The 55214-nt window shown below is 64.7% G+C and carries 54 protein-coding genes, 1 tRNA gene and 1 other RNA gene; 24 read left to right on the forward strand and 32 right to left on the reverse strand.

Features of this window, described 5'->3' with window-relative positions:
• Positions 1 to 154: 154 nt before the first annotated feature.
• The gene (locus AO684_RS18515; protein WP_054304218.1) at positions 155 to 2200 is read right to left on the reverse strand and encodes a TonB-dependent receptor domain-containing protein; all 2046 of its coding nucleotides are present in this window, start codon (positions 2198 to 2200) and stop codon (positions 155 to 157) included.
• Positions 2201 to 2485: 285 nt separating this feature from the next.
• On the opposite strand from AO684_RS18515, the gene AO684_RS18520 reads away from it, so the two are divergent.
• Genes AO684_RS18520 through AO684_RS18535 form a run of 4 tightly spaced genes read left to right on the forward strand, consistent with a single transcriptional unit; the run spans position 2486 to position 6219 of the window.
• Positions 2486 to 3541, forward strand: coding sequence for a hemin-degrading factor (locus tag AO684_RS18520; RefSeq protein WP_054304219.1), 1056 nt, complete (start codon positions 2486 to 2488; stop codon positions 3539 to 3541).
• A complete protein-coding gene (locus AO684_RS18525) occupies positions 3538 to 4374 on the forward strand; it encodes a hemin ABC transporter substrate-binding protein (RefSeq protein WP_054304220.1) in 837 nt (278 codons plus the stop codon). The genes AO684_RS18520 and AO684_RS18525 overlap by 4 nt, the downstream gene beginning before the upstream one ends.
• Before the next feature lie 2 nt (positions 4375 to 4376).
• Positions 4377 to 5435 carry an iron ABC transporter permease gene (locus AO684_RS18530; protein WP_054304221.1) on the forward strand — a complete coding sequence of 353 codons (1059 nt, stop codon included), beginning with the start codon at positions 4377 to 4379 and terminating at the stop codon, positions 5433 to 5435.
• A gap of 1 nt (position 5436) precedes the next feature.
• Positions 5437 to 6219, forward strand: a complete 783-nt coding sequence (locus AO684_RS18535; RefSeq protein ID WP_054304222.1) for a heme ABC transporter ATP-binding protein — start codon at positions 5437 to 5439, stop codon at positions 6217 to 6219.
• A gap of 15 nt (positions 6220 to 6234) precedes the next feature.
• Here the strand turns inward: AO684_RS18535 and AO684_RS18540 are convergent, their stop codons facing one another.
• The 6 genes from AO684_RS18540 to AO684_RS21890 form a co-directional block, all read right to left on the reverse strand.
• Positions 6235 to 6693 carry an Lrp/AsnC family transcriptional regulator gene (locus AO684_RS18540; protein ID WP_054304223.1) on the reverse strand — a complete coding sequence of 153 codons (459 nt, stop codon included), beginning with the start codon at positions 6691 to 6693 and terminating at the stop codon, positions 6235 to 6237.
• Positions 6694 to 6698: 5 nt separating this feature from the next.
• Entirely contained in the window at positions 6699 to 7418 is a 720-nt protein-coding gene (locus AO684_RS18545) for a sulfate/molybdate ABC transporter ATP-binding protein (protein ID WP_054304224.1), read from the reverse strand.
• A gap of 10 nt (positions 7419 to 7428) precedes the next feature.
• The gene (gene cysW / locus AO684_RS18550) at positions 7429 to 8292 is read right to left on the reverse strand and encodes a sulfate ABC transporter permease subunit CysW (RefSeq protein WP_054304225.1); all 864 of its coding nucleotides are present in this window, start codon (positions 8290 to 8292) and stop codon (positions 7429 to 7431) included.
• Entirely contained in the window at positions 8285 to 9121 is an 837-nt protein-coding gene (gene cysT, locus AO684_RS18555) for a sulfate ABC transporter permease subunit CysT (RefSeq protein ID WP_054304226.1), read from the reverse strand. Before cysT ends, cysW begins: the two co-directional genes overlap by 8 nt.
• Positions 9122 to 9128: 7 nt before the next feature.
• Positions 9129 to 10250, reverse strand: coding sequence for a sulfate ABC transporter substrate-binding protein (locus AO684_RS18560; protein ID WP_054304227.1), 1122 nt, complete (start codon positions 10248 to 10250; stop codon positions 9129 to 9131).
• Positions 10251 to 10487: 237 nt separating this feature from the next.
• Complete coding sequence (locus AO684_RS21890; RefSeq protein WP_158640786.1) at positions 10488 to 10658, reverse strand: hypothetical protein; 171 nt, start codon at positions 10656 to 10658, stop codon at positions 10488 to 10490.
• Positions 10659 to 10837: 179 nt separating this feature from the next.
• Here AO684_RS21890 and AO684_RS18565 point away from each other — a divergent pair, with 179 nt between their 5' ends.
• The gene (locus tag AO684_RS18565; protein ID WP_054304228.1) at positions 10838 to 11728 is read left to right on the forward strand and encodes a cation diffusion facilitator family transporter; all 891 of its coding nucleotides are present in this window, start codon (positions 10838 to 10840) and stop codon (positions 11726 to 11728) included.
• A gap of 130 nt (positions 11729 to 11858) precedes the next feature.
• On the opposite strand, the gene AO684_RS18570 is transcribed toward AO684_RS18565, so the two are convergent.
• Entirely contained in the window at positions 11859 to 12743 is an 885-nt protein-coding gene (locus tag AO684_RS18570; RefSeq protein WP_054304229.1) for a LysR family transcriptional regulator, read from the reverse strand.
• Positions 12744 to 12838: 95 nt separating this feature from the next.
• On the opposite strand from AO684_RS18570, the gene AO684_RS21895 reads away from it, so the two are divergent.
• Positions 12839 to 12988, forward strand: coding sequence for a hypothetical protein (locus tag AO684_RS21895; RefSeq protein ID WP_158640787.1), 150 nt, complete (start codon positions 12839 to 12841; stop codon positions 12986 to 12988).
• Between the two features lie 84 nt (positions 12989 to 13072).
• On the opposite strand, the gene ccoP is transcribed toward AO684_RS21895, so the two are convergent.
• The 4 genes from ccoP to ccoN are packed head-to-tail and all read right to left on the reverse strand — an operon-like array spanning position 13073 to position 16517.
• Positions 13073 to 13954 (reverse strand): cytochrome-c oxidase, cbb3-type subunit III, encoded by an 882-nt coding sequence (ccoP, locus tag AO684_RS18575; RefSeq protein WP_054304230.1) that lies wholly within the window; start codon positions 13952 to 13954, stop codon positions 13073 to 13075.
• A 3-nt stretch (positions 13955 to 13957) separates the two neighbouring features.
• Positions 13958 to 14164: a CcoQ/FixQ family Cbb3-type cytochrome c oxidase assembly chaperone gene (locus AO684_RS18580; protein WP_054304231.1), complete on the reverse strand. Its 207-nt coding sequence runs from the start codon at positions 14162 to 14164 to the stop codon at positions 13958 to 13960.
• Positions 14165 to 14174: 10 nt separating this feature from the next.
• A complete protein-coding gene (gene ccoO, locus AO684_RS18585) occupies positions 14175 to 14900 on the reverse strand; it encodes a cytochrome-c oxidase, cbb3-type subunit II (protein WP_054304232.1) in 726 nt (241 codons plus the stop codon).
• Positions 14901 to 14912: 12 nt separating this feature from the next.
• Positions 14913 to 16517, reverse strand: a complete 1605-nt coding sequence (gene ccoN, locus AO684_RS18590; protein ID WP_054304265.1) for a cytochrome-c oxidase, cbb3-type subunit I — start codon at positions 16515 to 16517, stop codon at positions 14913 to 14915.
• Positions 16518 to 16725: 208 nt separating this feature from the next.
• Between ccoN and AO684_RS18595 the strand changes: the two genes are divergently transcribed.
• Positions 16726 to 17571: a universal stress protein gene (locus tag AO684_RS18595; RefSeq protein WP_054304233.1), complete on the forward strand. Its 846-nt coding sequence runs from the start codon at positions 16726 to 16728 to the stop codon at positions 17569 to 17571.
• A gap of 39 nt (positions 17572 to 17610) precedes the next feature.
• Here AO684_RS18595 and catB read toward each other — a convergent pair whose 3' ends face one another.
• Together catB and fnrL are read right to left on the reverse strand one after the other, a co-directional pair.
• Positions 17611 to 18246, reverse strand: coding sequence for a type B chloramphenicol O-acetyltransferase (gene catB, locus AO684_RS18600; protein WP_054304234.1), 636 nt, complete (start codon positions 18244 to 18246; stop codon positions 17611 to 17613).
• A gap of 191 nt (positions 18247 to 18437) precedes the next feature.
• On the reverse strand, positions 18438 to 19184 hold the full coding sequence (gene fnrL / locus AO684_RS18605) for a transcriptional regulator FnrL (protein ID WP_054304235.1): 747 nt from the start codon (positions 19182 to 19184) through the stop codon (positions 18438 to 18440).
• 63 nt (positions 19185 to 19247) lie between these two features.
• Here fnrL and hemN point away from each other — a divergent pair, with 63 nt between their 5' ends.
• The 3 genes from hemN to AO684_RS21905 are packed head-to-tail and all read left to right on the forward strand — an operon-like array spanning position 19248 to position 20973.
• Positions 19248 to 20603 (forward strand): oxygen-independent coproporphyrinogen III oxidase, encoded by a 1356-nt coding sequence (gene hemN / locus AO684_RS18610; protein WP_054304236.1) that lies wholly within the window; start codon positions 19248 to 19250, stop codon positions 20601 to 20603.
• A gap of 50 nt (positions 20604 to 20653) precedes the next feature.
• Complete coding sequence (locus tag AO684_RS21900) at positions 20654 to 20824, forward strand: hypothetical protein (protein WP_161806028.1); 171 nt, start codon at positions 20654 to 20656, stop codon at positions 20822 to 20824.
• Positions 20821 to 20973 (forward strand): hypothetical protein, encoded by a 153-nt coding sequence (locus AO684_RS21905; RefSeq protein ID WP_161806029.1) that lies wholly within the window; start codon positions 20821 to 20823, stop codon positions 20971 to 20973. Before AO684_RS21900 ends, AO684_RS21905 begins: the two co-directional genes overlap by 4 nt.
• Before the next feature lie 26 nt (positions 20974 to 20999).
• Here AO684_RS21905 and AO684_RS18615 read toward each other — a convergent pair whose 3' ends face one another.
• The 6 genes from AO684_RS18615 to AO684_RS18640 form a co-directional block, all read right to left on the reverse strand.
• Positions 21000 to 22226 carry a glycosyltransferase family 4 protein gene (locus AO684_RS18615; RefSeq protein ID WP_054304237.1) on the reverse strand — a complete coding sequence of 409 codons (1227 nt, stop codon included), beginning with the start codon at positions 22224 to 22226 and terminating at the stop codon, positions 21000 to 21002.
• Positions 22227 to 22237: 11 nt separating this feature from the next.
• Positions 22238 to 23821, reverse strand: coding sequence for an ABC transporter ATP-binding protein (locus AO684_RS18620; protein WP_054304238.1), 1584 nt, complete (start codon positions 23819 to 23821; stop codon positions 22238 to 22240).
• Positions 23818 to 24924 carry an ABC transporter permease gene (locus tag AO684_RS18625; protein WP_054304239.1) on the reverse strand — a complete coding sequence of 369 codons (1107 nt, stop codon included), beginning with the start codon at positions 24922 to 24924 and terminating at the stop codon, positions 23818 to 23820. The genes AO684_RS18620 and AO684_RS18625 overlap by 4 nt, the downstream gene beginning before the upstream one ends.
• A gap of 2 nt (positions 24925 to 24926) precedes the next feature.
• Positions 24927 to 26093: a microcin C ABC transporter permease YejB gene (locus AO684_RS18630; RefSeq protein ID WP_054304240.1), complete on the reverse strand. Its 1167-nt coding sequence runs from the start codon at positions 26091 to 26093 to the stop codon at positions 24927 to 24929.
• A gap of 1 nt (position 26094) precedes the next feature.
• On the reverse strand, positions 26095 to 28002 hold the full coding sequence (locus tag AO684_RS18635; RefSeq protein WP_054304241.1) for an extracellular solute-binding protein: 1908 nt from the start codon (positions 28000 to 28002) through the stop codon (positions 26095 to 26097).
• A 174-nt stretch (positions 28003 to 28176) separates the two neighbouring features.
• Complete coding sequence (locus tag AO684_RS18640; RefSeq protein WP_054304242.1) at positions 28177 to 28704, reverse strand: cytochrome c family protein; 528 nt, start codon at positions 28702 to 28704, stop codon at positions 28177 to 28179.
• Positions 28705 to 28837: 133 nt separating this feature from the next.
• On the opposite strand from AO684_RS18640, the gene AO684_RS18645 reads away from it, so the two are divergent.
• Complete coding sequence (locus AO684_RS18645) at positions 28838 to 29668, forward strand: prephenate dehydratase (RefSeq protein ID WP_054304243.1); 831 nt, start codon at positions 28838 to 28840, stop codon at positions 29666 to 29668.
• Between the two features lie 36 nt (positions 29669 to 29704).
• On the opposite strand, the gene AO684_RS18650 is transcribed toward AO684_RS18645, so the two are convergent.
• A complete protein-coding gene (locus AO684_RS18650) occupies positions 29705 to 30172 on the reverse strand; it encodes a hypothetical protein (protein ID WP_054304244.1) in 468 nt (155 codons plus the stop codon).
• Positions 30173 to 30235: 63 nt separating this feature from the next.
• Positions 30236 to 31186 carry an NAD(+) diphosphatase gene (gene nudC / locus AO684_RS18655; protein ID WP_054304245.1) on the reverse strand — a complete coding sequence of 317 codons (951 nt, stop codon included), beginning with the start codon at positions 31184 to 31186 and terminating at the stop codon, positions 30236 to 30238.
• 214 nt (positions 31187 to 31400) lie between these two features.
• Between nudC and AO684_RS18660 the strand changes: the two genes are divergently transcribed.
• The 4 genes from AO684_RS18660 to ffs all read left to right on the forward strand — a co-directional run bounded on the left by AO684_RS18660 (position 31401) and on the right by ffs (position 35058).
• Positions 31401 to 33290: a bifunctional 2',3'-cyclic-nucleotide 2'-phosphodiesterase/3'-nucleotidase gene (locus tag AO684_RS18660; RefSeq protein WP_054304246.1), complete on the forward strand. Its 1890-nt coding sequence runs from the start codon at positions 31401 to 31403 to the stop codon at positions 33288 to 33290.
• A 45-nt stretch (positions 33291 to 33335) separates the two neighbouring features.
• Positions 33336 to 33962, forward strand: a complete 627-nt coding sequence (locus tag AO684_RS18665) for an HAD family phosphatase (RefSeq protein WP_054304247.1) — start codon at positions 33336 to 33338, stop codon at positions 33960 to 33962.
• A gap of 1 nt (position 33963) precedes the next feature.
• Entirely contained in the window at positions 33964 to 34914 is a 951-nt protein-coding gene (locus AO684_RS18670) for a S9 family peptidase (protein ID WP_054304248.1), read from the forward strand.
• Between the two features lie 45 nt (positions 34915 to 34959).
• An RNA gene (ffs, locus tag AO684_RS21430) (signal recognition particle sRNA small type) lies at positions 34960 to 35058 on the forward strand.
• A 387-nt stretch (positions 35059 to 35445) separates the two neighbouring features.
• On the opposite strand, the gene AO684_RS18675 is transcribed toward ffs, so the two are convergent.
• The 3 genes from AO684_RS18675 to AO684_RS18685 all read right to left on the reverse strand — a co-directional run bounded on the left by AO684_RS18675 (position 35446) and on the right by AO684_RS18685 (position 37479).
• A complete protein-coding gene (locus AO684_RS18675) occupies positions 35446 to 36570 on the reverse strand; it encodes a site-specific DNA-methyltransferase (protein ID WP_054304249.1) in 1125 nt (374 codons plus the stop codon).
• Positions 36571 to 36657: 87 nt separating this feature from the next.
• Entirely contained in the window at positions 36658 to 37296 is a 639-nt protein-coding gene (locus AO684_RS18680; protein ID WP_054304250.1) for a ribonuclease HII, read from the reverse strand.
• 3 nt (positions 37297 to 37299) lie between these two features.
• Complete coding sequence (locus AO684_RS18685) at positions 37300 to 37479, reverse strand: hypothetical protein (RefSeq protein WP_054304251.1); 180 nt, start codon at positions 37477 to 37479, stop codon at positions 37300 to 37302.
• 201 nt (positions 37480 to 37680) lie between these two features.
• Here AO684_RS18685 and AO684_RS18690 point away from each other — a divergent pair, with 201 nt between their 5' ends.
• From AO684_RS18690 to trxA, 5 genes are all read left to right on the forward strand, one after another.
• Positions 37681 to 37959, forward strand: a complete 279-nt coding sequence (locus tag AO684_RS18690) for a hypothetical protein (protein WP_054304252.1) — start codon at positions 37681 to 37683, stop codon at positions 37957 to 37959.
• Positions 37931 to 38635: a response regulator transcription factor gene (locus AO684_RS18695; protein ID WP_054304253.1), complete on the forward strand. Its 705-nt coding sequence runs from the start codon at positions 37931 to 37933 to the stop codon at positions 38633 to 38635. Before AO684_RS18690 ends, AO684_RS18695 begins: the two co-directional genes overlap by 29 nt.
• A gap of 107 nt (positions 38636 to 38742) precedes the next feature.
• Positions 38743 to 40068, forward strand: coding sequence for a mechanosensitive ion channel family protein (locus AO684_RS18700; RefSeq protein ID WP_054304254.1), 1326 nt, complete (start codon positions 38743 to 38745; stop codon positions 40066 to 40068).
• Entirely contained in the window at positions 40065 to 41234 is a 1170-nt protein-coding gene (locus AO684_RS18705) for a TIGR03862 family flavoprotein (RefSeq protein WP_054304255.1), read from the forward strand. Before AO684_RS18700 ends, AO684_RS18705 begins: the two co-directional genes overlap by 4 nt.
• Before the next feature lie 88 nt (positions 41235 to 41322).
• The gene (trxA, locus tag AO684_RS18710; protein ID WP_054304256.1) at positions 41323 to 41649 is read left to right on the forward strand and encodes a thioredoxin; all 327 of its coding nucleotides are present in this window, start codon (positions 41323 to 41325) and stop codon (positions 41647 to 41649) included.
• A 46-nt stretch (positions 41650 to 41695) separates the two neighbouring features.
• Here trxA and AO684_RS18715 read toward each other — a convergent pair whose 3' ends face one another.
• The 5 genes from AO684_RS18715 to AO684_RS18735 all read right to left on the reverse strand — a co-directional run bounded on the left by AO684_RS18715 (position 41696) and on the right by AO684_RS18735 (position 47864).
• Positions 41696 to 42595: a hypothetical protein gene (locus AO684_RS18715; protein WP_054304257.1), complete on the reverse strand. Its 900-nt coding sequence runs from the start codon at positions 42593 to 42595 to the stop codon at positions 41696 to 41698.
• The gene (locus AO684_RS18720; RefSeq protein WP_255349806.1) at positions 42588 to 43370 is read right to left on the reverse strand and encodes a 3'(2'),5'-bisphosphate nucleotidase CysQ; all 783 of its coding nucleotides are present in this window, start codon (positions 43368 to 43370) and stop codon (positions 42588 to 42590) included. Before AO684_RS18720 ends, AO684_RS18715 begins: the two co-directional genes overlap by 8 nt.
• On the reverse strand, positions 43357 to 44697 hold the full coding sequence (locus AO684_RS18725) for a TldD/PmbA family protein (protein ID WP_054304258.1): 1341 nt from the start codon (positions 44695 to 44697) through the stop codon (positions 43357 to 43359). The genes AO684_RS18720 and AO684_RS18725 overlap by 14 nt, the downstream gene beginning before the upstream one ends.
• Before the next feature lie 56 nt (positions 44698 to 44753).
• Positions 44754 to 46286, reverse strand: coding sequence for a M24 family metallopeptidase (locus AO684_RS18730; protein ID WP_082401116.1), 1533 nt, complete (start codon positions 46284 to 46286; stop codon positions 44754 to 44756).
• A gap of 66 nt (positions 46287 to 46352) precedes the next feature.
• On the reverse strand, positions 46353 to 47864 hold the full coding sequence (locus tag AO684_RS18735) for a DUF2125 domain-containing protein (RefSeq protein ID WP_054304259.1): 1512 nt from the start codon (positions 47862 to 47864) through the stop codon (positions 46353 to 46355).
• 117 nt (positions 47865 to 47981) lie between these two features.
• On the opposite strand from AO684_RS18735, the gene AO684_RS18740 reads away from it, so the two are divergent.
• Together AO684_RS18740 and AO684_RS18745 are read left to right on the forward strand one after the other, a co-directional pair.
• Entirely contained in the window at positions 47982 to 48734 is a 753-nt protein-coding gene (locus AO684_RS18740; RefSeq protein ID WP_054304260.1) for an SDR family oxidoreductase, read from the forward strand.
• Positions 48731 to 49354 (forward strand): enoyl-CoA hydratase/isomerase family protein, encoded by a 624-nt coding sequence (locus tag AO684_RS18745; RefSeq protein WP_054304261.1) that lies wholly within the window; start codon positions 48731 to 48733, stop codon positions 49352 to 49354. Before AO684_RS18740 ends, AO684_RS18745 begins: the two co-directional genes overlap by 4 nt.
• Positions 49355 to 49372: 18 nt before the next feature.
• Here the strand turns inward: AO684_RS18745 and AO684_RS18750 are convergent, their stop codons facing one another.
• Entirely contained in the window at positions 49373 to 51856 is a 2484-nt protein-coding gene (locus AO684_RS18750) for a DEAD/DEAH box helicase (RefSeq protein ID WP_054304262.1), read from the reverse strand.
• Positions 51857 to 52504: 648 nt separating this feature from the next.
• On the opposite strand from AO684_RS18750, the gene AO684_RS22090 reads away from it, so the two are divergent.
• Positions 52505 to 53047 (forward strand): peptidoglycan-binding protein, encoded by a 543-nt coding sequence (locus AO684_RS22090; protein WP_054304263.1) that lies wholly within the window; start codon positions 52505 to 52507, stop codon positions 53045 to 53047.
• 19 nt (positions 53048 to 53066) lie between these two features.
• Here AO684_RS22090 and AO684_RS18760 read toward each other — a convergent pair whose 3' ends face one another.
• Positions 53067 to 54101 carry a LacI family DNA-binding transcriptional regulator gene (locus AO684_RS18760; protein WP_054304264.1) on the reverse strand — a complete coding sequence of 345 codons (1035 nt, stop codon included), beginning with the start codon at positions 54099 to 54101 and terminating at the stop codon, positions 53067 to 53069.
• Positions 54102 to 54362: 261 nt separating this feature from the next.
• Here AO684_RS18760 and AO684_RS18765 point away from each other — a divergent pair.
• Positions 54363 to 54439 (forward strand) — tRNA-Arg (locus AO684_RS18765).
• Positions 54440 to 55214: the final 775 nt, after the last annotated feature.

Here is a 55214-nt window from a genome sequence, read left to right on the forward strand (position 1 = left end):
CCGGGTTCGGCCTGCGGCAACCCTGCCCGGTCCAGAGGATCGGACAAGGGGGCCACGGGCTGCGCCGGTGGCTCTGCCAGCCCCGAGCCAAGGGGAGACGTCTGCCCGAAAGCAGGGCCCGCCAGAAGCGCCAGAACCAGCAGAAGCCGCGCGGTTACCATGTGAACGCCTTGCTGATCGACAGTTTCGCGTTCCGTCCCGGCGCCGCATCCAGCGACAGGTTGTTGCGATAGCTTTGGTCGAACACGTTCTCGACCGCGAAGTTCACATCCATCCCGGCAAGGACACCGCTGTCCGGCGTCCAGGTGACGAAGATGTCATGCGTGTCATAGGCCCCGGCCGAGGTGGTGGCGGAAGAGGTGGTGATCCCGTCGAAGTAGTAGCCGCGCCAGCCAAGCACCAGATTGTGCTCGGGCAGTTTGGCACCCAGCGTCAGCGCAACATTTTCGGCAGGCGTGTCGGCCAGAGTCAGACCAGTCGCCGAATCCTTCGATTTCACATGGCTCCAGGCCAGGCTCCCGAACCAGCGCTCCGCGTCATAGGCCGCCTCCAGTTCGGCGCCCCAGATCTTTGCCGCCGCGATATTGCGGTAATACGGTGTTCCGGGGGTGGAATCACGCGTGATAAGGTTGGTCAGGTCATTGTGGAAGGCGGTGGCTTTCAGTTGCAGGCTGTCGCCCTCTGACAGCAGGTTCTGGCGCTGGAAGGTGAAGCCCAGCTCCACCGTTTCGGCCTCTTCCTTGTCCAGGTTCAGACTCGGAGTTTCCCCGGCGGAATAGCTGTAAAGCTCGTCCAGCGTCGGCATCCGCTCGGTCCGGGCCCAGGTGCCGAAGACGCCCCATTGTTCATTGATCTCGTAAAGCACCGAAAGCTTGGGTGAGACGGCGGTATCGTCCGCGGCACTTGCCCCCGCCGCAACCGAGGCAGCCGACGGCGTGCGCTGGCCGAAATCGGCGCGCAGGCCCGGCATGATGGTCAGGCGGTCGTTCCAGGTGAATTCACCCTGCACATAGACGCCGGTCTTGCGGTCTGTACCTTCGGGGTGGAAGCCCAGCGCGCCGACCGACGAGGTGGCGACGCGCTTCTGTTCCGACACCTGGACGCCGAAAGTGACGAAGTTGTCCCAGTTGCCCGCCGAAAGCTCGGCGGTGTTTTCCACCCGCAGCGTCGTGGTCTGATAGGCGAAATCACTGTCACACAGCACCTGCATCGTGCCCGGCGCACACATGAACCCGAACGAGAAGTTGCGCTTCTTCGCCGTGGTATCGGTGTAGGAAAGCTGCACCGTCAGATCGAGGAACGGGTTGTCGGCAAAACCGTGATGCCAGGTCAGCGTGGCGGTATCGTCGATGGTGTGCACATCGGCGGTGCCAAAGCCCGCCATCGCCGCACCACCGGTCTGCGCCACCGCCGTATCGTCAAGATCGCTGTCGGTGCGCGAGAAAGACAGGGTGACGCTTTGCTCATCGCCCTCGCCGAGGTTGAACTTGCCTTTCACAAGGCCCGACATCGCCTCGTGTTCGGTGCCTTGCAGCGCATTGCCAGCACCGTCCTTCATCTGCCCGCCGCGCGAGCTGTTCAGCGCGCCAAGAAATTCGGCATTGCCGCGCCGGGTGGCCCAGATCAGCCCCAGCCGCGAGCTGTCACCGTTGGAGCCATAGCCCGCCTTGAAGCGCAGGGCATTGTTTTCCTCTGCCGTCAGGAAATCCGACGCATCCTTGGTCGTGAAGGACACCACGCCACCGATCGTGCCCGAGCCATAAAGCGTGGACGAGGCCGGGCCGCGCAGCACTTCGACGCGCTTGAACAGTTCCGGGTCGCCGAAGAACGAGCCCATGCGATATTGTTCAAAGAATTTCGGGGCACCATCCACGACGACCTTGATCCGCTCTTCCGAAGCGGTCTGTTCGGTATTGCCGATACCGCGGATGTTGAACGACTGCCCCATGGGCCGGGCCGAAGCCCCGGTGGCCTGCACCCCCGGCACCCCCTTGAACAGGTCACCCACACTCAGGGGCTGGGCGCGGTCGATGTCCTGCTGTTCGATCACGCTGACGGCCTGCGGGGTGTCGATGGCCACTTTCGCCGTGCCGGTGCCAAGAATAATGCGGCCAAGCATCTGGAAGAAACCGCCCGCCTCGGTGGCATCCTGTGCGGCGACGGGTTGGGCGGTCAGCGCCATCGCGGTGGCGGCGGTCATGAGAAGTGCGCGTCTTGAGCGGGTGTGAATAGGCATGGCTGTCCCTTCGGTGACATTCTTGTTTTTGAAGGGCTGGCCGTGGTCGTTTCCACTGCTGGCGGCGCAGGGTCGGAAAATCCGACTTGATCTGTCAGTTTTTGGCTTCTAGAAATGCCGAGTGTAATTGTCAAGTATCCTCTTCCGGCTGCCTGACACCAAATCGCGCCCCAGCCCGGCCCTTGGGTTTCACCCGGCCTCCGCCAGACATGCGCCCCGTCCAGATTCGCATGACGAAAGGATGCCGCCATGGCCGACGGCCAGACACTGCCCCTTGATGCCCCCGCCATCCGTGCCCTGCGCGCGGAATCTCCCAAGACCCGCGCCCGCGATTTCGCGGCGGCGCACGGTCTGACCGAAGCGGCGCTGGTCGCTGCCCATATCGGCCATGGCACGGTCGCCATTGATGCGACGCCCGACCGGCTGTTCCCGCTGATCCGCGATCTGGGCGATGTGCTGGCGCTGACGCGGAACGAAAGCTGCGTGCATGAACGGCGCGGCACCTACAGCGACTATCGCGGCGGCCCGCATGCTGCCATGGTGCTGGACCCGGAAATCGACATGCGGATCTTCCCCTCGCACTGGCTGCATGGTTTCGCGGTCGAGGAAACCGCCGCGGATGGCACGGTCAAGCGCAGTCTTCAGGTCTTTGATGCGGCAGGCGATGCGGTTCACAAGGTGCATCTGAAGCCTGAATCGGATGCGGCGGCCTTCGCCCGTCTGGTCGATGCGCTGCGCCTGCCCGAACAGCAGGCCGAGCGGAGCTATGAGGCCCGCAAGCCGGTGGAACCGGCAAAAGCCGCCCCCGACCGCGCCGCTGCCCTGCGCGCCGACTGGGACCGCATGACCGACACCCACCAGTTTCTGAAACTGGTCAAGGCACAGAAGATGAATCGTCTGGGCGCCTATCGCGTGGCCGGGGCGCCTTATGCCGTGGCGCTGGAGCCGCGTGCGGTGACGGAAACGCTGACCCGCGCCGCAGAAGAGCGCGTGCCGGTGATGATCTTCGTGGGCAACATGGGCTGCATCCAGATCCATGGCGGCCCGATCGAGCGGGTGGTGCCGATGGGGCCGTGGATCAACGTCATGGACCCGCGCTTCAACCTGCATCTGCGCAGCGACCATATCGCCGAGGTCTGGTGCGTGAACAAGCCCACCCGCACCGGCGCCGCGATCAGCATCGAGGCTTTTGACGCCGAAGGCGGGCTGATCCTGCAAATCTTTGGCTATCGCAAGGATACCCCGGCAGATGCGTGGAACGCGCTGGCCCATTCGCTGCCGCGTCTGGAAGCGGTGCCGGCATGAAGGCTCTGACGCTGTCTGCACTGCTTCTGGCCAGCCCCGCGCTGGCCGGGGGCGAGCGGGTCATCACGCTTGGCGGCTCCGTCACGGAAATCGCCGTGGCGCTGGGCGCGCAGGACCGGCTGGTGGCGCGCGACACCACCTCGAACTTCCCGCCCGAGATCGAGGCTTTGCCCGATGTCGGCTACATCCGCGCGCTGTCAGCCGAAGGGGTGCTGTCGCTCGACCCTGACCTGATCGTGGCCGAAGGTGATGCCGGGCCGCAGCAGGCGGTGGATGTGCTGAAGGCGGCGGGTGTGCCCTTCGTGCTCGTGCCCGAAGACCCCACGCCGCAGGGGATAGCCGACAAGATCACCGCCGTCGCCGCCGCGCTGGACATGCCCGAGGCCGGTGCTGCGCTCGCGGCACAGGTGCAGGACGGGCTGGCCGCCGCCGAAGCCCGCGCCGCCGCCGTGACCGACCGCAAGCGTGTGCTGTTCATCCTGTCGCTGCAAGGCGGGCGGATCATGGCGGGTGGTGAAGGCACCGAGGCGGAGGGTATCATCCGTCTCGCGGGCGGTGAAAATGCCGCGACCGGATTTCAAGGCTACAAGCAGATCGCGGACGAGGCTGTCCTGACCGCCGCACCCGATCTGATCCTGATGATGGCGCGCGAGGGGGATCTGTCCATCGCCGATGCCGATATCCTGGCCCATCCCGCGCTGGCCGAAACCCCGGCCGCGCGCAATGGGGCGCTGGTACGGATGGACGGAATGCTGCTTCTGGGCTTCGGTCCCCGCACGCCCGAGGCAGCCCGCGCACTGTATGACGCGCTGTACGGCCAGGCAGGGGGCTGAGGATGGTGGCCCTCTCCCCCGTCGCCCATGGCCTCGCCCGTCCTGACCCGCGCCGCGTTACCTTGCTGCTGGCGCTTGGCACGCTGTTGCTGGCCCTGTTGTCGCTGGGCACCGGCGCGGCGGGGCTTGGCCCGACCGAGCTTCTGTCGGCGCTGACCGGCGAAGGGCTGGACCGGCGCGCGCAGGTGATCCTGTGGGACATCCGGCTGCCGCGTCTGGCGCTGGGATTGATGGTTGGCGCCGCGCTGGCGGTGTCAGGCGCGCTGATGCAGGGGCTGTTCCGCAATCCGCTGGCCGATCCGGGTATCGTCGGCGTCGGCGCGGGCGCGGGGCTGGGGGCGGTGCTGGCCATCGTGCTGGGCGGGCTGTTGCCCGCCGGGGTCGCCGCCTTTGTCGGCGCGCATCTGGTGCCGCTGGCGGCCTTTCTGGGCGGCTGGGTCGCCACGCTGCTGCTTTACCGGGTCGCCACGCGCGGCGGGCGCACCTCGGTTGCCACCATGCTGCTGGCCGGGATCGCGCTGGGGGCGCTGGCAGGCGCGCTGACCGGCATCCTCGTCTATCTGGCTGACGACCGGCAATTGCGCGACCTGACCTTCTGGGGCATGGGTTCGCTCGCCGGGGCAAGCTGGCCCCGGATCGGCGCCAGCCTGCCGCTGATCCTGCCGGTTCTGGTGCTGTCGCCGCTGCTCGCACGCGGGCTGAACGCGCTGGCACTGGGCGAGGCGCAGGCTGCCCATATGGGCATTGCCGTCGAGCGGGTGAAGTGCTTCGCCATCCTTGGCGTCGCCGCAGCGGCGGGCGCGGCGGTCGCGGTGGCGGGCGGCATCGGCTTTGTCGGCATCGTGGTGCCGCATCTGCTGCGCCTGCTGGGCGGGCCGGATCACCGCCATATCCTGCCACAGGCCGCGCTGCTGGGCGGCGGGCTGCTGGTCGGCGCCGATATGATCGCGCGCAGCCTCGTGGCCCCGGCCGAACTGCCCATCGGCATCGTGACGGCCTGCCTCGGCGCGCCGGTCTTCCTGTGGATTTTGCTGCGCCGCAAGGGCGGGATGGGGTTGTAGGATGCTGGAAACCCAAGACCTTCATGTCACGCTGGGACGGCGCGAGATCCTGCGCGGGCTGGACTTCACCGCCAGCCCCGGAACCGTTACCGCCATCATCGGGCCGAACGGATCGGGCAAAACCACCCTTCTGCGTGCCCTGACCGGCGAGGTGCCCTATCGCGGGCGTGTAAACCTGAACGGGCATGACATCGCCCGCACACCTGGGCCAAAGCTGGCCGGGTTCCGCGCGGTTCTGGCGCAGGAAACCCATGTCGCCTTTCCCTTCACCGCAGCCGAGATCGTGCGGCTGGGGCTGGAGGCCGGGATCGGTGCGCATGACCCGACCCTGCCCGAGCGCCTGCTGACCGAAGTCGACCTGCCCGGCTATGGCCCCCGCCCCTATCACGACCTGTCAGGGGGCGAACAGGCGCGGGTGCAACTGGCCCGCGTTCTGGCGCAGGCCCGCCAGCCGGTCACGCCGTCAGGCCCCGGCTGGCTGATGCTGGACGAACCCGTCGCCAGCCTCGACATCGCGCATCAGCTTCTGGTGATGCGGCTGGCGCAGCGGTTTGCCCGGGCGGGCGGCGGGGTGATCATGGTGCTGCATGACCTCAACCTGACAGCCATGGTGGCGGACCGGGTACTGCTGATGGCGGGCGGGCGGTTGGCTGCACAGGGCGCCCCGGCAGAGGTTCTGGCCGATACGGTGCTGCAAGCCGCCTTTGGCTGCGCCATCCGCGCCAATACCGCACCGGCAGAGGGGCCATGGGTCTTGCCGCAATCGGTGCTGACCGGAGCCTGACCTCGCGACGCGCAGTCAGGCCTCCGGGATCGGCAGCACGTCTCGGCGGCGCAATGTCTCCATCACAAAGCGGGAAATGATGGCGCGCAGGCGGACGGTCTGCGTCAGTTCCTGGTAGAAACGATCAAAGGCCGCCATATCAGGCACCACGACACGCAGCATGTAATCCATCGACCCGCCCAGACGATGAACCTCCATCACCTCGGGACGGGGATCGAGGGCGGCCAGAAACTCTGCCCGCCATTCATCACTGTGTTCGATGGCGGCAATTTCGACAAAGACCGTCAGCCCCAGCCCGACGCGCGCCGGATCGACCAATGCGACCCGGCCCGTGATGATGCCTGCCGCCTCCAGCTTCTGCACCCGTTTCCAGCAGGGGGTCTGTGACAGACCAACCTGATGGGCAAGCCGGGCCAGCGACTGGCTCGCGTCGCGCTGCAGTTCGGTCAGGATCTGGCGGTCGATCCGGTCCATCGCGGTCAGGCGGCGATGAAATCGCGGACGAAGGCTGTGGCGGGACGGGCACGGATATCCTGTGGTCGCCCGACCTGTTCGATCCGGCCCATCGACATGACGACGACCAGATCGGCCAGCTCCATCGCCTCTTCCTGATCATGCGTCACGAAGACCGAAGTCAGCCCCGTCGCATCGTGAATGTCGCGCAGTCCCTGTCGAAGTTCCTTGCGAACCCGCGCGTCCAGTGCCCCGAAAGGTTCGTCCAGCAACAACATGCGCGGCTCGATGGCCAGCGCACGGGCCAGCGCCACCCGCTGCCGCTGCCCGCCCGACAGTTGCGCAGGATAGCGCGCAGCGATGTCAGGCAACTGAATCAGGTCGAGCAGGCGTTGCACCCGGCGTGCGATTTCCGCCGCGGGGGGCCGCGTGGCACGGGGACGGGCCTTCAGGCCATAGGCGATATTCTCGAACACCGTCATGTGCCGGAACAGCGCGTAGGACTGGAACACGAACCCGGCCCGCCGCTCCTGCACTGTCAGCCCGGTGGCATCCTCGCCGTCAAACAGAACCCGACCGGAATTGGGGTATTCCAGCCCCCCCAGAATGCGCAGCAGGGTAGTCTTGCCGGATCCCGAAGGCCCGAGCAGCGCCACCAGCGCCCCCGAGGGGATGGACAGGCTGACCGGATGCAGCGCGGCGGTGGTGCCGAAGCTTTTGGCGATTTCGTCGATCTCGATATGCATGGCAGCCTCCTCAGTGGCGGTGGGTTGCGGCGATCTGGTCGGCGTGGCGCCGCTCCAGCACGGTCTTGGCCAGCAGCGTGACCAGGGCGAGCATTGTCAGCACGGCGGCAAGCGAGAAAGCCGCGACCGAAAGATATTCGTTGTAAAGCATCTCGATGGTGATCGGCATGGTCGCTGTCTGGCCCCGGATCTTGCCCGACACCACGGCCACCGCGCCAAACTCGCCCATGGCACGGGCATTGCATAGCAGCACGCCATACAGCAGCGCCCAGCGGATGTTGGGCAGCGTCACGGTGCGGAAGACGTGCCAGCCCCCCGCCCCCAGAGTCAGCGCCGCCTCCTCCTCGGCCCGGCCCTGCTCGATCATCACCGGGATCAGTTCGCGCGCGATGAAGGGGAAAGTGATGAACACGGTCGCCAGAACAATGCCCGGCAGCGCGAAGACGATGGGGAAACCCTGCGCCACCAGCCAGCCACCCAGCAGCGAATTGGCGCCGAACATCAGCACGATGCACAGCCCCGCCACCACCGGCGAAACCGAGAACGGCAGGTCGATCAGGGTGATGAGGAACGCCTTTCCCCGGAAATCAAACCGGGTGATCAGCCAGGCGGCGGCGATGCCGAAGACCGCGTTCAACGGCACGGAAATCGCCGCAATCGTCAATGTCAGCCAAATCGCGGACAGCGCGTCGCGGTTGCCAAGGCTTTTCAGCGCCGCAAGCCAGCCCTGTTTCAGCGCCTCGGCAAAGACCGCGACCAGCGGGGCGCCGACCAGCAGGCCAAGGCCCAGCACAGCGACACCGATCAGTGCGCGGCGGACCAGAGGCGACTCGTCGGTCGGGGCGCGAAAGGAAAAAGCGGACGCATCAGACATAGCCAATCCTCCGGCGGCTCCAGATCTGGATGAGGTTGATGGCCAGCAGCATGGCAAAGCTGATGGTCAGCATCGCGATGCCGATGGCCGCCGCCGCGTCATAGTTGAACTCTTCAAGCTGGATGACGATGAGCAGCGGCGCAATTTCGGTTTTCAGCGGGATGTTTCCGGCGATGAAAATGACCGAACCGTATTCCCCCACCGCCCGCGCCAGCGCCAGTGCGAAGCCGGTCAGCGCGGCGGGGGCGAGCATGGGCAGGATGACCCGGCGCAGGGTCGTGAGACGGCTGGCCCCCAAAGTGGCGGATGCCTCTTCCACCTCGCGCTCGATCTCCTCGACCACGGGCTGAACGGTGCGTGCCACGAAGGGCAGGCCCACGAAGACCAGCGCGATCAGGATGCCGGTCTGGGTATAGGCGATCTTCCAGCCGATCTGTTGCGCCAGACCGCCCAGCACCCCGTTCGGCGCGTAAAGCGCGGTCAGGGCGATCCCCGCCACCGCTGTTGGCAGGGCGAAGGGCAGATCCACCGCCGCATCCAGCAGCCTGCGACCCGCAAAGCGGTAGCGCACCAGAACCCAGGCCAGCAGCGTGCCGAACACCAGATTGAAGATTGCGGCAAAGAATGACAGCCGGAACGACAGGAACAGCGCCGACCAGACACGCTCACGGTTCACCACATCCCACAGGTTGCCCGGCCCGAAGCTGACGCCCTTCGCAAGAAGGGCGCCCACCGGCAGCAGCACGACGATGGACAGCATCGTCAGGGTGATCCCCGCCGACAGGCCAAGGCCCGGCATCGGGGATCGTTGATACAGGGGCCTGCCCATCACCGCCTCACTTCGCCGTATAAATCTGGTCGAAGGTGCCGCCATCCCCGAAATGTTCGGGCTGCGCCTGTTTCCAGCCCCCGAAATGGTCGATGCCAACCAGATCGAGCTTCGGGAACCGCGCCACATCCGCCGGATCGGCCGCCGAACTGTCCCAGGCGCGATAGAAGTTGCGGAAGGCGATGGCCTGCCCTTCCGGCGAATAGAGGTATTCCAGATAGGCCGTCGCCAGCGCGCGCTGTTCGTCCGAAGCGATATTGCTCTCGACAAGGGCCACAGGCGGCTCGGCAAGGATCGAGACCGAGGGCACCACGATATCGAACTGATCGTCGCCCAGTTCCTTCAGTGCCAGATAGGCCTCGTTCTCCCACGCGAGCAGCACATCCCCGATGCCCCGCTGTGCGAAGGTCGTGGTCGCGCCCCGCGCACCGCTGTCCAGGACCGGCACATGAGTGAACAGATCATGGACGAAGGTTTTCGGATCTTGCCCGTTCTTTTCGGCCCAGGCCCAGGCCGCCAGATAGTTCCAGCGCGCCCCGCCCGAGGTTTTCGGGTTCGGGGTGATCACCTCCACCCCGTCCCCGACCAGATCGCCCCAGTCCTGAATACCCTTCGGATTGCCCTCCCGCACCAGAAACACGATGGTCGAGGTATAGGGCGACGAATTGTGCGGCAGTTTCGATTGCCAGTCGGAGGGCAGCTTGCCAGCCTCGGCGATCTTGTCGATGTCCGAGGCCAGTGCCAGCGTCACCGCCTGCGCGCCAAGGCCGTCGATGACCGACCGCGCCTGACTACCCGAACCGCCATGGCTGGTCTCCAGCGCGGGCGCCGGATGGCCCAGCCCGGTCCAGTGCTTTGCGAAAGCCGCGTCAAATTCGCGATAAAGTTCCCGCGTCGGATCATAGCTGACGTTCAGCAGGTTTTCGGCATGCAGAGGCGCCGGACCGGCGAGCACGCCGGCGGCGAGCGTGACGGCAGCGAGGGTTGAGGCCAGCCATGCCCGCAACGAGACCGGCTGCCCGCGCACCGTTTTCAGGCCCGTGGAGATCGTGACCGTGCCATCACCGTGCTCGGCCACCACAGGGCCCTGGGCGATGATATGGCGGGAAAGAGCAACAGAGCTGATCATGACGTTCTCCTGTCAATAGAGGCGGTCGATCCGCCGATACCTCAATCACGATCTATCTTATCGTTATTTGCAACAGAAAAATAACGTCTTAATTTGTCGTGATTATAGAACGGTCTTCTACATGCAAATTTTTGTTATTTTACTTCAAATAGATAGACGAAATACTCATGCGAAAAACCGACCCGGAACAGGCAGGGTCAGGCAGCATCCTCGGGTAGTCAGCATCAAAACAGTGGGTCACAAGCGATCAAAAAACAGGCAAATGATGCAAACGGCACCAGAACCCACCCCGGCATCCCCATCGGCAAAGGTGCCGGGCACAGGTGCAACACCCGCTCTGACCCCGCCAACTGACAGCTTGCGATTCTGCGGGAAATCCCGTTTAAGCGCGCCCGACAGCGCAAGCATCCGGCAGCCTTCGCACAGCGACCCCGGCCACGCGCAGCAACCTTCAGGGCGGCGTCCGCAGGACGCTTCCCGCATGATCTGGACACGTTTCACCTATACCGTGCCGCAAGGCATGGCGCGGCATCTCTGGTGGCCTTTGCCGCCAAACGCCCGACACGACCCTTGCCAGGAGCCTGCCTATGAACACGACCCTCAAGCTCGCCATCGGCAGCGTCATCGTCGGGGCAATCGTGCTGGCCATCAAGGCACTGGCCTGGTGGATCACCGGCTCGGTCGCGCTTTATTCCGATGCGCTGGAAAGCACGGTGAATGTCGCAACGGCCATCGCCGCGCTGATCGCAATTCGCGTGGCCTCGCGCCCCGCCGATGCCTCGCACCCCTACGGGCACCACAAGGCCGAATTCTTCAGTGCCGTGCTGGAGGGGGTGATGATCATCATTGCCGCCCTGCTGATCCTGCGCGAGGCGTTTCACGGCTTCATGAATCCGGTCGCGCTTGACCTGCCGATCGAGGGCCTGCTGATCAACGGGGCTGCGACCGTCATCAACGCGTTCTGGGCCTGGCTTCTGGTCACGCGCGGGCGCATTGGCAAGTCACCGGCACTGGTGGCCGATGGCAAGCATCTGTTCACCGATGTGATCACCTCGGCCGGGGTGGCCATCGGCGTGCTGCTGGCCATCGTGACGGATTGGTGGGTACTCGACCCGATCATGGCGGCGCTGGTGGCCGTCAACATCCTGTGGTCAGGTGCGAAAGTCGTGCGCGATTCGCTCAGCGGTCTGATGGACGAGGCCGTTCCGCAGGATGTTCTGGACCGCGTGCGCGGCATCATCTCGACCGAAGCGGGTGGCGCGGTAGAGGCGCATGACCTGCGCACCCGCCACGCCGGCAAGGCGACCTTCATCGAATTTCACCTTGTCGTGCCCGGAGAGATGAGCGTTTTCGATGCCCATGAAATCTGTGACCAGGTGGAAGAAGCCCTGAAGACCGCTGTTCCGGGCGCACGGATCACCATTCATGTGGAGCCCGAACACAAGCAGAAACATGCTGGGATTGTCGTTCTGACCTGACATCGGAAGAAGAAGGCACCGTCACTCCCAGGAAACGCGCGAACAGGATGGAGCGACGGTGCCAATGTCCAGCTTTGGACCCGGACAAGCTGACTCTGCCCCGGAAATCGCCCCCGCGCCTTGACCTGCATCAAATTGCCGTGCGCACCCCTGCGTCCGCCTGTCGCAGCAGCCAGCGCACAAAAGCCGCCAGCGGCGCACGCATGGTGCCCGGACGATGCACGATGAAATAGCCCTCGCGGTCGGAATCCTCGTGCAACTGCCGCAACCGGCCAGCGGCAATGTCGCGCTCGACAAAGGCGCGGGCGATCACCGCCACCCCCTGCCCGTCCCGTGCCGCGTCCAGCATCAGATTGCCCGGCAGCGAGATCATGCCCGCGCGACGGATCAGACCATGTTTCTCCAGAAACGCACTTGCCTCGGTGGTGCCCAGTTCCTGTAGCCATGGCAGGGCCGCCAGATGGGCCATATCCGACGCCATATGTTCGGGCACCAGCGCGGGCGCAGCCACCACCACGACCGAGGAGCGCAGCAAAAGCCGCGATTCAAGTCCGGGCCAGTCGCCGTTGCCATAGCGCAGCGCGATATCGGCATCGCGTCCCAGTTCGCGCAGTTCCGAGGCCGGGTCGATCATCAGGTCGACGCCGGGATGGCGTGACCGGAAATCCGGCAGACGCGGCAACAGCCAGCCCCCGGCAAAAGCGGGGGTGGTGGTCACCCGTAACGGGCGCGTAGCCTCCGCCCCGGTGAGTTCGGCAATGATGGCGGCGATCTGGCCAAAGCCAAGCTCCAGCACATCGGCCAGCCGCCGCCCTTCGGCGGTCAGCACCAGCCGCCGCCCGCCGCGATCCACCAGCGCGATGCCCAGATGGGTTTCCAGCCCGCGGATTTGCTGGCTGATCGCAGCATGGGTCACGCCGATACGGGCGCCAGCCTCCTCCAGCCCGGAGGCAGAGGCAAAGGCTGAAAACGCCCGCAGTGCCGAGAGAGGCGGAAGATCACGCCATTCCGTCATGTAAGACTGACTTTCAAATCCAAAGAATCGCTGCCTCGCGAGACAGCATATTTTCAGGCACATTAAGGCATATAGAGAAGCCGGAGGTCAAAGAAATGCTTAACCTGATCGCACAAAGTCTGCTGATCGCGACGCGAATGGATCGCGGCACAGGGCGCGAAAAGCTCGCGGAGCAGCGGCGGCTGGAGGATGAATGGTTCTGGCAGGGGCGGAACACGCCGCAACAGGACCGGCACCGGGACTGAGGCACATGATATCCCGACACTTATGCCGTCCGAAATGAAAACCCCCGCCGGTGGCGGGGGTTTGTCGTTGCAGGGAACCTGCGATTACTCGCCGCCACCCAGGCTGTGCACATAGACCGACACCGCGCGGATCTGGTCTTCCGTCAGACGGGCGTTCCAGTTGGGCATCACGCCAAACCGCGCATTGGTCACCGTTTCAGTGATCGTCGCCCGGTCACCGCCGTAAAGCCACACGGCGTCCGTCAGGTTCGGCGCGCCCTGCGCCCGGTCTCCGGTGCCGTTTTCCGCGTGGCAAGCCGCGCAGTTGTCGGCAAAGACCGTCGCCCCGGCAGCCGCCTTGGTCGCGTCATGTTCCTGCCCCGAGATCTGGAGGACGTATTCAACGACCTCCTCGATCTGCGGTTTTTCCAGCAGGCCATCAGCGCCGAACTTCGGCATTTCCGAATAGCGGGCATCGGCGTCGGTGGTGTTGCGGATACCATGGGTGACAGTCGTATGGATGTCCTCCATGGTGCCCCCCCACAGCCAGTCGTCGTCCAGCAGGTTGGGATAACCCTTGTTGCCGGCCGCGCCTGCCCCGTGGCACTGGGCGCACCAGGTCTTGAACACGGCGGCACCCGCAGCCTTGGCATAGCCGTCCAGTTCGGGATCGGTCGAGATCGCGTTCAGATCGGCGGCCACCAGTTTCGCCTTGATCGGCGCATTGGCGTCGTCGAACCGCTTGATCTCTTCCGCCACGGCGAGACGGGTATCACCCGCCGCGGTTTCGCCCGTCATGCCCTGCGTGGCGCTGCTGATCAGCGGCCAGGCCGGATAGGCGATGGTATAGCCGATCGCCCAGATGATCGTCAGGTAGAAGGTCCACAGCCACCAGCGCGGCATCGGGTTGTCATATTCCCGGATGCCATCCCATTCGTGCCCGGTGGTCGGAACCTCACCCGGTTTCTTTACTTGCTTGGCGCACATGTCTTACGCCTCCTTCAGTTTGCTGGCGTCCGGTTCCGCCCCGGACGCGGCGGGCCGCGTCTCGTTGCGGAAGATCGACATGGCGGCTTCGTTCTGTGCCTTGCGACTGCCGGGGCGGAAGGCGTAGAAAACCACGCCCACGAACACCAGCGTCATGAACAGAAGCATCCAACTGTCGGCGAAGTGGCGGAGAAGGCTATAAACGTCCATATCCCCCTCCTTACCGCGCCGGATCCGGCTGGAAGGTCGAGAAGTCGACCAGCGTGCCCAGCATTTGCAGATAGGCGATCAGCGCATCCATCTCGGTCAGCTGCGGCTGGCCGTCGAAGTTGCGGGTCTGCGCCTTGGGATACCGCGCCAGAAGGCCCTCGGTATCGGCATCCGGCGAAGCCTGCGCCGCAAAGTCGGCCTCGGCATTCTCCATCATCTCGTCGGTATAGGGAACACCGACCAGACGGTTGGCCGACATCGAGTCCTTGATGTAGCGGGCGTCGATGACGTTGCCCATCAGGAACTCATACTTCGGCATCACCGATTCCGGCACCACAGATTGCGGGTTCTTCAGGTGGTCGACATGCCATTCGTCGGAATAGCGGCCACCCACGCGGGCCAGATCCGGCCCGGTGCGTTTGGAGCCCCACTGGAACGGATGGTCATACATCGATTCCGCCGCGAGGCTGTAATGGCCATAGCGTTCGACCTCGTCGCGCATCGGACGGATCATCTGGCTGTGGCAGACATAGCAGCCTTCACGGATGTAGATTTCACGCCCCGCAAGCTCCAGCGGGCTGTAGGGGCGCATCCCCTCCACCTTCTCGATGGTGTTTTCGAGGTAGAACAGCGGCACGATCTGCACCAGACCGCCAATCGTCACCACGAGGAAGGACAGCACGAGCAGCAGCGTCGCATGCGTCTCGATGGCCTTGTGTTTGTCAAGAAAAGCCATTGCAGTCGCTCCTCATTCTGCCGGGACGAAGTTGTTCGCGTTGACAGCCGCCTTGGCAGGCTGGGCACGAACGGTCATCCACAGGTTGTAGCACATGATGATTGCCCCGGAGAGGAACATGACCCCACCCAGCGCGCGCACCACATACATCGGGAACTTCGCGGCCACGGTATCGGCGAAGGCGTTGACGAGGAAGCCATTGGCATCCACTTCGCGCCACATCAGGCCTTCCATGATGCCGGTCACCCACATCGACGAGGCGTAGAGCACGATGCCGATGGTCGCCAGCCAGAAGTGCCAGGACACGAGGCTCAGGCTATACAGCCGTTCGCGGTTCCACAGGCGCGGCACGAGGAAGTAAAGCGCGCCGAAGGTGATCATGCCGTTCCAGCCAAGCGCGCCGGAGTGGACGTGACCGATGGTCCAGTCGGTGTAGTGCGACAGCGAGTTCACCGCCTTGATCGACATCATCGGACCTTCAAAGGTCGACATGCCGTAGAAACCGATGGACACCACCATCATGCGGATGATCGGATCGGTGCGCAGCTTGTCCCAGGCGCCCGAAAGCGTCATCAGGCCGTTGATCATGCCACCCCACGACGGCATCCACAGCATGATCGAGAACACCATGCCCAGAGTCGAGGCCCAGTCCGGCAGCGCGGTATAGTGCAGGTGGTGCGGACCGGCCCAGATATACAGGAAGATCAGCGCCCAGAAGTGGATGATCGACAGCTTGTAGCTGAAGACCGGGCGTTCAGCCTGCTTCGGCACGAAGTAATACATCATGCCCAGGAAGCCAGCGGTTAGGAAGAAGCCCACGGCGTTGTGGCCATACCACCATTGCGTCATCGCATCCTGCACGCCCGAGAACAGCGAGACCGATTTCGACGACAGGAAGCTGACCGGGATTGCGAGGTTGTTCACCACATGCAGCAGCGCCACGGTAACGATGAACGACAGGTAGAACCAGTTCGCCACATAGATATGCGGCTCTTTCCGCATGATCACCGTACCCAGGAACACCAGCAGAAACGAGACCCAGACCACCACGATCCACCAGTCGATGTACCAGACGGTTTCGGCATATTCCTTGCCCTGCGAGCCGCCCAGTACATAGGAGGTCGCCGCGAGCACGATCATCAGCTGCCAGCCCCAGAACACGAACCACGCCAGATTGCCGCCCCACAGGCGTGCGGCGCTGGTGCGCTGAACGACGTAGAAGGCGGTACAGATCAGGGCGTTGCCCCCGAAGGCGAAGATCACGGCCGAGGTGTGAAGCGGACGCAGGCGTCCGAAGTTCAGAATCCCCTCGACGCCGGGAATGTTGAGTGCGGGGAAAGCCAGCTGGAAGGCGATGACCACCCCCACCAGAAAGCCCACGACGCCCCAGAAGGCCGTCGCAATGACGCCGGCGCGCACCACACCGTCGTTATATTCATTCACGGCTACCGTGACCGGCTCACCCATGCGGCGTGCCACCCAGATAAAGGTGATGGCTGCCGCAAGCATGACGACGATCGCGTTAACCTGATAAGGCAGGTCGTGCGCGTAATTGGCGGCGATCGCGGCGAAGACCGCGACCACGCCAAGCACGACCAGTTTAACGTAATCCCACATTTTGCGTCCCTTCGTCTTGGCCCGGTCCATCCCGCTGGTCGGCGAGTCGCCCGGACGCTTTTCGACTGTCCCGCTTTCGCAGATGCGGCGACAGGTGGCATTGATCCATGTCAACCCAAGGGATCCCGCAGGTTGATCGAAGTCAATGCGGCATGCTGCCCGCGCGGCTATAGTGTCCATTATCCAAACGCGCGAGGAGATTGAGAAAATGAGCTACAAGACCCTCACAACCGTCGTCACTTCGGCAGAGGAGGCGCAAGCCACCATAGCCCCGGTGGCACGGCTTGCGGATGCGCTGGACGCGCATCTTGATGTGCTGGCGCTCGGGGTTGACCGGACCCAGGTCGGCTATGCCTATATCGGGGGTGGCAGCGTCATCCTTCAGGCCGCACTTGACCAGGCCGAGGCCGAGGCCCGTGCCACCGAAGCCGCCGCACGGGCGGCGCTTGAGGAATATTCCGCCGACCAGCGGTGGGCGGTTGAAAGTGCTGTCGCCCAGTTGGGCGCGCTGTCCGATCTGGTATCGCTGAAGGCACGTTTCTCGGATCTGGTTGTTCTGCCCCCGCCCTATGGCAAGGGCAAATCCTCCGAGGCGGAAGCCGTGGTCGAGGCGGCCCTGTTCGAAAGTCAGGCCCCCGTTCTCGTCCTGCCCGAAACCGTCCGCGAAGTCGCGATGCCGCAACGCGTGGTCATCGGCTGGAACCAGAGCCGCGAGGCCATGGTGGCAGTGCGCCGCGCCCTGCCCTTCCTGAAAGGCGCGCAGATGGTCAACATCGCCATCATCGACCCGCCGCAGCACGGTCCCGAACGGTCCGACCCCGGCGGCGCGCTGTGTCAGATGCTGGTGCGCCATGGCGTGAAGGCAGAGGTTTCGGTGCTGGCCCGGACCATGCCGCGCATCTCGGACGTGCTGAACCGCCATGTCCGCGACATCGACGCCGACATGCTGGTGATGGGCGCCTATGGCCATTCGCGTTTCCGCGAGGCCATTCTGGGCGGCGCCACCCGCAATATGCTGGAACACGCCGAAGTGCCGGTGCTGATGGCCCACTGATCCCGGCCGCGCCCGCTTTGGCGGGCGCGGGCCTTTTGATCACGCGGAACGGATCTGCCTCTGCCAGTAGGCGTGCAATTCCTCAACCTTCGCGCTTGTCAGCAATGGCATCGCGGGCCGGAGCTGATCTTCCGACCAGTCCCACCACTTCATCTCCAGCAGAAGCGCGACGGCGCTCTCATCGAACCGGCTTCGAATGGTCTTCGCCGGATTTCCCGCCACGATGGCATAGGGCGCGACGTCGCGGGTCACCAGAGCCCGCGTGCCGATCACGGCGCCATCGCCGATCGTCACCCCCGGCATGATGATGGCCTCTGACCCGATCCAGACATCATTTCCAATGACCGTATCCCCTGCGGGACGATAGCCATTTTCCGCGCCCTCGAAGGCAGCAACTTCTGGCATCCAGAAAAAGGGAAAGGTGCTGACCCAATCATTCCGGTGGCCCTGATTGCCCGCCATGATGAAGGCCGCCCCCGACCCGATGGAACAGAAGCTGCCGATGACCAGGCGGTCAGCCCCTTCATCCGGCAACAGATATCGCGCACAGTCGTCAAAGCTGTGACCGTGATAGTATCCTGAATAGTAGCTGAACCGCCCGACAGTGATGTTCGGGTTCGTCACCTGCCGGTCGAGTGTCACCCCGCGGAAGGGGCTGTCAAAATAGTTCTTCATTTGCAGTTCTCTGAATGGACAAGGGTAATCGCGCTCAGGCGAAGAAAGCGCAATCGCGAGGGCGATGCGCTATGGCCCTGCCACAAGGCGAAGGGCGTCCTTCAGATGGTTCGGTCGCAGATTTCACGGGGTCCTCGAAGACGCTGCATGGAACGCCCGGCAATCATAGGGAAGATGCCGCCGTGCGCAAGTCAGCCCAGCACGCCGCCGTCGCTGTCGTCGCCCGCCTCTTCCAGCAGGAGGTCGAAATCGGGGATGGTGACGTGGCGCTTGCCATCCAGCAGGATGATCCCCTCGCGCCGCAGGGCCGAGATCTGGCGGCTGACGGTTTCCAGAGTCAGGCCCAGATAATCGGCCATTTCCTCGCGCGTCAGCGGCAGGTCAAACACCAGCGGCCCCTTCGCCGCCTTCAGCTTCAGCGTCGCGTCGCGCCGGGCGATGATGGCCAGAAGCGAGGCGATCTTTTCCCGCGCCGTCTTGCGCCCCAGAAGCAGCATCCATTCACGCGCGGCGTCCAGCTCGTCCAGCGTCATCTCCAGCAGGCGCTGGCCGATGTGAGGCGTGGACAGCATCATGTCCTCGAACGGCTTCTTGCGGAAACAGCACATCACCAGATCGGTGGTCGCCGTCACATCATAGGCAGCAGTGGACCGGCCGGGCCGCCCGACGAAATCCGATGGCAGCAACAGCCCGACCATCTGGCGACGGCCATCTTCCATCGTCTGCGTCAGTGTGGCGATACCGCTGACAACGGAAGCCACGAAATCCATCCGGTCGCCCGACCAGACAACCGTCTGACCGGCCTGATAGGAGCGGTAATATTTGATCTGCTCCAGCCGCGACAGCTCATCCGCCTCGCAGCGGGCACAGACCGCACGGTGTCTGATGGGGCAATCCCCGCACTCGTGATGCACTGGGTGCATGTCCTGCATCGGCATCCCGGTTTCCTGGTCTTGATCTGGGTCAAGGCTGTTGCGCGTTACGCCTTCTAATCTAGTGGCATGGACAAGGAATCGCAACTCACCCGGCTCGGTCTTTTCGACGCGCGTGTGCCCCGCTACACCAGCTACCCCACGGCCCCGCATTTCGGAAACGACGTCAGCCCTGCGCTGTTTACCCGCTGGATCGAGACGATTCCGGCCGGATCTGCAATCTCGCTCTATCTGCATGTGCCGTTCTGCCGGCGCCTGTGCTGGTTCTGCGCCTGCCGCACGCAGGGCACGTCCAGCGACGAGCCGGTGCTGGCCTATGTGCAGACCCTGAAGGCAGAAATCGCGCTCTTGAAGGCGCATCTGCCGAAGGGCGTGCATCTGAGCCGCCTGCACTGGGGCGGTGGCACGCCGACCCTGCTGAAGCCCGACATGATCCGCGATCTGGCGGCAACGGTGTTCGATGCGGTGCCGATGGGCGAAGGCGCGGAGTTTTCGGTCGAGATTGACCCCGACGAGGTGGATGCTGCGCGGCTGGACGCGCTGGCGGCAGCGGGGATGAACCGCGCCTCGATCGGCGTTCAGGATTTTGACCCTGAAATTCAGGCCACCATCGGCCGTATCCAGCCTTACGATCTGACCAAACGTGTCGCTGACATGATCCGTGACCGTGATGTTCGCAGCCTCAATGCCGATATCCTTTACGGTCTGCCGCACCAGACCCAGGCGCGGATTGCCGACAGCGTGCAGAAATTGCTGACACTCTCCCCCGACCGGGTGGCACTTTACGGCTACGCCCATGTGCCGTGGATGAGCCGTCGCCAGCAACTTATCCCCTCGGATGCCATCCCAACCCCGCAGGAGCGGCTGAAGCTGTTTGAAACAGCAGCGCAGCTGTTCGACTGGGACGGATACGAATCCATCGGCATCGACCATTTCGCGCGTCCTGATGACGGGCTGGCGGTAGCGGCCCGGAGCGGCGGCTTGCGGCGGAATTTCCAGGGCTATACCGATGACCGTGCCGATGTGCTGGTGGGGCTTGGTGCCTCCAGCATCTCGCGCTTTCCGCAGGGCTATGCGCAGAACGCCTCGGGCACCTCGGATTACACCAAATCCGTGCGCGCCGGGCATTTCACCACGCATCGCGGCCATGTGTTCAGCGGTGAAGACAAGCTGCGCGGCCGCATCATCGAGGCGCTGATGTGCGACTTCCACGTCTCGCGGGCAGAGTTGCTCCGCGATTTCGCTACCGATGACGCCGCGCTGTCGGCCATGTTCGCGGCGGCGAAGGCTCAGTTCGGCGAAATGGTGCGTGTCGATGCGGACGGCCTGTCCATCCCGGTGCCCGCCCGCCCGCTGACCCGGATTATAGCCCGCACCTTCGACGCCTATGACCATAGCAAGGCCCAGCATTCCGCGGCGATCTGAGGGGGCCGGACCGCCGCTGCAAAGAGGCTGCGCTCCGGCATGACGGGATCGTGCTGCGCTGTGCGGCCACCGCACCGCAGGGCGGTGTTGAAACCCAGACCAGTGCCGAGGGCTGGACGGTGGTTCTGCCCGGCACCGCGACCTCGGGCGAGGCGGCGGGGACGATCAGGATTGACAGCACCCGCTTCACCGGAACTTTTTCGGCGGTGAGGACGGCTTGATCTGGTTTCTCGACCCCGAACAGCAGGCCGCACTGCGCAACGGCACACACCTGACCGCCCTGGCAGGAACGCTTGCGGCGCTGACGGGCTTGGCGGCGGCGATGCGGAAGGTGCAGGAATGCCTTGAGCGCGAGCGCGTGGCCCCCTGAACCCCGCTCCCCTCGATTCCTGACCCTCAGGCCGAAGGGCCGAAGCTTTCCACCCACTCCACCATCTGCGGCAGGCAGACCGTGTGCAGGTCATAGCCTTTGACAATGGTTTCACGCGCGGCGCGTCGAAGGTCCATGAACCGTTCGGGCCGCGCAAGCGCACGGGTGATCATCTTCGACCAGCCCTCGACATCGAAGAAATCGACCAGACGGCCATTCACCCCGTCTTCGATCAGTTCGGCCACCGGCGCGGTGCGCGAGCCCACGACCATGCATCCGGCGCCCATCGCCTCCAGCATCGACCAGCTCAGTACGAAAGGATAGGTCAGATAGGCATGCACGCGGCTGACCTGCATCATGCTGACAAAGGTGGGATACGGCACCTTGCCCTTGAAATGCACCCGCGACATATCCAGCCGGTCTTTCACCTGATCCAGATAGATGTTCTTCCAGCTTTGGCCCTCGGGCGCGGGACGGCCATAGCTGACCTCATCACCGCCCACGATCACCACCTGCGCCTCCGGCCGTTCGGCCATGATGGCGGGCAGCGCCCGCATGAAGGTGTGATAGCCGCGATAGGGTTCCAGATTGCGGTTCACGAAGGTCAGCACCTCGTCCCCTGCCTTCAGAACCCTGCCATTCGGAAGCGTCAGCGTTGCAGTCGGATCGGGCTTCATCACGCCGGTATCCACACCGTCGAAGATGACCTTGATCCGTTCTCGCAGGATCGGCGGATAGGTGCTGGCCTGCCAGCGCGTCGGCGACAACCCTGCATCGGCATGCAGCAGCGCCTGCCCCAGATGCGTGGTGCGGCCCTGGGCGATGATGACCTGATCGAAATTCGGGCGGTCGAATTCGGGATCAAACCCGACATCCGCGCCACGGCCCTTGTAGTAAAATTCGGCATAGACCAGCAGCTTCGCCTCGGGCCAGACCTCTTTCAGAAACAGCGTCTCGCCCCAGCCGGAATGGCCGAAGATCACGTCGGGAACATAGCCCTGCTCGCGCATCTGCATCGCGGCGCGGGCCACGGTGACGCCGCGGTCGCTCATCTGTGTGTAGTTGCGGCCCAGACGGCAGGCCTGCGGATCGGGCGCCGGGCTGTTGTGGCGATATTTCACAACCCGGATTTCAGAGCTTCGGTTGTTGGTCGTATCCGTCAGCGCGATGCAGTCATGGCCACGCCGCTGCATTTCCGGTGCCAGATGCAGGAACTGGGCAGGGAAATTCTGGTGAACGAAAAGAATTTTCATGCAATGCCTCGTCACGCGCCGAAAGCGGCGGCCATCAGGGCACGGGTATACTCGGTTTGCGGTGTCTCGAACACCGCCTGCCCGTCTCCGGCTTCCACAACGTCGCCATTCCGCATCACCAGAACCTTGTGCGACAGCGCCCGCACCACCCGCAGGTCGTGGCTGATGAACAGATAGGCAAGGCCGTATTTGCGCTGCAACGCGCGCAGCAGGTCGACGATCTGCACCTGCACCGTCATGTCCAGCGCCGATGTCGGTTCATCCAGCACCACCAGTTTCGGCCGCAGGATCATGGCGCGTGCCACCGCGATGCGCTGGCGCTGCCCGCCGGAAAATTCATGCGGGTAACGCCCCATGGCGGCCGGGTCCAGCCCGACCTCAACCATGATGTCGCTGACCATCTCGAGCCGGTTGCGACCCGGTTCAAGACCGTGAACGCCCAGACCTTCGGCAATGATCTCCTCCACCGTCATCCGGGGGCTGAGCGATCCGAAAGGGTCCTGAAACACGATCTGCATGTCACGGCGCAAGGGGCGCAGCTGGCGGCTGTGCCAGCCCGAGATTTCCTGGCCCATGAACACGATCCGCCCTTCCGAACCGATCAGCCGCATGATGGCCAGCGCCAGCGTCGTCTTGCCAGAGCCGCTTTCACCGACGATGCCCAGCGTCTCGCCCGCGCGGACAGAGAGGCTTGCGTCGTTCACCGCCTTCACATGGCCGGTGACCTTGCGCATGAGGCCGCTGTGGATCGGGAACCAGACGCGCAGGTTTTCGGTGCGCACCAGTTCGGGCGCACCCTCGAGCACCGGATCGGGGCGGCCCTTCGGTTCTGCCGCCAGCAGCTTCCGGGTATAGGGGTGCTGCGGATTGGCAAAGATTTCGGCTGCGGGCCCCTGTTCGACAACCTCGCCGTCCTTCATCACGCAGACACGGTCGGCGATGCGCCGCACGATCCCCAGATCATGCGTGATGAACAGCATCGACAACCCTTCGCTGCGCTTCAGATCCGCCAGAAGGTCAAGGATCTGCGCCTGAATCGTCACATCGAGCGCGGTGGTCGGCTCATCCGCGATCAGCAGTTCCGGCCCGTTGGCCAGTGCCATGGCGATCATCACGCGCTGCCGCTGCCCACCCGAAAGCTGATGCGGATAAGATCCCAGCCGGCTTTCGGCATCGCGGATACCGACCTTGTTCAACAGATCGACAACCCGCGCCCGCGCCGCCTGTCCCCGCAGCCCCTGATGCAGCGCAAGGCTTTCGGTCAGCTGCTTTTCGATCGTGTGCAGCGGGTTCAGGCTGGTCATCGGCTCCTGAAAGATGAAGCTGATGTCATTGCCCCGGATACGGCGCAGATCCGCCTCGGGCGCGCCCACCATTTGCGTGCCCTGATAGGTGATGGAGCCCTCCATCATCGCGCTGTCAGGCAAAAGTCCCACGGTGGACAGCGCCGTCACCGACTTGCCCGACCCGCTTTCCCCCACCAGCGCGACCGTCTCGCCCCGGTCGACGCTGAAGCTCACATCCCGCACCGCATGGACGATGCGGCCGTCCTGCCGAAAGCGCACGTTCAGCTTTTCAACGGACAGAACGCTCATCGGAAGGTCTTTCTGGGGTCGAAAGCATCGCGCACGCCTTCAAAGATGAAAACCAGCAGCGACAGCATCAGGGCGAAGGTGGTGAAGGCGGTAAAGGCCAGCCAGGGTGCTTGAAGGTTGTCCTTGGCCTGTTGCGTCAACTCGCCCAAAGAGGGCGCCGAGGCTGGCAGACCAAAGCCCAGAAAATCCAGCGCGGCCAGCGTGCCAATGGTGCCGGTGACAAGGAAGGGCAGCATGGTCAGCGTCGCGACCATCGCATTGGGCAGCACATGGCGCACCATGATCACCCGGTCAGGTACGCCCAGCGCCCGCGCCGCGCGCACATATTCAAAATTGCGCGCGCGCAGGAATTCGGCCCGCACCACGCCGATCAGCGAGGTCCAGCCAAACAGCACCATCAGCCCGATCAGGAGCCAGAAGCTCATCTGCCAGATCGCGCCGACGATGATGATGATGTAAAGCGAGGGCGTGGCGCCCCAGATTTCAATCACGCGCTGGAAGATCAGATCGACCCAGCCACCAAAATAGCCCTGCACCGCCCCTGCCGCGATACCGATGACACTGGTCAGCGCGGTCACGATCAGCGCGAAACTGATCGACAGGCGGAAGCCATAGATCACCCGCGCCAGCACATCGCGTGCGGTGTCATCGGTGCCCAGCCAGTGCTGCGCATCGGGGGCCGAAGGCGCAGCCCCGCCCAGATCGTTGATCGTGTTATAGCTGTAGGGGATCGGTGCCCAAAGCAGCCAGCCGGGCACCACCGGCTGCCCGTCCACCGCACCGGCCCTGGCCTGCGTCAGCACCCCTTCAGGATCGTCCCAGCAGGCTTCCGCCCCCTGCGCGACGATCAGGCATTGCACCTCGGGGTCTCGATAGGCGGCTTCGGTCTGGAAGTCGCCGCCGAAGGTGGTTTCGGGGTAGAACTTCAGGAAGGGCGTGTAATACTCCCCCTTGAAACTGACCAGCAGCGGCTTGTCATTGGCGATCAGCTCCGCTCCCAGTGACAGGCCGAACAGCACGGCAAAAATCCACAGCGACCAGAAGGCCCGGCGATTGGCCTTGAAATTGCGCCAGCGGCGCTGGTTCAGCGGCGAAAGCGCCATGGTCAGCCCCTCCGCTCAAAATCAATGCGCGGATCGACCAGCACATAGGTCATGTCAGAAATGATCCCGACCACCAGCCCCATCAGCCCGAAGATGAACAGCGTCCCGAACAGCACCGGATAATCGCGGTTCACCGCCGCCTCGAAGCCAAGGCGACCAAGGCCATCCAGCGAGAAGATCGTCTCGATGATGATGGACCCGCCGAAGAACACGCTGATGAAGACCGCCGGGAAACCGGCAATGACGATCAGCATGGCGTTGCGGAAGACGTGGCCATACAGCACACGGCTTTCCGTCAGCCCCTTGGCCCGCGCCGTCATCACATATTGCTTGCGGATTTCATCCAGAAAGCTGTTCTTCGTCAGGAGCGTCAGTGTGGCGAAGCTGGAGATGGTGGAGGCGGTGACCGGCAGCACGATATGCCACAGGTAATCCGTGATCTTGCCCCAGAGGCTCATCTGGCTCCATCCATCCGAGGTGAGGCCCCTGAGCGGGAACCACTGCCAGTAAGAGCCGCCCGCGAACAAGACCAGCAGCAGGATAGCAAACAGAAAGCCCGGAATCGCATAGCCCACGATGATCATGGCCGAGGTCCAGGTGTCGAAAGCAGACCCGTCGCGCACCGCCTTGCGGATGCCTAGCGGAATGGAAATCAGATAGGCAATCAGCGTGGACCACAGGCCCAGCGTGATTGAGACGGGCATTTTTTCCAGCACCAGATCGGTGACGCTGATCGACCGGAAGTAGCTTTCGCCGAAATCGAAGCGCAGGTAATTGCCCATCATGATTCCAAAGCGTTCCAGCAGAGGGATCGGCTCCTTGTGGCATTCGGGCGCGCGGGTGCTGACCGGGCCGGTATAACCCTCGGCACAGATGATACGGGCAAAGCCGAACTGCGCCTCCAGATCATCAATGAAATCGGCGGGCAGACCGCGCGCACCGATATAGCCGGACTCGTTGCCCGCCCCCGCTGCGGGCGCCCCGCCCGACCCGGCATCTCCGCCCCCGCCGGAAATCGACTGAAAGGCATCGCCCGCGCCATCCAGCCGGGCCAGAACCTGTTCCACCGGCCCGCCGGGCACGAACTGGGTCAGCACGAAATTGATGACCATGATCCCGAGCAGGGTCGGAATGATCAGCAGAAGCCTGCGCAGCAGATAGGCGCCCATGTCAGCGCAGCGCCCCCTGGGCTTTCATGACGCCCAGCTTCGCCTCGTCCATCCACCACAACCCGTCGCCCCGCGAATAGGGCGGCTGTTCCGGCGGTCGGCCGAAGACATCCCAATAAGCGACCAGATACTTGCCGCTATACCAGTTCGGCACCCAGATCTGCTTGAACCGCAGCACCCGGTCCAGCGCCTTGGCGCGCACGGTCAGTTCCTCGCGGGTTTTCGAGGCGATGACCAGTTCGACCAGGTCGTCCAGCACCGGATCGGCAACCCCGCTGAGATTGGCCGAGCCCTTGGCATCGGCGGATTCGGTGGTGAAGAACTGGCGCAATTCGACCGAAGGGGTTTGCGACATCACGAAACGACCACTGATGATGTCGTATTCGAAATCCTCTTGCCGCTGCTGCATCTGGGCCGCGTCGATATGGGTCAGCCGCGCGTCGATGCCCAAGGCCCTGAGGTTGGCGATATAGGGGTTCAGCACGCGATCGAACGAAGGCTGATCCTCGATGAACTCCAGCGTGAACACCTGCCCCTTGTCATTGCGGCGCAGCCCGCCCTCGCCCACTTTCCAGCCCGCCTCGTCCATCAGGGCAGAGGCCTGGCGCAGGATCTTGCGATCAAGCTGCCGCAGCTTGCCGGTCGCGGGGTCTGTCGCCTCGTAAACCGGCGGCTCGTAGGCCGGTTCGGTGAAGATTTCAGGCGGCAGCCGGTCGCGGAATTGCTCCAGCACCGCAAGTTCCTCGCCCTCTGGCACGCCTTCGGCTTGCAGGGGCGAGTTTTCAAAGAAGCTGTCGGTGCGTTTGTAAAGATCGAAAAACAGCGTCTGGTTCGACCATTCGAAGTTGAACATCATGCCCAGCGCCTGCCGCACCCGCGGATCGGCAAACTTCTCGCGCCGCAGGTTGAACCAGAACCCCTGCGTGCCCGAGGGGTTGTTGTCGGCCAGTTCCTCGCGCTTGACCCAGCCCTTCTTCAGCGCCGGGAAATCATAGGCCGTGGCCCAGATCAGCGAGGAAAACTCCTGCTGCAACAGATAGCCGCCGGATTTGAACGCCTCGAACGCCGCCGTGGTATCGGCGTAATATTCGTAGGTGTAGCAGTCGAAATTCGCGCCCCCGATGTTCACCGGCAGGCTGGCACCCCAGTAATCGGGGTTGCGGCAATAGGTGATCGACCGTCCGGGCTTCACGTCCTTCACCACAAACTGACCCGAGCCGACCGGCGGCACCAGCGTCGAGGCGGTGAAATCCACCTTATCGTAATAATGTTTCGGCAGGATCGACAGCCCCCCCGCCAGTGCGGGCAGGTCACGGGTGGCGACGCCGGGCCGGAAGGTGAACTTCACGCGATGCGGGTCCAGCGCCTCGACCTTTTCAATGTCCTTCAGCGCCACCTTGTAGCTGGGCGCGCCCTTGTCCAGCAGCACCTCGTAGGTGAACACCACATCCGCCGCCGTGATCGGCTCACCATCCGAAAAGGTTGCCTCGGGGCGCATGTTGAAGATCACCCACGACCTGTCTTCGGGGTATTCGAGGCTGGACGCCACCAGCCCGTAAGAGGCATCGGGTTCGTCGGGCGAACCGCTCATCAGGCTGTCATAAAGCAGCCCCAGCCCCTGCGCAGGTTCGCCTTTCAGGATGAAGGGATTCAGGCTGTTGAAGGTAGAGCTGGCGCCGGTGCCACGAAAGCTCATGGTGCCGCCCTTGGGCGCATCCGGGTTCACATAGTCGAAATGCGCGAAATCGACCGGATATTTCAGATCCCCGAAGGTCGAGATGCCATGCGCATGGATCACCTTTTCCTCGGCCGAAACAGGCGCTGCCGCCACAACCGCCAGCAACCCCGGCCCGATCACCCGCATCGGATGAAACTTGCGGCGGATCGGGCGGGCTGGGGTGTGCGGCATGAAACTCTCCTGCGGCCTTCTTGGCGTGCGTTTGGCCTGAGAGTAACGGAAATTCCCCTGCCCTCAAGGCGCGTTTGCGTTATCCGGGGCGCGTTTGCGTTATCCGTCGTGAATGCCGCAAATGAAAAGGCCACCCGCAAGGGGTGGCCCGACCATTGCGCAAGAAGCGCGGGATCACGGATGTGCGGTCGCCAGCCAGGCGATCAGATTCGCACGGTCGTCGATCTTCGGCAGACCGGCGAAGGACATCTTGGTGCCCGGCGCATAGCCTTTCGGGTTGGTCAGGAAATGTTCCAGATTCTCGGGGGTCCAGGTGTCGCCCGCCATCGCCTTCAGCGCATCCGAATAGCCGAAGCCCTCGACCGAGGCTTTCGCACGGTTCACGACGCCGTCCAGATGCGGGCCGGTGCTGTTGGTGCCATCGACCTTGTGGCAGGCCTTGCATTTGGCGAAAACCTTCTCGCCCTTGGCCGGATCGGCGGCGGCATAGACTTCGTCCCACGAGGGGCCGGCCTCTGCGCCTGCGTCACCTGCGCCGCCGGCATCGGCGACCTCGATCACATAGCTTTGCGATTCTTCGCCTTCGCCATGGCCACCTTCCATCGAATACAGCGCCGTGGCAGCCCAGTTGCCCAGAAGGAACACGAGCAGCGACCCGCAGACCGCACCCAGCACCTTCGTGAAAGTCATCGTGTCGAACATGTCGCGTCCCGTTTTGGCATGAAGCTGAGGGGGCTTCTATCCGCTTCCCCGCACGGGTTTCAAGGTGTAGTAGCACCTCCGGCCCCGTAAATGCGGCGATTTGACCACGCGAGGGGCAGGAAGGAAAGCAGACATGACCGGACGCATCGCTTTTCAGGGGGAACTGGGCGCCTATTCGCATCAGGCCTGCGCACAGGCGCGCCCCGGATTCACCCCGGTGCCCTGCACCACCTTCGAGGATGTGGTGGAGATGACGCGCGCGGGCGAGGTGGATCTGGGGATGCTGGCGGTGGAAAACTCCACCTACGGCCGGGTCGCCGACGTGCACAGCCTGCTGCCCAAGGCCGGGCTGCATATCGTGGACGAGGCCTTCGTCCGGGTGCACGTCAACCTTCTGGGTGTCAGGGGCGCAAAGCTGGACGAGGTGCGCGAGGCGCATGGCCATGTGGTGATCCTGCCGCAATGCGCGCAGTTCCTGCGCGAGCGTAGCATCCGGGGCGTCGTCAGCAGCGACAATGCCCGCGCCGCCCGTGAAGTGGCCGAGGCAGGCAATCCGGCCCGCGCCGCGCTGGCCAGCGAGCTGGCGGCCGAAATCTATGGTCTGGACGTGCTGGCCCGCCATATCGAGGATCAGGCCAACAATACCACCCGCTTCCTTGTGATGAGCCGCACCCCCGACCACAGCCGCCGCGCCGCGCGGATGATCACGACCTTCACCTTCCGCGTCCGCAACATTCCCGCCGCACTGTACAAGGCAATGGGCGGCTTTGCGACCAACGGCGTCAACATGACCAAGCTGGAAAGCTATATGGTCGGCGGCAGCTTCACGGCGACCGAGTTCTATGCCGACATCGAGGGCCATCCCGAGGATGCGCATGTGGCCCGCGCGTTGGAGGAGCTGCGCTATTTCACCACGAACATGAACATTCTGGGGGTCTACCCGGCCGATGAAAGCCGGGTCTGATCCGGGACCGGGGCCGCATCCGGCGGCCCCCTGCTCTCAGCGGCGGATGCGGTAGCGCTCTTCGATCTCGTTGCAGATCAGACCAACCCGCGCCTCGTATTTCCGTTCGATCTTGTTGCGCGCCAGTTTCATCGACTGGATGAACACCCGCGCCGCCAGCGTGCGCGGCTTCACCTCGGAGGTGATGGTCACGCGGGTGCGGCGCGACGACAGTTCGACGAAATCCAGCGTGACGCCTGCGTCAAAGGTGGTGGCGATGATCTGGAAACCCAGATTGTTTGGCTGGTCCACCGAGACCAGCTTGACCGCCACACGGCGCGGGCGGCTGCGGTAGACGAAGCTGACATTCCACACCATGCCTGGCGCGAAGCCCTGAATCCGGTCGGACCGCACCACCTCGGCCCCGCGGCGCATGGCAGACCGTTCCCAGTGTCCGGTATCGGCAAAGGCGCCATAGACGAAATCCAGCGGCGCCTCGATGTCCTCGCGTGTGGTCAGCTTCATTCAGTCCTGCCTCTCCGGGGCTGCCGCTTGTCCCCTTTTGCCTGTTATCGTGTAAGTTTCCGATTAAAGAAGTCGGTCTGCAAGCCAGTTCGACAGCAGAAAATGCGCAATCGAGCCCTTGCGGGCCGGATGTATCAGAGGATGCGCGCCAGCCATCGCCTCCATCAGTTCCTCGCGGCTTACCCACAAGGCATCTTCCAGTTCGACCGGGTCCAGCGTGATCGTCTCGCTGAGCGCCTCGCCCGCACAGCCGATCATCAGCGAGGCCGGAAAGGGCCAGGGCTGACTGGCAAGGTAGCGCACCGCACCGACGCGGATGCCGGTTTCCTCGGCCACCTCGCGGCGCACGGCGGCCTCGACCGTCTCGCCCGGCTCCATGAAACCGGCAAGGCAGGAGTACATTCCCTCGGGCCAGCCCGGCGAGCGGCCCAGCAGCGCCCGGTTGCCCCGCGTGATCAGCATGATCACCACAGGATCGGTGCGCGGAAAATGCTGGGCGCCGCATTGCGCGCAGGCACGTTGCCAGCCCGCATTGACCATCTCGGTCGCGGCGCCGCAGGCCGCGCAGAACCCGTGAGAATTGTGCCAGCCCAGGATCGCCCGCGCCGTCGCGGCCAGCTCGGCCTCTCGCGCTGTCAGCCGCGTCATCTCGGCCCGCAATTCGGCAAAGCCCTGGTCTGCCGCAAGTTGCGGGTGACGGATGCGGCTTTGATCCAGAAAGGCGGGTGTCGGCGCCCCTTCGGCAGGCACCCAGCCCGGCAGGTCGACCGCGAAGCGCGCAATGCCGTCGTCCAGCCCAAGAAAGACCGGCGCCGGAAGGCCTGCGACAAGCGGATGATCGGCAGCCACCCAGACCAATCCGCCCGTATCCGCCACCGGAATGCGCCCGCGCCACAGCACCAGCACCTGCCCGCCCCCGGCGCGCAGCCGGGTCAGCGCCTCGGCATCGCCGCGCAGATGCGCCGCGCGATCCAGCCCCGAGCCGCCGAAAGTCACGGTTTCCGAATGGCGCATCCGATCCTCCCGCGCGCTGCCCTGCGCCGCTTTCTGGCACGAGCCGGGGCATGACGCAAACCCGCAACGACAGGACTGCGCCAATCGCAACCCAGAGTGGAAATATTCTCGTTGCAAGATTGACAGCCGCAAAGTCCCACCGGCTAGATAGGCCGTTAGACAGACCCAAAGTCATTTCCCGCATCCGCTATCATGCGGAGAAAACAGGAAAAGCATGCCCTCAGACCGCAACGCGCCGGTGCCCGCGCCTGCTGCTTCGCCCCTCACCGCACGGCTGCGCATTCTGGCCACGACCGATGTGCATTCGCATGTTCTGGGCTATGATTATTACGCGGATGAGGAGCGGGACGATATCGGGCTCGCTCGGGTTGCGACCCTGATCGCGCAGGCCCGCGCCGAGGCGCCGGACAGTCTGCTGTTTGACAATGGCGATTTCCTGCAAGGCAATCCGCTGGGCGATTTCGCGATGCAGCAAGTGCTCACGCCCGACAGCGGCCCGCATCCCGCGCTGATCGCGATGAACCACCTTGGCTATGACGCTGCTACGCTGGGCAATCACGAATTCAACTTCGGGCTGGAGCGGCTGATGGCGGCGCTGAAGGCCGCACGGTTTCCGGTCGTGACCGCAAATGTGACCTGCAGGCAGCCCACCGCGCCGCTGCTGCCGCCGTGGTGTCTGCTGCGGCATGAACTGACCGGGTCGGATGGCCAGCGACATGCGATCCGAATCGGAGTCATCGGTTTCGTGCCCCCTCAGATCGTGCAATGGGACCGGAATATTCTGGAGGGGCGCGTAGAGACGCAGGATATTCTCGCCTCTGCGGCCGCGCAGGTGCCGGAATTGCGTGCGGCCGGGGCGGATATCGTGATCGCGCTGGCGCATTCCGGGCTTGGCCCCGCCGATGCCGGGTTCAATGCCGAGCATGCCGCGACCGACCTTGCGCGTTTTCCGGGGATAGATGCGATCATCGCGGGGCACAGCCATCTGCCCTTTCCGGGGCCGGGATATCCTGTCGCCCCCGGCATGGATCTGAAGCGCGGGCTGGTTTTCAGGCGGCCTGTGGTGCTGCCGGGCCACTACGCCTCCCATCTGGGGGTGATCGACCTTGACCTTGCGCATGACCCGAGGCGGGGCTGGCAGGTGACGCAGGGCCATGCGCACCTGCGACCCTCCGCCGGAATATCCCCGGACCCATCCCTCACCGCTGCGGTTGCGGCGGATCATGCCGCGATACTGACCCATATCCGTCGCCCCGCCGGTCAGACCGCCGTGGCCCTGCACAGCTACTTTGCCACGATCACGCCCTCGGCCGCACTGGATGTGGTCGCCGAGGCACAGGCCAGCTATGTGCGTCACCAGCTTCGGGACCGGCCCGAAGCCGATCTGCCCCTGCTGTCTGCCGCCTCTCCGTTCAAGGCGGGTGGACGCGGCGGTCCCGGTAACTATACCGACATTCCCGCAGGCCCGCTTGCCCTGCGGAATATCGCGGATCTTTACATCTACCCGAACACGATTGCCGTCTTGCAGCTGAGTGGGGCGGAAATCGCTGACTGGCTGGAAAACGCGACCGGCATCTACCGCGAGATCGCGCCCGGCAGCCGGGATACCCCACTGATCGACGAGGATTTCCCGAGCTATAACCATGATCACATCCTCGGCCTGAGCTATCGGATCGACCTCAGCCAGCCCGCCCGTTACGACCGCCATGGCGCGCTGGTGCATCCCGGGGCCCGGCGCATCCAGGACCTGTGCCATCAGGGACAGCCGGTGCGGCCCGGGCAGACCTTCCTGCTGGCGACCAACAGCTACCGCGCGGCAGGCTGCGGCGGCTATCTCGCGGCGTGGCCCGAACGTATGGTGCCCGAACGTCTGGTGGATGTGGGCCACGCCATGATCCGCGACATCCTGCTGCGCCATTTCGCCAGCCCCCCTGCCACCGCCAGCCAGACGACTTCCTTCAGCTTTCTGCCGCTGCCTGGCACCAGCGTGACCTTCGACACCGCACCCGAGGCCACCCGTCATCTGGCAGAGGTGGCCCATCTGCACCCGGAACCTCTTGGCACCACCCCCGAAGGCTTCGCCCGCTTCCGTCTGCACCTGTGATCGGCTAGACCTCGGACGCGAAACGGGCCAGCGACGGGGAATGCGATGTTCGATGCGGTGATCTTCGATCTGGACGGCACATTGATCGACACGGAATCCGTCGCCATGCGGACCGGGCGCGGCGTTCTGTCCGATATGGGGCTGATCGCGGGTGACGATCTGTTCCACGATCTGATCGGCAAGGACGGCCCCAGCGGCCAGCTTCTGCTGCAGGCGTGGTTTCCGCAGACGGATGTCGCCGATCTTGTCCGGCGCTGGGATGCCGCCTTCCACGCCGCCCTCGACGGTGATGTGCCCCTGAAGCCCGGCGCCCGCGAGATTCTGGAGCTTATCAACCTGCCGATGGCACTCTGCACCTCTTCGGCGCGCGAAAGCGGCCTGCGCAAGCTGGAGATGGCGGGCCTGTCGCGCCATTTCCGCCATGTCATCACCCGCGATGACGTGAGCGCGCCAAAGCCGCATCCCGAGCCATATCTGCTGACCGCCGCGCGGCTGGGTGTCGCCCCAGCGCGCTGTCTGGTGTTCGAGGACAGCGAAACCGGCGCCCGCTCCGCCCGCGAGGCAGGCTGCGTAGTGGTGCAGGTGCCTGACATCCTGCCGACTGAGGGGGTTCATGCCAATCATGTGGCCGAAAACCTGCTGGAAGGCGCACGTCTGGCCGGGGTGATCTGACATGAGCAGCCGCTGGATCAGGCGCCTTCTGACTGCCGCCGCGCTCCTTGCCTTGCTGGCGGTGCTGGGGTCGGCATGGTTTGCGCATCGGCTGATGGTCGAGGTACTGACCGGCCGCGCCTTCTCGGCGCTGGCTCAGCCTGAAATAGACGATCCGCTGAAAATCGGCTATCGCGGCGATCCGGGGCGCGCTTTCGGGATGGCATGGCAGGACGTCGAACTGGAGACGCCGCTGGGCCCCGCCCCCGCATGGTTCATCCCTGCCCCCGGCGCAGATGGCAAACGGCTTGCGATCTTCGTTCATGGGATCGGCGGTGCGCGCGAGGACGGCTACCCCTTCCTGCCGCAACTGCATCAGGCGGGTCTGCCCGTTCTGCTGATCACCTATCGCAACGACGCGGGCGCCCCGCCCGCCCCTGACGGCCTGCATGCCTTCGGCCTGACCGAATGGCGCGACCTGGAGGCGGCTTATGACTGGGCGAAAAGTCAGGGCTATGACTCGGTACTGCTGGTCGCAGCCTCGATGGGGGGCAGCATCGCCGGACAGTTTCTGGCCCGGTCCGACCGTGCCGGGATGACCGCTGGCGTGGTTCTGGATGCCCCCGCGCTGGATTTTCCCGCCACACTGCGCCACATCACCCGCCGGATGGCGCTGCCTCTGGGTGGGATCGGAACCGCGCTGGCCCTGCCCGCCTTCGGCTTCAGCCACGGGCTTGATCTGTCACAGGCGCGGGTGACAAATGCCTTTATCGCCTTCAAGGGTCCGCTGCTGATCTTTCATGGCGAGGCGGACCGGATCGTACCCCCTGAAACCAGCAAGGCCCTGCTGGCCGCACGCGGCGGCGACACCGTTCTGGTTCTCACCCCCGGCGACCACCTGCAAAGCCGCGACACCGCGCCCGAGCGGTTCAGGACCGCCCTGGCCAAGCTGATCGCCGCCCTGCCCCGCTAAACGCGAGGGCTTGCAGAATCCCGCCACCTTGCCTATGTGATGCCTCGAGAGGTTGGCGCGGGCGAGCGCCTCGCCAACCCGGTCAGGTCCGGAAGGAAGCAGCCGTAACGAGCCCCGCTTGGGTCGTTGTCCAGCCTCTCACCCAATTCCCCCTAAGCCATTGACGCGAAATAGCACCCCCGACCTCAGGGGTTTTACGCCATTTCTACCGGCCTCCAGGGCAGGTTCGGGAAAGTGAATGTCCTGAACCGCCCTGCACAGATCGCGCATCCAGACGGTTTCGATGCGCCGCTGACGGTCTGCGAGATATCCCCGCCCGCAGCCTGATGGCCCGGATGGTATTCCGCGCAGGCTGCAAAAGCCGGAAGCGGGGTTTCGAACCAACGCATGGCCGCGCAAAGGGATGAAACAGGCCGGGCATGCAGGTTCTGACCGCATGCAAAAAGCCCCGCCATGCAGGCATGGCGGGGAGGTGTGCCCCCGGCGGACCGGAGCACAGGCGTAACTTTTGAGCTTATGGGAAACGGCGCCTCAGTGATGCTGACGCTCGTCAGCCTCCATCTCGGCGCGGATCTGCTGGCGCAGGATATCAATGGGGATCATCTTGCCGTCCCGCTTGAAGTGCCAGTAGGTCCAGCCATTGCAGGAAGGCGCCTTTTCATAGGCCGCCCCGACCTGATGGATCGAGCCCTTGACCTCGTTCCCGATCAGCGTGCCATCGGCGCGGACCTTGGCCTTGAAGCGGTTGCCGACGGAATAAAGCTCTTCCCCCGGACGCAGCATGCCACGTTCGACCACCTGACCAAAGGGCACACGCGGCTCGGCCCGCTTGCTGCCGGTCACTTCCAGCCCCGAGGCATCGAACTTGCGGATGCGCGCGATACGTTCGGTGGCAACCTTGCGGTAGCTTTCCTCCCGCTCGATTCCGATGAAATCACGGCCCAGCATCTTGGCCACCGCGCCGGTGGTGCCCGTGCCGAAGAATGGGTCCAGCACCACATCGCCGGGGTTGGTGGTGGCGATCAGGATGCGGTGCAGCAGGCTTTCAGGCTTCTGCGTCGGATGCGCCTTGTCGCCGTTTTCATCCTTCAGCCGTTCATGCCCGGTGCAGATCGGCAGCACCCAGTCGCTGCGCATCTGCACACCGTCATTGAGCGCTTTCAGCGCCTCGTAGTTGAAGGTGTATTTGGCCGCCTCATCGCGGCTGGCCCAGATCAGCGTTTCATGCGCATTGGTCAGACGCTTGCCGCGGAAGTTGGGCATCGGGTTGGTCTTGCGCCAGACCACATCGTTCAGCATCCAGTAACCCGCATCCTGCATGGCGACGCCGACGCGGAAGATGTTATGATAGCTGCCGATCACCCAGATCGCGCCGGTCGGCTTCAGCAGGCGCCGCGCAGCGGTCAGCCAGTCGCGGGTGAAACGGTCGTAGGCCGAGAAGCTGGAGAACTGGTCCCAGTGATCATCGACCGCATCCACCTTGCTGTTGTCGGGACGATGAAGCTCGCCCTTCAGCTGAAGGTTATAGGGCGGATCTGCGAAAATCAGATCCACCGAGCCAGCCGGAAGGCTGTTCATGGCCTCGATACAGTCACCGGCAATGATCTGGTTAAGCGGCAGGCCGGGGGCCTCCGCACGGGTCTTCTTGATCGTCATTACTGCCTCGGTCTGCGGCCTCTGCGGGCCGTTATCTTGTGTCCCAAGATGAGTCAGAGACGATTCCCCGTCAAATTCTTTTTTGAATCAACTAGTTATAGAAACGTCTTGATACAAGATATTGTGGACCGGGCGGAACGAACGCCTATGATGAGGGGTCACCCCAAAATCTAGAAGCGCCTGAAGGTGGTCCCTGGTCGGGTAACCGGCATTGCGCTCCCAGCCGTAGCCGGGGTGCTGTTGCGCCAAATCCACCATGATGTGATCGCGTGCCACTTTGGCAACAATCGAGGCGGCTGCGATGGACAGGCTGCGCCCGTCCCCCTTCACCACGGCCTGTCCCGCGCAGGGGAGGCCGGGGGGCAGGCGGTTGCCATCGACCAGAACGAAGCCCGGCGCCACGGCCAGCGCGGCGACAGCGCGGCGCATGGCCAGAAAGCTGGCCTGAAGGATATTGAGCGCGTCGATCTCCTCGACGCTCGCGTGACCGATGCCGACCAGTGCCGAAGCCTGAATTTCTTCGGCGAGCCGTTCGCGAGTCGCAGATGACAGGGTCTTGCTGTCGGATATGCCTTCCGGCAGATGCGCGTGATCGAGAATCACAGCCGCTGCGGTGACAGGCCCGCAAAGCGGACCACGCCCGACTTCATCCACCCCGGCAATCGGGCCGGGGAAGCGGGACAGGGCCTCATCCTCAAGGCTCAGATCGGGAACCGGACGCGCCACGGATCAGACGTCACAGGCGCGATGCGCCGGTTCCGACAGTTCCAGCTTGCAGGTCGTCGTGGCATTTCCCTGCCCCGGAAGGGCGGACAGCGTCAGGGCAATCATCACCGCGAGTGCGGCCATCATGGTCAGGGCGAAACGGGTCTGCGGCGAAAGCCGCCCCCGGTGGCGGGGTTGGGTCATCTGAAATCTCCTGTTCTTCTGCTCTGCGTCGATGCCGGCGACTCATGGTTCGCCAGTCATTGCAGGCATATTCGCCCGGCGCCGCAAGACAGGCAATGACACGGCCGCGTTATCCGATAACAACGGCCAATCTCCGCTCAGGTTATTGAATTACAGGCGCTTCCCCCTCAGTATGCAAAGACCCTAACCGGAGCCTGCGCCATGATCCGCGTTCTTCTTGCAGCCGCCCTTGCCTGCCTTGTCGCCATGCCTGCGGCTGCCGAATGCTATGCCGATTACAAGGCCAAGCAGGACAACCCGCTGCGCCTGCACTACGGCGTGGCGCAAGTTTCCGCCTGCAACAAGAAAGGCGCCCGCGCCGAACTGGCGCCGCGCCTTGCCGCGCAGGGCTGGAAGCTCTTAAATATCGTGTCCACCTTCGGCCCCGAGGGCCTCAATGAAAGGCGATCGAGTGCCGGAGATTACTTCCTCCGTTACTGAAAGTCTCCGCGCGGGGAACCGCACGGCCGCTTTCGGCGTCGCCGCCATTGTCGCGATTCTCGCCGCGGCGGCGGTGTTCCTGTTTCTCAGCCTGCCTGACGCCAATGCCTTCAATGCGCGGGTGGAAAAGCTCTTCGTCGAAAACGACGACCTGCGCACCCTGGCCGAGATCAAGCTGCTGGAGATCATCGCGCAATCCGGCACCACCTTTCAGGAGGTGCTGTCGAGCTATCGCATGGTCATCTTCGTGCTTCTGGTGTTTTCCGCCGGGTTGCTGGTGGCCTGTCTGGTGTTCCTGCTGACCATCGTGGGGCAAAACCGCCGGATGTCAGCCATTCAGCGGTCGGGTATCACCGTGTCGTCCCTGATGATCAGCCGGGAAAGCCGGGCGGTCTATATCAACGATCTGGAATTCAAGCTGACCGAGGCCGCCATCGAAACCCTGTCGGTGCTGGCCGAGGCACGGATGGATGACGAGGTGCTGACCGGCGCGCAGATCGAGGCGGTGATCTCGGGCCGGACCGAGGCGGATTGCGACGAGGCATCGGGCGCCACGCGGGTCAAGCGGCTGCGCGACGCGCTGGGGAACCAGTTGGTGTCGGAACTTCTGGTCAAGACCATCGCCCGGCGCGGCTATGTACTTTCGGTCGAGAAAGATACCATCCGCATGATCTGACGTTGGGGCACCCGCCCTGCCGGTGACGAAGGCTTGCACCGGCGGGCGGGTTCTGCGAAGCCTCCGCCATTCCCGGCAGGTCGGACCCGGCGTATTGGGGCATCGCAATGGACAAGCAATCCGAATTCTTCCTCGTGCTGCATGAATGGCTGGACCCGGCGGTCGAGACGGCAAAGCTCTGGCTGCTGTCGCCCGCCGCCTGGTCGCAATTCGCCCTGCTGATCGTGGCCTTCATGGCCGCGCGGCTGCTGACGCTGCGGACCCAGCCGCTGTTCATGCGGCTGATCACCCCGCCGGAGGGGAAGACCGGCTATATGGTCACGGCGCGCCTGTTCGCCAGCCGCTTCCTGCCGCTTCTGCTGCCGCTATTCGCCTGGGCTTTCACCGCTCTGGGAGAAGAGATCACCCGCTCGCTGTTCGGCTCGGGTGCCGTTATCGCCTTTGGCAAGCGCATCTTCCTGTTCCTCGCCGCCCGGATCTTCGTGCGCGAAGTGCTGCGTGACAGCTTCCTGCGGCTGTTGGGTCGCTATGTCCTGATTCCGGTCGCCGCGCTTTATGCGCTTGGCATCCTGGACGAGATTTCGCTGCGGCTGGAAGAAACCATCATCGCTTTCGGCAACATCCGCTTCTCGGTCATGGCACTGATCCGGGGGCTGATCGCGGGATCGCTGCTGTTCTGGCTGGGCGCCTGGTCGAACCGGCAGAGCGCCGATTACATCAAGAAACAGGAAGAGCTGCGCCCGGCCACCCGCGAACTGGCGGTGAAGGCAACCGAGGTTATGATCTTCGGCGCCTCGTTCCTGCTGCTGATGTCGATCATGGGCATCGACCTGACCGCCGTCGCGGTTCTGGGCGGTGCGCTGGGTGTCGGGATCGGCCTTGGCCTGCAACAGATCGCCGCGAACTTCGTGTCCGGCATCATCCTGCTGCTGGAAGGCCAGACCACTGTCGGCGATTATGTGGAACTGGACGGCGGCGAAAAGGGCACCATCGTCCGGATGACTGCCCGCGCCTGCATTCTGGAAACCTTCGATGGCAAATGGATCGTGGTGCCGAATGACCATTTCATCACCTCGCGCGTGGTCAACTATTCCGATCAGGGGTCAGCCAACCGTTACGAGGCAGAGTTCTCGGTCAGCTATGACACCGATATCAACAAGGTGCCGGAGATCATCGAGGCGGCAGTCGCCGCGCTGCCCTTCGTGCTGACCGAACCCGACGGGCCCGATTGCGAGTTGCGTGGCTTTGGCGAAAGTTCTGTCGATTTCGCGGTGGAATACTGGGTCAACGGCATTGACGATGGCAAGAACCGCTTCGGATCACCCGTGCTGTTCGCCATCTGGAACGCGCTGAAGGACAACGGGATCGAGATGCCCTTCCCGCAGCGCGTGGTCCATATCCGCAACGCAGGCGCCGAGGCCGCGGGGGCATGAGGGCGCTGGTCATCGGCGCCGGTCCGGCCGGGCTGATGGCAGCCGAGGCGCTGGCCGATGCGGGGCATGCAGTCGTGGTGGCAGAGGCCAAGCCCTCTCCTGCGCGCAAGCTGCTGATGGCGGGGAAATCCGGGCTGAACGTGACGAAGGACGAGCCGCTGCCCGCCTTCGCCGCGCAGTACGATGCCGGATGGTTGGCACCGCTGCTGGCCGCCTTTGGCCCCGAACAAGTGAAGAACTTCTGTCGCGGGTTGGGGCAAGAGGTCTTCACCGGCTCGTCGGGCCGGGTGTTTCCGGTGGCTCTGAAAGGTTCACCGCTGCTGCGGGCCTGGCTGGAGCGGTTGGCACGGAAGGGCGTGGACCTGCGCCGCCGTTGGCGCTGGACCGGATTTGATGGTGATGCGCTGATTTTCGACACCCCGGACGGCCCGCAAGCGCTGCGCCCTGCCATCACCGTGCTGGCGCTTGGCGGCGCAAGCTGGCCCCGGCTGGGGTCAGACGCGGCCTGGCTGCCCTGGCTGGCCGCGCGGGGCGTGAAGATAACGCCCTTCGCCCCGGCGAACATGGGCTTTTGCATGGGCTGGTCCCCCCATATGACGCGGCATTTCGGCCAGCCGGTCAAGGGCGCCTGCCTGATTGCGGGCGACCGGCGCGAGCGGGGCGAGTTCGTGATCTCTGCCCGCGGGCTTGAAGGCGGCGGGATCTACACAATCAGCCGCGCCTTGCGGTTGGGGGCACCTCTGGCGCTGGATCTGTTTCCCGATCTGACACTGGCGGCACTGCGCGACCGGCTGGCGCGGATGAGACCGGGCGAAAGCGCCAGCAACCGGCTGCGCAAGCTGGGATTGCCGCCCGCGACGACCGCGCTGGTGATGGAACTGGCCCGTCCCCTGCCCGCCGATCTGGCCCCCCTGCTGAAGCATCTGCCGGTGCCCCATACAGGCCCCCGCCCGCTGGACGAGGCGATATCCTCGGCGGGGGGCATCGCGCGCGCGGCCCTCACCGATGATCTGGAGTTGAAAGCCCTGCCAGGCCTTTTTGCCGCCGGAGAAATGCTGGACTGGGAGGCGCCGACCGGCGGCTATCTGCTGACCGCAAGCTGGGCCACCGGCCTTCATGCGGGGCGCGCGGCGGCGCGGCGGCTGGCGAGCATCCCGATATCGTGAGGTCGGCTATGCCGCAGCCGCTAGTCCTTGACGCTGCGCGCCCGGCTCCTTACGTTTCTTGCCTGACAGATTCCCTTGGAGAACGATCATGGGCGCCGCAACCGTAGCCGTCACCGATGCCACCTTCGATGAAGAAGTCCGCAAATCGCCGATCCCGGTCGTGGTGGATTTCTGGGCCGAATGGTGCGGCCCGTGCCGCCAGATCGGCCCGGCGCTGGAGGAACTCGCCACTGAATATGCGGGCAAGGTGAAGATCGTGAAGGTCAATGTCGACGAAAACCCCGACAGCCCGGCTGTTCTGGGTGTGCGCGGCATTCCGGCGCTGTTCCTGTTCAAGGACGGGCAGGTGGTGTCGAACAAGATCGGCGCCGCGCCGAAAGCCGCGCTGGCGAACTGGATCAGCTCGGCCATCTGATTTCGCGCTGAATTTCGGAAAGGGCGGTCCTTCGGGGCCGCCTTTTTTATGCGGGTGTTCTGGCGACTGGCCAGCCCTGGGCCTTAAGAAGCGCCGCGATCCGGGCCGGGGCGTCGGGGGCCTGCGCGTCAATCGCCTCGTGCCGGAAGAACCACCACAGATATTCGGCCATGCGGTCTGGCGGCGCGGCCCCACGCGCGAAGGCGGCTTCGATCCCGTCGCGCAGGACCGAACCGGCAGTGTGGTGAAAGTCGATCCCGGCAAACAACACCGCACCCTTGCCCGCGATCATCGCCTGCAAGGCCACGCTGGAGTTTTGCGTGACCACATGATCGCAGCGGGCAAGCAGTTCGGCAGAAGGCGCCTCGACCAGACGGAAACGCGGGTCTGTCACCCCAGCCAGCGCGGCGCGCTCGGCCCGGGTATAGGTCTCGCCGGGATGCAGCGTCGCCACCACCGGCAAGGGTTGGCGGGCCAGCGTCTCGGCGATCATCGCCATCGGGCTCATGCTTTGGAACGAGCGGTGATCCAGCAGGCGGCCCTGCAAGGGCATGAAGACAAAGCCTTCGCGCGTGGACTCGCGCCCTGCCAGCACACGTTCGCGCAACCGCGCGTGGAAGGCTCGGGCGCGGGGCGGGATGCGGCTGTAATCAGGTGCCTTGCGCGCGACGGCGAAGTTCCAGCGCTCGTTGGTCGGCTCGATCCGCCAGAACGGATAGTAATAGGCGCGGCGCAGACACAACGTGCGCCGGTCCTGCGGTTCTTGCATATGGGTCAGGGTATAGCCGCCACGCGCGGACTGCTCTGCGCCTTCAGCCTCCGGGTGGTGATGCAGCGCCCAATCCGGCAGCGCCTCGATGATGCGGCTGAGGATATTGGTCTTGCCCGCTTCGTGATCGGCCCGCAGATGTGCGGGCAGATAGAGGTGGAGCGCCCGGTCAGCCATGGCCCAAGCGCGACAGCAGCGCCGCATGCAATCCCGGCGCCGCAGCGATCACCCCCGCCGCCTGCGGATGGGCGATATTGAACCGCAGCGGTTGGCCCAGCCGGTCAGTCACCGTGGCGCCCGCTTCGGCCGCGATCAGCGCCCCGGCGGCGATATCCCATTCCCAGGCATCGCGCAGCGTCAGCATGCCGTCGTGCCGCCCCTCTGCCACCAGACAGAGCCGATAGGCCAGCGAGGGGCGAAAGCTGCGTTTCAGGTCCGGCACCCCGCCGGGCCAGTGCTCCGGCGCCATGTTCGGCCCGGTGGTCAGCAGCGTCGCCCCTTCGACCCCGGCCCGGCCTGAGGCGCGGATCGGCGCATCGTTCTTCCGCGCCCCCTGCGCCAGTGCAGCCGTATAGGTGCGGTCCAGCGCCGGCAGATGGACCACACCCGCCACCGGGATGCCCTGCTCTACCACGGCCAGCGAAACGGCGAAGGTATCCTCGCCCGCGATGAAGGCACGGGTGCCGTCGATCGGGTCCAGAACGAACAGCCGCGCGGCAGCCAGCCGTTCGGGCGTGTCTGCGTCTTCCTCGGACAGCCAGCCGTAACCAGGACGCGTCTTCAAAAGCAAGTCGTGCAGCAGGGCGTTCACCGCCAGATCAGCCTCGCTGACAGGCCCCTGCCCCGGCTTTTCCCAGGATTTCGGCGCCTGCCGCCAGTATCGCATGGCCAGCGCACCCGCCTGCCGGGCCGCATCGGTGATCAGGACAAGGTCATCCTCATTGACCCGCAAGCGTCATCCCTTCCACCAGCAGGCTGGGCACGCGGGTTGACAAATGCGGCCGCGCATCATTGGCGGCGATCATCGACAGAAGCATGGTCCGCAGATTGCCCGCGATGGTGCATTCATTGACCGGGTAGGCGATCTCGCCATCCTCGACCCAGAAGCCGCTGGCGCCGCGCGAATAATCCCCCGTAGTCGGGTTGATGGTCGAGCCGATCATCGAGGTCACCAGAAGCCCGGTCCCCATCTGCCCGATCAGTTGCTTGCGCGTGGCGGTGCCCGGCGTCAGGTCGATGTTCGAGGTCGCGGGCGAAGGCGGCGACGTGGTGCCGCGCGCCGCATTGGCGGTGGAGGCCATACCAAGCTTGCGCCCGGTAGCCAGATCCAGCGTCCAGCCGGTCAGGATGCCGTTTTCCACAATGGCACGGCGCTGCGTCGGCAGCCCTTCGGCATCGAAAGGACGCGAGCCGGAAATCCGCGCGCGATGCGGGTCCTCGATCACCGACAGCCCCCTGGGCAACACCTGCTGCCCCAAAGCATCGCGCAGCCAGCTTGAGCCGCGCGCGATGGAGGCACCATTCACTGCCGAAAGAAGGTGGCCGATCAGACTTTGCGCGATCCGTTCGTCAAACAGCACATTATAGGTGCCGGTCGCCGGTTTGCGCGCCCCCGCCCGCGCCAGCGCACGTTCGGCGGCCAGGGCGCCGGTTTCCTCTGGCCGTGGCATGTCGGCGATATGGATGCGGGATTCCCCGGCCCAGTCACGCTCCATCCCCGTGCCCTCGCCGGTGAAAGCGACGGCGGAAACCGAGGTGGCGCTGCGGGCATAGCCACCGGAAAAGCCGTTGGTCGCGGCAAGGTGCATGCGGCGGCGCGAATGGCCGGCGGAAGCCTCCACCTGCCGGATGCCGGCGCGGGCCATGGCGGCGTCTTCTGCGGCACGGGCGGCCTGTTCCAGCGCGGCAGGGCTGGGTTCGGGCGCGTCATCGGCAAGATCCAGCGCCGCCAGATCCCAGTCGCGGGCGATCTGACCCGGATCAGCCAGCCCCGCGTAGGGGTCCGCCGGGGCCTCACGCGCCATGGCGACGGCGCGTTCCGCCACCTCGGCCAACGTGCGCGGTGAGGTATCCGAGACCGAAACACAGGCCTGCCGCCCGCCGATCAGCACGCGCAGGCCAAGGTCGATCTGTTCGGCCCGTTCCGCCTGTTCCAGCTTGCCCTGACGGATGTCGATGGACAGCGCCGTGCCCTCAACCGCCAGTGCATCGGCAGCCTCGGCGCCCGCCTTACGGGCCGCGTCGAGCAGAGCATGGGTCAGGGTAGCGAGATCGGTCATGGCATGTCCTTCCTGTGCAGGACCGAGCTAAGCCGCCCGGCGCCTGCGTGCAAGACTTATGCGATATGGAGATCGCGCGGCAGCGACGACAGGATCTCGCATCCGGTTTCGGTGACGACGGCGAGTTCCTCCAGCCGGATGCCGAACCGGCCGGGCAGATAGATGCCCGGCTCGACCGAGAACACCATTCCCGGCGCCAGGATCACGTCAGACGTGCCACTGATATAGGGTGGCTCATGGATTTCCTGCCCGACGCCATGGCCCGTGCGGTGGGTGAAGAAATCGCCGTAGCCCGCCGTCGCGATCACCGCGCGGGCCGCTGCATCAACGTCACGCGCCGGGATGCCGGGGCGGATAACGGCCAGCGCGGCCTGCACCGCCGCCTCGACCACGGCATGTACCTCGGCATAGCCTTCGGGCGCGGTGCCACAGGCCGCCATGCGGGTGATGTCGGAATAGTATCCATCCTTGCGGGCACCAATGTCACAGACGAGGATGTCCCCTTCCGCGATGACCCGGTCGCCGGTGTGATGATGCGGGAAAGCCCCGTTCGGGCCGCTGGCGATGATGGTGAACTCCGGCACCGCGCCTTCGGCCTTGAAAGCGGCGCGCGCGGCTTCGGCCACCTGCCGCTCCGTCTGGCCGGGGCGGATCGCGGCGCGCAGGGCCTGTTGCGCCAGATCGGCGATGCGGGCGTTTTCGCGCAGGGCGGAGATTTCGGCCGCATCCTTGCAAAGCCGCAGATGCCCCACGGTTTCCGAGGCAAACATCCGACCGGCAGCGGGCAGAGCGTCCAGCAGCAGCAGGGCATGGTCGGCGCGCATGGTTTCATCCAGACTGACCGTGCCAATGTCACCCAGCACGGCCAGCGCCTCAGCCAGCGCAGCGGCGGGCCCCTGATCATCCGCCCAGCGCCATTGCGCCCAGTCGCTGTGCGCCGCCACCTCCTCGCCGTTCAGCGCGGGCATCAGCCAGCCAGCGGTACGATGGCCGATCAGCGCGAGGCAGGGCCGTTCATCCGGCATCGGCGCGAACCCGTGCAGCCAGCGCAGATGCGCGCCGGGCGCCAGCGCCACCAGATCCACCCCCGCCTCGACCATCCGCACGCGCAACCGCGCCAGACGCGCCTCAGCCACCGAACCGCCCACCGGCACGGCGCGCATGGCCGCAACCAGCGCCACATGTTGCGCCGCCAGCAAGTCCTGCAAGGCCGTCACCCGATCCGGGGTGAAGTGGTTTTCCACATCCAGAATGTTCACTGTGCCGATCACCTGCCCGCCATCCAGCACCGGCAGGTTGATCGCGGAATAACAGCCAAGCGCATTGATCTGCGCATGATCAAAGAAATAAGGCGCAAACTCCGCCGTGGTATTGGCGATGAAGGGCTTCCCCTCGATCAGCACGCGGCGCGACCAGGCGTCCTGCTGGATCGGCTTTGGCACGGACAGCGGATAGGCCGTGTGATCCGAACTGTAAGCCCGGCGCGCCAGTCCCACATCGGGGTCCTGCACACTGATGGTAAAGAGCCGCGCGCCGCCCAGCGCCTCGGCCTCGCGGTGCAACTGGGCGAACAGCGCGTCTGATTGCATGAGGGGCGTTTCCTTTCACGAAAAAGGCCGCCCGATGAGGGCGGCCCAAGGGATGTCGGGTGCAGGTTATTGCAGCTGCATGCCGTTGGCGAAGAAGTGCTTGTCCTTGAACTCCAGCGTGGAGGTCATAGTATCCGGCGCACTGGGATCGACCTTGGCGAACATGCCCAGCATCATCCGGGTGCCCATCATCTGATCCTCAGGGACCAGCCCCATGGCCATCAGCTTGTCCAGCAGCGCGTTGACGCCCACGGCCTTCAGGTCGATCTGGCCGGTCGGCGCCGGAACGCCACCATAGGTTTCCATATCGCTGTTGTCGAAGGTCAGCGCGCCCGAACCCGTGACCTCGGCCCCTGCGGCGGTGACCTGAAGTTCGTTGATGTCCAGCGCATTGATCTCGCCCGGAGCGCCTTCACCCAGCGCGGCCATCTCGGCCTCGTCCAGCAGATTGACGTTCAGCGTGACCTTGCCCTTGGTATCCAGCACCACGTTCATCGGGTCGCGCGGCAGCTGCGCTGTCGGGTCCAGCATGCCCCAGATCTCATCCGAGACGGTCAGCCCGACAAGCTTGGTCAGGAAGGCAAAATCGGCGGGGGCGTCGGCTCGGGAAACCGGCATCACCAGATTGAACGCGCCTTCCTTGTAGCCGAAATTCACCTGCGGGAAGGGGATCTGCGCGCCCGAGACCGTGACGCGTGCGTCCTTCGCACCGGCACCATAGGCCAGACGGCTGGCGTCCATCGCGAAAGAAAGGCTGCCGCCGGTATTGGAGGCCGAAATCTGCATCGGGCCTTCCGCGCCATCGACCTTCATGTCCATGGTGCCACCGGCATAGGCAAAGCTGCCCTCCATCGCGCTGCCCGCTTTCAGCGCGGCCAGAAAATCATCTGCCACGCCGCCGGTCATCCGCGAAGTCGACTGCCCGGTCAGCGCGGTCATGTCGGCCTTGACGTCAACCTTGCTGTTGTCTGCGGTATCCGTGCCGCTGATCACAATGCCAAGGCTGTCCGCCGCCAGATTGCTGGTCACCACCAAATCGGTCGTGCCCGAGACCAGGTAATTGCCGGAAAGGCCGCGCAGCGTCGCCTCGAGCTTCAGATCCTCGGGGACGTCTTTCGGGCCTTCGATGCCGGACAGTGATGCTTTCACGCTGGAGCCGGTGAAATCATACCGGGTTTCCTCGGGCGTGCCCGAGACGATGACGCGCATGCCGGGGGTGGCAATCGTCAGCCCGGTGGTGGTTGCGGGCACCTCACCCTCGGCTTCGGTTTTCACCGTCATGCTGGACGTCTCGCTCATCGTCATCTCGACGGTGCCGTCTCCCTGTTCCTTCAGGCGCACCTCGTCCAGATGCATCACTGCCTCGGCCCCTTCGTTCTTCGACGTAAGGTCGATGCCGCGAATCACCAGCGTATCGCCCTCGCGGGCTTCGCTGCCGGTCGTCATCGTCTGGCCATAGGAGGTGCTGAGCGTCTTCCAGTTCTCCCAGACCTGTTCGGGAGTCACATCCGCCAAAGCGGCATTGCCCGCCAGAAGCGCCACGCAGGCGGTCGAGCACATGAATTTCAATCGGGTCATAACGAAACCTTCCTGCTGTAATGATGCAACAGCATCCGCGAGTGGCATGGGCCGGTCAAGGCTTTCCGGCGCGATGTCACATGAGGTATCAAGCCTGCGTGACGGAGGGAAGAAGGCATGGTGATGAACGGGAAGGTAGTGGCGATTACCGGCGCAAGCCGGGGGATCGGCGCGGCGGCGGCGCGGGTTTTCGCGGCCGCAGGCGCGAAAGTCGCCCTGTTGGCACGCAGCGAAGCGGAAATGGCGGCGCTGACGGCGGATATCGGCGCGGATCGCGCCCTAGCGCTGGCCTGCGATGTGGCGGATGCAGCGGCGGTTTCGGCTGCGGTGGCGCAGATTGTCGCACACTGGGGACAGCTTGACGTGCTGGTCAACAACGCCGGAATGATCGAGCCGATCGCGCGGATCGAAGACGCCGATCCCGCGCTTTGGGCGCAGGCGGTGCAGGTCAATCTGGCGGGGGTGTTCAACGGCATCCGCGCGGCGCTTCCGGTGATGAAATCCGCCGGTACAGGCACGATCATCACCATCTCTTCCGGCGCAGCGCACCGGCCGCTGGAAGGCTGGAGCGCCTATTGCGCCTCGAAGGCCGGGGCGGCGATGCTGACGCGCGCCCTGCATCTGGAGGAAGGCCAGTGGCTGCGCGTCATGGGTCTGTCGCCCGGCACGGTCGCGACCGGGATGCAGGTGCAGATCAAGGCATCAGGCATCAACCCTGTCAGCCGTCTTGAGGTGACAGACCATATTCCCGCCGACTGGCCCGCGCAGGCCTTGCTGTGGATGTGCAGCCCCGAAGCCGATGACTGGCGGGGCGAGGAAATTTCGCTCAGGGACGAAAACATCCGGCGCAAGGTGGGGCTGTTGGCATGATCGAACTGTCTGTCGACGGCGGTGTCTGGACCGTCACACTGAACCGGCCCGACAAGGCCAATTCGCTGACCCGCGCCATGCTGGAGGAACTGGACACTCTCGCGATCCGCGCCGGGGCCGAGGGCGCGCGGGTGCTGGTGCTGACGGGCGCCGGCAAGGTGTTTTCTGCCGGGGCCGATCTGGACGAAGCCCGCGCAGGGCTTGCCACCGCCGATGTCTGGGAACGGCTGTCGGGCCGCATCGCCGCCCTGCCCTGCCTGACCATCGCCGCGCTGAACGGCACGCTGGCCGGGGGCGCCATGGGCATGGTGCTGGCCTGTGACCTGCGGATCGGCGTGCCGGGAGCGAAGTTCTTCTACCCGGTGATGAAGCTTGGCTTCCTGCCACAGCCGTCGGACCCCGGACGTCTGGCCGCGCTGGTCGGGCCGTCACGGGCCAAGATGATCCTGATGGCAGGTGTAAAGGCCAGCGCGGAAGAGGCGCTGGCCTGGGGTCTGCTGGACCGCATCGTCGCGCCGGAGACCCTGATGGCCACAGCAGCCGAGCTTGCAGAGGATGCGGGCGGGGCAACCCCCGCCCATGTCGCGGCGATCAAGGCAATGGTGCCACTGCGGGGCTGAATGCCCCGCATCCGCGTCTTACTTCTTCTTCGGCGGCACGAAGCGCTTGGAGGTGTCGCGCGCATCCACCGGACGGGGCGCGGGCTTGCCCTTGCCGGACTTCGCCGCGAAACCGCCTTCCGCCTTGTGCGACTTCGTTCCGGCCGCGCGGGCGGGCTTGTCCTTGCCGCCGCCATGCGATTTGAAGCCAGCCGATTTGGCCGCCGGTTTGGCATCGCCGCCCTTCGTGGCACGATCCCCCGCCGACCAGCGCGGCTTGCGGTCGCCGCCCTCGGGCCCGGCACCGCGCGGCGCATAGGGTTTACGGTCGCCCTCGTCCCGCGCTCCGTAAGGTTTGCGATCCCCGCCTTCGCGCGGAGTATAAGGCTTGCGGTCCCCCGTATCGCGGGCGCCATAGGGTTTGCGCTCGCCACCCTCACGCGGCGTGTAGGGCTTGCGGTCCGCACCGTCGCGCGGGGCGTAAGGTTTGCGCTCTCCCGCCTCACGCGGGGCATAGGGTTTGCGGTCGCCGGAGTCGCGCGGGGTGTAGGGCTTGCGCGCAGGAGCGGCCTCCTCGCCCTGTGCCTTGCGGCCATAGGGCGCGGCTTCGCGCGGCTTGTAGCTGCGCTTTTCCGTCTCGGCGCCTTCCGGGCGTTGCGGATACTCACGCTCGCGGCTCGCATAGGGCTTGCGGGTTCCCTCAGCCGCTGCGGGGCGACGATCTTCCCAGGCATGCGCCGGGCGTTCGTCCCGGTCCCGGGCCGGGCGGTCCTCCCGCGCAGGGCGCGGCGCGGCCTCACCCTCATCGACAAAGCGCGACGGTTTCGGCTGATAGGCAGGCTTGTCACGACGCGGCGCGCGATCAGTCCGGTCACCACGGTCCGGGCGCGGGGCGCGCTCAGGACGCGGGCCACCGCGTTCCGGGCGGCCAAACTGCGGCTCGCCCTCGACGCGCTCCATGTTCAGGCCGGGCTCAAGCTCCACTTGCGCCCCGATGCGACCAGCCGCCGCCTTGGCGATCTGGACGAAGGTCACGGTCTGCTGCACGCGGATCGCACCGATCTCGTTCTTGGTGATGCCGACACCATCACAGATTTTCGGCAACAGCCAGCGCGCCTCCGCCCGACCCTCATGGCCGACCGTCAGCAGGAACCATTCCGCCTCGCCAAAGGCGTTGCGGTCGCGCGGGGCCGAGGGGGCCGCCGCAGCAGGGGGCGCCATGTCCTGAAGCACCTCGGGCGCCGAACGCGCATCGCGCCACAACCGCACGAAAGCCGCTGCCATATGTTCGGCGCCATAGCGTTCGATCAGATCCCGCGCCAGCGCGGCCTCGTCGCCCGGCCGGTCAGACAGCAGCGGCAGTTCCATGAGCCGCGCATCGTCGCGTTCCTGCACCTCGTCAGCCGAAGGCGCCTTGGCCCATTCCGCCACGACCTTGGCGCCTTGCAGCAAGCGCGTGGCCTTGCGGAATTCCGACGGCGGCACGATCAGCGCGGATACGCCCTTGTTGCCCGCCCGGCCGGTGCGGCCCGAACGGTGCAGCAGGGTTTCCGAATTCGACGGCAGATCGGCGTGGATCACCAGTTCCAGCCCCGGCAAGTCGATGCCGCGCGCCGCAACGTCCGTGGCGATACAGACCCGCGCGCGCCCGTCACGCAGCGCTTGCAGCGCATGCATACGTTCGGTCTGGCTCAGCTCGCCCGACAAGGCGACGACTTGGAATCCCCGGTTGCCCATCCGCGCCAGCAGATGATTGACGTTGGCGCGGGTCTTGCAGAACACGATGGCCGTACGCGCCTCATAGTAGCGCAGCACGTTGAAGATCGCGTGTTCGCGGTCACGCGGGCTGACGTTGAAGGCGCGATATTCGATATCGCCATGCTGCTTGGCCTCGCCCGCCGTTTGCAGACGGATCGCGTCACGCTGGAAGGTGGACGCGAGTTTCTCGATCTCTTTCGGCACAGTGGCCGAGAACATCAGCGTGCGACGGCCTTCCGGCGCGGCAGAGAGAATGAACTCCAGATCCTCGGCAAAACCAAGGTCGAGCATCTCATCGGCTTCGTCCAGCACGGCGACATGCAGCAGCGACATATCAAGGCTGCCGCGCTCGATATGGTCGCGTAGGCGGCCGGGCGTGCCCACGACGATATGCGCGCCGAAGGACAACGCGCGGCGTTCGGTGCGGTAGTCCATGCCACCGACGCAGGTGGCGATCTGGGCGCCGGCCTCAGCATAAAGCCATTCCAGTTCGCGCGCGACCTGCTGCGCCAGTTCGCGCGTCGGCGCGATGATCAGCGCCAGCGGCGCCTCGGCGGGCTTGAGGATATCCGCGCCGCCCAGCACCTCGGGCGCCATGGCAAGGCCGAAGGCCACGGTCTTGCCCGAGCCGGTCTGCGCCGAAACCAGCGCGTCGCGACCCAGCAATTCGGGCGCAAGAACGGCTTCCTGCACGGGGGTGAGGCTTTCATAGCCCTTGGCGGCAAGCGCCGCTGCCAGCGGGGCCGCAATCGGAAGATCAGTCATGTCTGTTACCTGAAGGGGCGGGAAGGCCCTGTGACGGCCCTGCCATTCCCCTTGCAGCCGGGCCTCCCTGCCCGTGCTGCCCCGGAATCATTCGGAGCCTTGCCGCCGCGCCTACAGCAAATCCCACCCCTTGTATAGCCCTGCGGCACCTGGCAAGGCACCGATGGGCCAGAAAGCTGCCGATGGTAACCCGCAGCCCCGGCCCCGGCGCCGCGATATATCCAAATGTTCTCCGCCCCGACCATCGGAAGAGTCTCCGCCCGCGTCACCGCCAAATTCATCACGCCCCTCGCGCGGTTCTGGCAGCTCACGCCCGTCACCGATATGAAATCGCGGACGATCCGCACGTCGTCTCGCCCCCCGTTGCCCGGCCGAAAAGCAGGGTGATGGCACCCGGTAAACCTGCTGTTCTCCGTCAAGTCCAGACGGCCCTGGAAAGCCCTATGAAGGTCGATCTTCCATAGCGTCGCGCCACCCTTCGCTGGCACGGCAACTTCTGGTCCCATCATCGGATTGCCCACTACCCGGCCAGGGTGCCCAAGCCGGTCAACCTGCCTTGTTATCCGATAACAGGCCACCGATTTTGCCTAGCGCAGCAACGGGGTGCATCTGTCGGGACAGCGAATCCGCAAACAGAAAGGAACGGACATGCTGCCCGCTGTCATCTCTGCTCCCGCATCAACTGCACCGCGCCGGTTCGGCCGTGCCGCCATTGCCACCATCACCGCGCTGGCCATCGGCCTGACCGCCGCCGCCCCCGCGCAGGCGCTTGGCCGGAATGAACGCAACTTCCTCAAAGGGGTGGCCGCCGCCATGGTGGTCGACCGCCTGCTGGACGAGGCACGCCGGAACCAGCGGCCGCGCTATGTGCAACCGCAATATGTGCAGCCCCGCCCCGTCTATCGGCAGGTCTACCGCCCCGCCCCGCATTATGACCGCTATCAGCAGCCCTCGCGCCCGAGCATATGGATGACGCCCTCGGCGCAGGCTTTCAATTCCTACAGCGCCTACGACCGCCGCCGGATCCAAAGCGGCCTGGCCGCGCGCGGCTACTACCGGGGCGGCATTGATGGCGCTTTCGGCCCCGGCACCTATTCCGCCATCGTGGCCTATGCCAATGATCGCGGACGCGGCCGCGACCTTGGCAGCGCTGCAGGGGTCTACGGCCTGTTCGACGGGCTGGTCTACTGAACCTCCGGGCCGGGCGCGATCATCCCTTGCGGATGGTGTCGCCCGGCTCAAGCGTCGGGAACAACTCGATCCGCTCACCGCCGATCACACCCGAGGGGCGCTTGCCCGCGATGATCTCGGCCGCATGTACGCCAATCTCGCGGCGACAGGCATCCATCGTTGCCAGCTTGCGCGGAAGCCCGTCCAGCAGCTCCACCCCGTTGAAGCCCGCCAGCCCCAGCCGCCCCGGAACGTCGATCCCCTTGTCGAGACAGTAAAGCAGGCCGCCCGCACCGATCATATCGTTTGAATAGTAAAGGAAATCGAGATCCGGGTTGCGTTCGAGAATCGCCCCCGTCATTTCGCGACCCTTCAGAAGCGCCGAGCCGCCCGCATAATATTCCTCGCCGGCCAGCGACAGACCCGCAGCCGCCAGCCCCTCTTTGAACCCCTCCAGCCGCTTCCGGGCGCGGTGGTCATCCGGCATCTTGGTGCCCAGAAACCCGATGCGCCGATACCCCGCCGCCACGATGGCTTCGGCCATCTTCAGTCCGGCCCGCCGGTGCGAGATGCCGACCGCGCTGTCAACCGGCGTGCCGTCGATATCCATGATCTCGACGATCGGGATGCCCGCGCTTTCCAGCATGGCCTGCGCCGCCGGGCTGTGTTCAAGCCCCGCGATGATGACACCGGAGGGGCGCCAGCTCAGCATTTCGTAAAGCACAGCCTCCTCACGCTCCGGGCTGTAGTTGGTGATGCCGACCACGGGTTGCAGGCCGGTATCCTCCAGCGTTTCGGAAATGCCCATCATCACTTCGGGAAAAACCATGTTGGACATCGAGGGGATGATGACACCGACCAGATTGACCCGCTGGGACGCCAGCGCACCGGCGATCTTGTTCGGCACATAGCCCAGGTCACGCGCTGCCTGAAGCACACGTTCCCGCGTCGTTTCGGAAACGTCCCCGCGGTTGCGCAGCACCCGGCTGACGGTCATCTCGCTGACACCGGAGGCTTCGGAGACGTCCCGCAGGGTCAGGGTGCGGCGCGGATCGGCAACGGGAGGCTTGGACACGTTTGTTGGACCTTCTGCAAAATTCTCGCAAGAACGTGAATCCTTGTTAGCGCCAAAGCTTCCCCTTGTCCAAGGCCTGTTTCCCTGTTATTGATAGCGCTAACGGCATTCCTGCCGACCAGTATCCACCGCGCCAGCAAGCTCTCAACCGGCGCGAGGGACCAAGGGGGAGCGATGGGCCAAAAGCGCTCCCCCTTTTTCGTTGTGCCAGAACAGGAAAGTCTTGCAAGACCGACAAAATCGCCGCTAGAAGGCCCACAAGGCCCCGTGGCTCAACTGGATAGAGCAGCCCCCTCCTAAGGGGCAGGTTACAGGTTCGAGTCCTGTCGGGGTCACCATTTATTTAAAATCAGATGGATGCGGTTCGCCGCCTCGGTGTGGATGCAGCTTCCGTCCGGATTTTCCGTGCCCAGCTGTCGAACGGAGGAGGAGTGCTGTAACGCGACAAAAACATAGGGGTTTTTAAGAGAGTGCGTTGCCCTATCCGTCGTTAGGTGTCGTTACCCGTCGCCAACCGTCTTTCCTCAATAAAATAAGGCGCTTGCCGAGGCTGTGAGGCTATGGTGGCGTGTCTGGACGGCTCCGGTGCGGTGATCGCCGTCGCGACGAAAATACCGGGCCAAACAGGTGGCCGGAGCGTGATCCGCGCCCTCGCTGGCGCCCGGACCCGAGCTGCTAATCGCCCGAAAACATCAATAAAACTTGGCTTTAACGGCTGTTTCAGGGCGATTCAGCCAATCCGGGGAAAGTGCGAAACTCGGAACTCGTGCGCGGATTTTTCAACTCAGTTCATAGTTACGTCTTTTCAACACCTTATGGGGATTTCACCCGGTCTTTCGCCCCCGAAACCCCTGTTTTTGGGCCGGAAACTCGGAACTGGCGGCCTTCCAGTTCATAGTTACATGATTTCAATGCGTTAGGAGAAATGGCGATGTGCGAGCTATGCGCCACCCGCATAGGTCAGCGGATGGCGCTTCTGGTTCAGGCTGGAAGGCCTGCCATCGCCGCGCCGACCTCCTCGACCGTCGTCGCGGCGTCGATTGCGGCGCTGGCGGTGAGGCGGAGGGCCTCCAGATCGGCGGCGGTGCTGCGCCAGAGGGTGGCGAGGTTGAG

The organism is Gemmobacter sp. LW-1 (genome assembly GCF_001303875.1).
GTDB lineage: Bacteria > Pseudomonadota > Alphaproteobacteria > Rhodobacterales > Rhodobacteraceae > Gemmobacter > Gemmobacter caeni.

What these genes read in the sequence shown, in the direction of transcription:
- AO684_RS18635 (WP_054304241.1), bottom strand. Translation starts at nt 28,002, where the DNA reads ATGCCGCACACCCCAGCCCGCCCGATCCGCCGCAAGTTTCATCCGATG.
- fnrL (WP_054304235.1), bottom strand. Translation starts at nt 19,184, where the DNA reads ATGCCGATGCAGGACATGCACCCAGTGCATCACGAGTGCGGGGATTGC.
- AO684_RS18520 (WP_054304219.1), top strand. Translation starts at nt 2,486, where the DNA reads ATGGCCGACGGCCAGACACTGCCCCTTGATGCCCCCGCCATCCGTGCC.
- AO684_RS18625 (WP_054304239.1), bottom strand. Translation starts at nt 24,924, where the DNA reads ATGGCGCTTTCGCCGCTGAACCAGCGCCGCTGGCGCAATTTCAAGGCC.
- AO684_RS18620 (WP_054304238.1), bottom strand. Translation starts at nt 23,821, where the DNA reads ATGAGCGTTCTGTCCGTTGAAAAGCTGAACGTGCGCTTTCGGCAGGAC.
- AO684_RS21895 (WP_158640787.1), top strand. Translation starts at nt 12,839, where the DNA reads ATGCTTAACCTGATCGCACAAAGTCTGCTGATCGCGACGCGAATGGAT.
- AO684_RS18650 (WP_054304244.1), bottom strand. Translation starts at nt 30,172, where the DNA reads ATGAAGCTGACCACACGCGAGGACATCGAGGCGCCGCTGGATTTCGTC.
- AO684_RS18725 (WP_054304258.1), bottom strand. Translation starts at nt 44,697, where the DNA reads ATGACCGATCTCGCTACCCTGACCCATGCTCTGCTCGACGCGGCCCGT.
- AO684_RS18615 (WP_054304237.1), bottom strand. Translation starts at nt 22,226, where the DNA reads ATGAAAATTCTTTTCGTTCACCAGAATTTCCCTGCCCAGTTCCTGCAT.
- AO684_RS18750 (WP_054304262.1), bottom strand. Translation starts at nt 51,856, where the DNA reads ATGACTGATCTTCCGATTGCGGCCCCGCTGGCAGCGGCGCTTGCCGCC.
- ccoP (WP_054304230.1), bottom strand. Translation starts at nt 13,954, where the DNA reads ATGTGCGCCAAGCAAGTAAAGAAACCGGGTGAGGTTCCGACCACCGGG.
- AO684_RS18745 (WP_054304261.1), top strand. Translation starts at nt 48,731, where the DNA reads ATGATCGAACTGTCTGTCGACGGCGGTGTCTGGACCGTCACACTGAAC.
- AO684_RS18700 (WP_054304254.1), top strand. Translation starts at nt 38,743, where the DNA reads ATGGACAAGCAATCCGAATTCTTCCTCGTGCTGCATGAATGGCTGGAC.
- AO684_RS18735 (WP_054304259.1), bottom strand. Translation starts at nt 47,864, where the DNA reads ATGACCCGATTGAAATTCATGTGCTCGACCGCCTGCGTGGCGCTTCTG.
- AO684_RS18540 (WP_054304223.1), bottom strand. Translation starts at nt 6,693, where the DNA reads ATGGACCGGATCGACCGCCAGATCCTGACCGAACTGCAGCGCGACGCG.
- cysW (WP_054304225.1), bottom strand. Translation starts at nt 8,292, where the DNA reads ATGTCTGATGCGTCCGCTTTTTCCTTTCGCGCCCCGACCGACGAGTCG.
- AO684_RS22090 (WP_054304263.1), top strand. Translation starts at nt 52,505, where the DNA reads ATGCTGCCCGCTGTCATCTCTGCTCCCGCATCAACTGCACCGCGCCGG.
- AO684_RS18740 (WP_054304260.1), top strand. Translation starts at nt 47,982, where the DNA reads ATGGTGATGAACGGGAAGGTAGTGGCGATTACCGGCGCAAGCCGGGGG.
- AO684_RS18580 (WP_054304231.1), bottom strand. Translation starts at nt 14,164, where the DNA reads ATGGACGTTTATAGCCTTCTCCGCCACTTCGCCGACAGTTGGATGCTT.
- AO684_RS18705 (WP_054304255.1), top strand. Translation starts at nt 40,065, where the DNA reads ATGAGGGCGCTGGTCATCGGCGCCGGTCCGGCCGGGCTGATGGCAGCC.
- AO684_RS18670 (WP_054304248.1), top strand. Translation starts at nt 33,964, where the DNA reads ATGAGCAGCCGCTGGATCAGGCGCCTTCTGACTGCCGCCGCGCTCCTT.
- nudC (WP_054304245.1), bottom strand. Translation starts at nt 31,186, where the DNA reads ATGCGCCATTCGGAAACCGTGACTTTCGGCGGCTCGGGGCTGGATCGC.
- AO684_RS18530 (WP_054304221.1), top strand. Translation starts at nt 4,377, where the DNA reads ATGGTGGCCCTCTCCCCCGTCGCCCATGGCCTCGCCCGTCCTGACCCG.
- AO684_RS18665 (WP_054304247.1), top strand. Translation starts at nt 33,336, where the DNA reads ATGTTCGATGCGGTGATCTTCGATCTGGACGGCACATTGATCGACACG.
- AO684_RS18560 (WP_054304227.1), bottom strand. Translation starts at nt 10,250, where the DNA reads ATGATCAGCTCTGTTGCTCTTTCCCGCCATATCATCGCCCAGGGCCCT.
- ccoN (WP_054304265.1), bottom strand. Translation starts at nt 16,517, where the DNA reads ATGTGGGATTACGTTAAACTGGTCGTGCTTGGCGTGGTCGCGGTCTTC.
- AO684_RS18545 (WP_054304224.1), bottom strand. Translation starts at nt 7,418, where the DNA reads ATGCATATCGAGATCGACGAAATCGCCAAAAGCTTCGGCACCACCGCC.
- catB (WP_054304234.1), bottom strand. Translation starts at nt 18,246, where the DNA reads ATGAAGAACTATTTTGACAGCCCCTTCCGCGGGGTGACACTCGACCGG.
- AO684_RS18675 (WP_054304249.1), bottom strand. Translation starts at nt 36,570, where the DNA reads ATGACGATCAAGAAGACCCGTGCGGAGGCCCCCGGCCTGCCGCTTAAC.
- AO684_RS21890 (WP_158640786.1), bottom strand. Translation starts at nt 10,658, where the DNA reads ATGCTTGCGCTGTCGGGCGCGCTTAAACGGGATTTCCCGCAGAATCGC.
- AO684_RS18640 (WP_054304242.1), bottom strand. Translation starts at nt 28,704, where the DNA reads ATGTTCGACACGATGACTTTCACGAAGGTGCTGGGTGCGGTCTGCGGG.
- AO684_RS18715 (WP_054304257.1), bottom strand. Translation starts at nt 42,595, where the DNA reads ATGGCTGACCGGGCGCTCCACCTCTATCTGCCCGCACATCTGCGGGCC.
- cysT (WP_054304226.1), bottom strand. Translation starts at nt 9,121, where the DNA reads ATGGGCAGGCCCCTGTATCAACGATCCCCGATGCCGGGCCTTGGCCTG.
- AO684_RS18535 (WP_054304222.1), top strand. Translation starts at nt 5,437, where the DNA reads ATGCTGGAAACCCAAGACCTTCATGTCACGCTGGGACGGCGCGAGATC.
- AO684_RS18570 (WP_054304229.1), bottom strand. Translation starts at nt 12,743, where the DNA reads ATGACGGAATGGCGTGATCTTCCGCCTCTCTCGGCACTGCGGGCGTTT.
- AO684_RS18685 (WP_054304251.1), bottom strand. Translation starts at nt 37,479, where the DNA reads ATGACCCAACCCCGCCACCGGGGGCGGCTTTCGCCGCAGACCCGTTTC.
- trxA (WP_054304256.1), top strand. Translation starts at nt 41,323, where the DNA reads ATGGGCGCCGCAACCGTAGCCGTCACCGATGCCACCTTCGATGAAGAA.
- AO684_RS18730 (WP_082401116.1), bottom strand. Translation starts at nt 46,286, where the DNA reads ATGCAATCAGACGCGCTGTTCGCCCAGTTGCACCGCGAGGCCGAGGCG.
- AO684_RS18515 (WP_054304218.1), bottom strand. Translation starts at nt 2,200, where the DNA reads ATGACCGCCGCCACCGCGATGGCGCTGACCGCCCAACCCGTCGCCGCA.
- hemN (WP_054304236.1), top strand. Translation starts at nt 19,248, where the DNA reads ATGGACAAGGAATCGCAACTCACCCGGCTCGGTCTTTTCGACGCGCGT.
- AO684_RS18525 (WP_054304220.1), top strand. Translation starts at nt 3,538, where the DNA reads ATGAAGGCTCTGACGCTGTCTGCACTGCTTCTGGCCAGCCCCGCGCTG.
- AO684_RS18645 (WP_054304243.1), top strand. Translation starts at nt 28,838, where the DNA reads ATGACCGGACGCATCGCTTTTCAGGGGGAACTGGGCGCCTATTCGCAT.
- AO684_RS18690 (WP_054304252.1), top strand. Translation starts at nt 37,681, where the DNA reads ATGATCCGCGTTCTTCTTGCAGCCGCCCTTGCCTGCCTTGTCGCCATG.
- AO684_RS18595 (WP_054304233.1), top strand. Translation starts at nt 16,726, where the DNA reads ATGAGCTACAAGACCCTCACAACCGTCGTCACTTCGGCAGAGGAGGCG.
- AO684_RS18565 (WP_054304228.1), top strand. Translation starts at nt 10,838, where the DNA reads ATGAACACGACCCTCAAGCTCGCCATCGGCAGCGTCATCGTCGGGGCA.
- AO684_RS18660 (WP_054304246.1), top strand. Translation starts at nt 31,401, where the DNA reads ATGCCCTCAGACCGCAACGCGCCGGTGCCCGCGCCTGCTGCTTCGCCC.
- ccoO (WP_054304232.1), bottom strand. Translation starts at nt 14,900, where the DNA reads ATGGCTTTTCTTGACAAACACAAGGCCATCGAGACGCATGCGACGCTG.
- AO684_RS18630 (WP_054304240.1), bottom strand. Translation starts at nt 26,093, where the DNA reads ATGGGCGCCTATCTGCTGCGCAGGCTTCTGCTGATCATTCCGACCCTG.